This is a genomic window from Pseudomonas sp. SG20052 (genome assembly GCF_031766055.1).
Lineage (GTDB): Bacteria > Pseudomonadota > Gammaproteobacteria > Pseudomonadales > Pseudomonadaceae > Aquipseudomonas > Aquipseudomonas mandelii.
On record NZ_CP134498.1, the window covers coordinates 568398 to 626068 of the forward strand.

Consider the following 57671-nt stretch of genomic DNA (forward strand, 5'->3'; position numbering starts at 1 on the left):
GTGGTTGAGCGAAGACCGTCCTGATCTTTTTGAGGCGTTTTCGGCGCGTGTATTGCGGCACAAGGTTGCGACCTTTCTGAAGACGCCGGACCTGCCTCAAGCATCGAAACAAGCCTTGGCGGATTACCTGATGGCGGAGCGGAACTGATGGACCAGATTGTGCGGATCGAGCAGGAGCTCGACGGTTTTAAAGACACGTTGGTTTTGTATCGCGAGCAGCTCGGCAGTTTCTTGAGTCGGAATGCGGACAAGATCAGCCGGTCGATGGACATGCCTTCGCTGATGGGCATGGAGCGGCTGATAAAGCTTGGCGATTCGACGACAGCGGTGAGCAGTCGCGACGATGATTTTCTCTCGGGTTTGGCACAGTGTCCTGCGAACGGAATTCTGGAGATCGAGAGCAAGTTTGAGTCGGTTTATGACATCCCGCTGGGGAATATTCAGGTCGATGTGATCGCCATGGACGGGGGTGAGAGCACCGCGGTCCCGCTCGACGAAAATGGCAAGGGACAGTTCGAAGGCACGCCTGGCAAGTTCTATCGCGTTCATGTCCAGAGTGACGTTTCATCGGATCAAATCGAAGACCTGTTCTCCTCTTACGATGGCCTGACCCAAGAACTGGACAGTTGGCTGCGCAACGAGTGGGAAGGGTTCAAGCCGCAATGGTCGCAGTCGACATTTGCGGCCGCCGGTAATGGAATACTCGCGGGAAGTTGGGCGGCGATTACCGGTGTCTGGGACAGCATCAGCCTGCTCTCGGACATTCTCCAGAATCCCCGAAAGTTCGTTGGCCGCTTGGGCGATGGGGCCGACAAGCTTGCCGAACTGGCAGAGAAACTCCCGGCAACAATGGAAAAGGTCCAGCTGCTGTTCAGCGATGAAGCGGCCCTTTGTCTGTTGCTGCGCACGGCAAGCCTCTGGCTGGAGATGCTGCCCCCCAGTGAAATCGCCGGCAAAACTGCCGAAGCGCTTTCAACCGTGGTGGTGCAACTGCTCATCGATATCCTGATCGGGCTTGTTCTGACTTTTGCGGGCGCAGGCGCAGGCGTTGCCTATTTGGGGATGCGCCTTGCCAACTACGGCGCCCGAGTCGTCGACGCTGTTGTGGGCTTCGTCAAAGCCATCTTCAACATCACCAACAGCTTCATTACCTACGTCGACCGCTACAAAAAAGTGGCCGCACGCGGTGTAGCGGCAGGCCTGAAAAAAGGTCGCATGCAACTGCGCTGGGACGCCAAACGCAACACCACACTCAAACAAAACGAACACCACGACAACGTCCCGGATCAGGCGAAAAACCCCAACGGCGACAGTGCCGATTCCGTCGATAAAACCGCCACCAACAAATGCCCGGTGTCGATGGTTACCGGCGAAGAACTGCTGACCCTCATCGACGGTTCGCTGGACGGCATTCTGCCGTTTGACTTTGCCCGGCTCTATCGCACCAGTGCTGCCGAAATCGACTGCGGTCTCGGACTTGGCTGGAGCCATTCGCTCTCCCATCGACTGGAAATCGACGGCGACACCATCATCTGGATCGACCACGAGAACCGTCGCACAACGTTCCCGCTGCCGTCCGCTGAACGCCCGGCGATTCATAACAGCCTGTCGCGCGCCGCGATTTACGTTGGCAATGAACCCGAAGAATTGATCCTCGCCGTCGCCGGCGACGAGTCACGTTTCTACCATTTTCGTAATGGTTTTCTCACAGCGATCAGCGACGGATACGACAACCGCCTGCGCATAACCCGCGATCGTCAGGGCCGCATTCGGCGTCTCGACAACGGTGCCGGCCGCGCCTTGTTATTGCGTTATGAATGCAGTCACTTGGTCGCCGTCGATTATCAGGTTTTCGCCCCGGCCCAAACCCTGGACGAAGCCTGGCAGACCGAGCAAACACTGGTCGGTTACCGCTACGACGAACGCGGTCGACTCATCGAGGCCACCAATGCCGCCGGCGAAAGCGAGCGCTACGACTACGACGATCAGCACGTCATTCTCCAGCGGCAATTGGCCGGTGGGGCGAGTTTCTTCTGGGAGTGGGAAAGGTCCGGCAAGGCCGCCCGATGCATCCGCCACTGGGCGTCGTTTGCGCAGATGGACGCGCGGTATACCTGGGACGACCAAGGCAGCGTCACCGTCCACAACATCGACGGCAGCGAAGAGGTTTACGTCCACGACGACCGGGCGCGGCTGGTGCGCAAGGTCGAACTGGATGGCGGTGAACACCTCAAGGCCTACGACGACCAGGGTCGGCTGATTGCCGAGCAGGATCCCCTCGGCGCGGTCACCGAATACCGCTACGACGAAGTCGGACGCTTGGTGGCGCTGATTCCGCCAGAAGATGAGCCAACGGCCTACGAGTATCGCAACGGTTTCCTGCACGCACGCTATCGCGGCAAAGCGGTGTGGAAGTATCAGCGCAATGCGCAGGGGGATGTCACCGAAGCGACCGATCCCGATGGCCATGTCACCCACTATCACTACGACGAAAAAGGTCAGTTGCTGTCGATCCGCTACCCGGACAACAGTCGGCATGTCTTCGTCTGGAATGGCCTGGGGCAACTGGTCGAAGAGACGCTGCCGGACGGTGGCGTACGGCGGTTTTCCTACGATGCGCTGGGGCGGCAGATTACCCGTCAGGACGAAAACGGCGCGGTCACGAAGTCGCAATGGGACGCTGTTGGCCGACTGATCCAGACGATTCTTCCTACCGGTGCCAGTCGCGTCTACAGCTACAACGCCTACGGAAAAATCACTGCCGAACGCGATGAACTCGGCCGCATCACGCGCTACGAATACCTCGACGACCTGCACCTGGTCAGCCGCCGCCTCAATGCAGACGGCACCCAGCTGAAGTACCGCTACGACAACGCGCAGCTGTTGCTCACGGAAATCGAAAACGAATCCGGCGAAAAATATCAGCTGGACTACACCCCCGGCGGATTGATCCGACAGGAAACCGGCTTCGACGGACAACGCACGGCGTATGCCTACGACCTCAACGGCCATCTGCTGGAGAAAACCGAGTACGGCGCTGACGGTTCGCAGCTGATCACCGCTTACGAGCGGGATTCAGCCGGGCGACTGCTGGTCAAAACCCTGCCCGACGGGCTCAAGGTCGAATACCGCTACGACAGCCTCGGCCGACTGATTGGCGTCGACGATGGCCACGACCATCCGCTGGAATTCGAGTACGACCAACAGGATCGGCTGATCACCGAGCATCAGGGTTGGGGCACGCTGCGTTATGGCTACGACGCCTGCGGCCAACTCAATCGCCTGCGTCTGCCGGACGGCAGCAAACTCGATTACCACCATGCCAAGGGCGGCGCGCTCACCGCCATCGACCTCAACGGCGCGCGGCTGACCAGCCACCAATTTGCGTTTGGTCACGAGCAGCAACGTCAGCAAGGCCAACTGCTCAGCGAATATGCCTACGACGATCAAGGCCGCTTGAAGGCCCACGCTGTCAGACAGCAGCACCAAACGCTGTATCGCCGCGACTATGCCTACAGCGCCAATGGCAATCTCGACAGCATCGCCGACACCCGTCACGGCCAACGCAACTACCAATACGACCCGCTCAACCGCCTGACCCGCGTCCGTCACACCCGCGACGACCCACCGGAAACCTTCGCCCACGACCCCGCCGGCAACCTGTTGATGCAGGACCGGCCCGGTTTGGCGACCGTTAAAGGCAATCGACTGCTGATGCAGGGCGACCGCCATTACGACTACGACGCCTTCGGCAACCTGGTTCGTGAACGTCGCGGCACCGCGCAAAAACTCGTCACCGAATACCGCTACGACTGCCAGCACCGATTGCTCGGCGTCACGACCCCGGACGGCCGCACCGCCAGTTACCGCTACGACGCCTTCGGCCGCCGCATCGCCAAAACCGTCGACGGCAAAACCACCGAGTTCTTCTGGCAAGGCGACAACCTCATCGCCGAAAGCAGCCGCGAACACTACCGCAGCTACCTCTACGAACCCGGCAGCTTCCGCCCGCTGGCCATGCTCGACGGCAAGGGCCCGCGAAAGGCCTGCCCGTTCTACTACCAACTCGACCACCTCGGCACGCCGCAGGAACTGACTGATTTTGGTGGCGAGATTGTCTGGTCGGCGAAGTACAACGCCTACGGCAAAGTCACGCGCCAGACGTTCGGCGGGGGCGAGCAACTTGAACAGCCGTTGCGGTTTCAGGGGCAGTATTTTGATGCCGAGAGCGGCCTGCATTACAACCGGCATCGGTACTATGATCCGGAGGTTGGACGGTACCTGACGCCGGACCCGGTCAAGTTGGCGGGTGGGCTGAATCAGTACCAGTACACGCCGAACCCGACGGGGTGGGTTGATCCGTTGGGGTTGAGCGGGAATTGTCCGCAGTCGGGTAAGACTGGGTGTGGGGCGCCGGATGATACGGCTGGCGTTAGGGTTGATGAGGGTGAGCCGGCGCTGCCGAAGCTGACAGGTGATCAGCGGAGGGCGCGGATTGATGACCTTGCGGAGGCGAATGCGAAGCGGCGTGTTGAGGAAATGGAAAAAAAATATGACATGCACACGGTTAAAAAACACAGTTCAGAAATACCGGACCAAGCGCTCAAACAACGAGCAGATAATGGGGCCGACCCTCATACCGGTGAAGTTCCGAAAGGCGCTAGAGGGAACTTGAGCTCTCAATTCAGAAACTGGCGTATGCATTTGGGGGCATTGAATAAAGCTATGACAAGGGAAGCGTTAGGTTTGAGCCCGCATACAGGGAAGGACCAACATAAGAATCCGATCGTAAGGATGGAGCTTCCTGGGGCCGGGCGTGGTTATAAACCGAACAAGAAAGACGCTCGTAACCCAACACTAAATGAAGATCTGAATTGGTTTGAAGTTAAGTTCGATAAGGATAATGTGCTACGGCCTTTTACTGGTTTTCCTTCGGAGAGAAAATGATGTTGCGAGATCCATTTTTAAATGAAGAGTTTCAACCCGATTTGATGTGGTTTATTGGCGTCTTTGATGTTTATGATCGTGAGGAAACTCGGGGCGCGGAACTGGAAGTGTTTGATCCTAATGATCGCTTTGACAGAGCGGAGCTGATCAAAAGATACAGCTTGAATTTAGGTTATCTGTCCTATAGACATAAGTTCGTGCTCATGGGTTTTCTAGCGGAAAAGTTAAGCGATGCGTCTTATGATTTTCAGAGTTTGTTTGATATAGATGAAGAAGATGCAGGTAGTTGGCCGCGTGGTGAGTGGTATGCATTGGAGGATCCCCGTGGATTTCTTCAAGATGTCTATATGTTGGCTCAGGAGGCATGGAAGGAAGATCTTCTTTTGGCGAGTCTTGAAGATCGGGACAGTTGGTGATGGATAAGGTGGTGCCTGTCAGTCTGGGCTCCCACGCGTCGGGATTCTCAAGAGTAATAAATAAATTCGTCCCCTTTATGCTTAGGTTATGAATGAGGTGGAAACGAGGTTTGATAAAAATAATACTAGGCGCGTATTTACGGCTTGTCCGAGATAAAAGCGAGTAACAGATTTTGAAATCTCCATTTGAAAATGTAAGCCTACCTTGGGAACCTCGACTTTCTTATGTTTTAGGGGGGCTTGAGATTTATGATCGGGAGGAGGGATTAGGAGAGGTCCTTAGGAAATATAATCCTAATCTTCGTCGGGAACGATGTGAATTAATTGGAACGTTCGTGCTGCGTGGTTTGGGCTACCTAAGTTACAGACACCGGTTCGCTCTATTTAAAATTCTTGAGGGGGCGTTGGCCGATAGGGAGTTTGATTTTTCTACACAGTTTGAAAGCGACTACGATGAATGCATTACTATCGCGTGGGATGAGACGGAGATAGTAGATTCTCGCGGTTTTTTTGAGGATATATACGCGTTGGCAAGCTTGGAGTGGAAAGATGATCTTTATAAAGCAAGTCTTGAAGATCAGTCCAGCTGGTGATGGAGAAGGTAGCGCCTATCAGTCTCGAATCCCACGCGTCGGCATTCTCAATACCGATTGCCAGCACTACGGAATGTTTACGTCTTGTTTAAAGATCTCGTAATTCTTACGAATTTTCCGGGCAAACTCATCGGAAGTTTCCTTCAAGTTGTGACGGCTTCCATGAACTGGTGGGCGATGGGTTGCAGGGATAGTCTTTGGCTGTCACCGCGCAAGTGGTGGCAGGGTGTAGGAGCCCTTTCTCATGATGCAACAGCTCTGTCGTTTGATTGCGGCACTTAACTCGTGTCCATATGATCGTTCGCGGCGGCTGTGTGCGGGACACGCTTCGGCGTGACCGAGGTTCATGAGTGCTCGGTACTCCTACTCCTGCGCATGGCTGCCACCCAAACCTGTAGGAGGGTGCGTTTGGCAGCTCATTTTCATACTCATGGAATTTACAAATGACAACGCTAACGCCAGATCCACCCTACGAAAAACCAATCCCCCACCCCAAAAACCGTTTCATGGCCCTCACCAGCAACTGCACCGACATGCCCACGCTATTCGTTGATACCCACGCGCCGCTCGATGTTCTATACGACGCCGCCAACTACCGAATTCGCGCCGTCACGCAGGTGCTGGAGAACATGTCGATGCGCGGTTCGGTTGAGTGTGAGTCGTTCATTCTCAGTGATTTTGCGCTGCTGTGTGCCATTCCGTTGCGGGATGGGTGTGATGTCCTGGATGTGATTGGGCGGCGGTTGCGGGCTCTGCCGTAGCATCTGAATAAAGAGTGATCCTTCCTGTTTGATTGCAGGAAGGATCGTCCTTACTCATTTTGATGATCTACTTTGGCAGGTATTGATCCTGAGACTGAATGAATGCATCGAACTCCTTGGAGTTGTAAACCTCTAGGCAACCATAAAAAACCATTTTTTTATCAGAATGCTTGCTGAGGGACGAGGTCTTTGCATAGGCATTACGCATGTACTTCTCGGTTTCTGCGTAAGGGTCGTGTGTGACCTCGAGGGTGTCCTCGTTTTGAATGATTAGATGCTGACCTTTGCCCATCGACGAGTAGGCGCCAATCGCAAGTCCAATGTCAGATTTGATGTCTGACTCGTTCTTGAACTGGCTGGAAATACAGTTGGCCAATCCATAATCTTTAAGCGTTTCTCGCGCCTTATCGATATTGATTTCTGCAGATAAGGCTTGCCCTGAAACGAGTAGCAGTGCCAGCACAACTAGCCGCGAGCTTGTCATCCTTTCAACTCCCAGAAGTTTATTTTTTCCAGCTTTACCCTTGGATTGTCATAGGTATGGCTGTCTTGCCTGTGGTAGTCACTGTCGTCACCGGTAACGCTCCCGTTCCAAAGGGTTGCGTGGCCTGACGCGTCGCTCCATCCGTTGATTTCCATGACAATGACGCCCTTTTTTCCATTTATAAAATTTGAATTGGTTTGCGTCAGCGTGTGGTCGGGCTCGCCCCAGTTATGCCTAAGAAAAGCGAGGAAATCGACCACCTTCATTATGTAGGGAAGCTGGTCCGCTCCACTCAGTCGATAGATGGGCTGGTTTTGTATGATCGTGCCTTTGGGGATTTTATATCCGCCGTAATTAAAAGCTCTGCTTATCCTCAGTGCGCAGGCATTCGCATAAGCATTAGGTTTTTCCGCTCTTGCCGCTTCGACTCCGCCTCCGACAAGTCCGTAAACCTCGACTGAGCCTTTATTACCTACTTCTGCATATGCGTTCCATAGCGTGCTGAAACGAGGCCTTTTAACTGAGATGCTGGAAGACACTCCGCCGGCGTTGATAACCACTTGAGCCATTATGCTTCCCCTTCCATGTCAATGATTTCGCTTGCGAATGCATTTGGGATGATGGCTACGCCCTTGACCCCGACTATCCCTGTCAGCGCTTTTTCGGTGGGGCCGCTAATGTTGACGGTAACCGTCTCGCCGGGCAAATAACCCGAGGTTGTCACATGAATATTCAAGTCGGTGTAAAACCGGGAAACTGACTTAACAGGAATCTGCTCATCGCCATAGGACAAAGAAATATCGGTGATGGACTTGGGACGATTGAGCACGGCAGTGATACCTGAAAAATCTGCTTTGTTGTGCTCTGCTCCACCATATACAGATGACTGAGCGGACATCACCTTGTTGGATTGTGGAGGGCAGCCGCAGGCAACGTAGTCACCTTCCAGGGCAACCAATCCGGCCGGTAACGTGATGGTTCTGGGCCCGACCGCGATGATGGGGCCTTTTCCTTTGCTGCAGGCTGGGCAACTTGCCAAGTGTCCAATGGAAGAGGTACTTACAGCGCTATCGATGTTGATACCGACATTCCCTTCCAGTACCGAGCCGCCGGTTGAGGTAGGCGCACCGATACCAATCATTTTCCGTCCCATGTAAATCTCCATTTTTACGGGCGTTAGGTCGGTCCGATCTTCGCACTCATGTGTAAGCTCCACGATGGCAGGTCTTTGGCAAAGTGTGACTTGATGTTGCCCGCCACATGAGCAAGATCAGAACATCGCAACCTTTGGGGCTTCGACGCGCAGGGATGATTGCGATTGCAGGACCAAACGCCCGCTCAGCCGCGAACCCCTGACGTTCGCCTCGGTACAAGGTAAACTTCCCGGCCTTCGCAGGAGCAATCATGAATTATCGTCACGCCTTCCATGCCGGCAATCACGCCGATGTGTTCAAACACCTGACTCTGACCCGCATCATCGCCCTGATGTCGCGCAAGGAGCAGCCGTTTGCCTATCTCGACACTCACGCCGGCATTGGTCTGTATGACCTGCAGGGTGATCAGGCGAGCCGAACCGGTGAGTACCTGGAAGGTATTGCGCGTCTGTGGGATCAGCCGGATCTGCCAGCGCTGACCGCCGACTACATGAAAGTGCTGCACGACATGAACCCGGATGGCCAGTTGCGCTATTACCCGGGGTCGCCGGAGCTGGCGCGGCGTCTGACGCGGCCGCAGGATCGGGTGATGCTCAATGAGAAGCACCCCGAAGACGGTTTGCTGCTCAAGGACAACATGGCCGGTGATCGTCGGGTGAAGGTACATCTGGGCGAAGGCTGGCATGTGCCGCGTGCGATGCTGCCGGTGCAGGAGAAGCGGGCGGTGATGTTGATTGATCCGCCGTTCGAGCAGCTCGATGAGATGCAGCGTTGCGCGGCGTCGCTGAAAGAGGCGATTGGCCGGATGCGGCAGACGGTGGCAGCGATCTGGTACCCGGTGAAGGATCAGCGCATGTTGCGACGTTTTTATCAGGACTTGGCCGGCTCGGGCGCGCCGAAGTTGTTGCGTGTGGAGTTGCTGGTGCATCCGCTGGATACGCCGAACAGTTTGAATGGCTCTGGATTGGCGATTGCGAATCCGCCGTGGGGCCTGGAAGAAGAATTGCGTGAGTTGCTGCCGTGGTTGTCCAAGAAGCTTGGGCAGACCCAGGGCGGGTGGCAGATGGATTGGTTGATTGCTGAGAGTTGATGGCTGATCAGATGGATTGATGGCGTCTGATCGGACGCCTTCGCGGGCAAGCCTCGCTCCTACAGGGATCGATATCTGAGCACAATTTTGTGATCGACATAAATCCCTGTAGGAGCGAGGCTTGCCCGCGAAGCTTTTCAGGGCCCGAGAGTTAGATCGGGCAGGTAACGCCCGTACCACCAATACCGCAATACCCTTCAGGGTTCTTCGCCAGGTACTGCTGGTGATACGCCTCGGCGAAGTAGAACGTCGGCGCTTCATCGATTTCAGTGGTGATTTCGCCTTTCCCGGCCTTGGTCAACTCAGCCTGGAACACGTCCTTGCTGTGCTTGGCCGCAGCCAGTTGCGCCGGGTTAGTCGCATAGATCACCGAGCGGTACTGAGTGCCGATGTCGTTGCCCTGACGCATGCCTTGCGTCGGGTTGTGCAATTCCCAGAACATTTTCAGCAGTTCTTCGTAGCTGACTTTGGCCGGTTCGTAGACCACCAGCACCACTTCGCTGTGGCCGGTCAGGCCCGAACAAACTTCTTCATAGGTCGGGTTCGGGGTAAAACCGCCGGCATAACCCACCGCCGTGCTGACCACGCCTTCACGTTGCCAGAACTTGCGTTCCGCGCCCCAGAAGCAGCCCAGGCCGAAGATCGCGAAATCCACGTCCATCGCGAACGGGCCCAGCAGTGGGGCGTCGTGGACGAAGTGTTTTTCCGGCACGGTCATCGGGGTTTCACGGCCGGGCAGAGCTTGTTCTTTGGTAGGGAGCACGTTTTTGTTCACCAGGATTTCCGAGCGCAAGACCATCATCAGTCCCCTCAGTCAGGTTGAATGTAAATTGTCAGACACGCAGTTTGCCCAATGCCGGCCGGTTACGCACTACCCCTGTGCGAGCGTGCCTACTTGCGATAGCGGCGGGACATTAAACAATGATGGCGACTGACACACCGCTATCGCGAGCAGGCTCGCTCCCACAGGGGATTACGGTGTTCCACAGGGATTTTGTGGTGTGCTGTCAGACGAGCGGGCCGCGTGGGTAGCGCTTGAGCTTTTCGATCAGCTCGGCGCCGGGGATGGGGCGGTCGAACAGGTAGCCCTGGCCGACATCGCAGCGGTGGCGACGCAAGAACGCAAGCTGCTCGGCCGTCTCGATCCCTTCCGCCACAACCTTGAGTTTCAGGTTGTGGGCCATGGCGATCACCGCGGAGGTGATTTCCATGTCGTCCTGGTTGTCCGGGATTTCGTGGATGAAGCTTCGGTCGATCTTGATGATGTCGATCGGGAATTTTTTCAGGTAACTGAGCGACGAGTAACCGGTGCCGAAATCGTCCATGGCCAGGGTCAGGCCCAGGCGCTTGAGTTGATCGAGCTGCAAGTGGGTGTCTTCGGTGGCTTCCAGCAGCAGGCCTTCGGTCAGTTCCAGCTCCAGCAGGTTCCCCGGCAGCGCTTCTTCCTTGAGGATGTTGGCGATGGACGCCACCAGGTCCGGGTCGGAGAACTGCTTGGGCGACAAGTTGATCGCCACTTGAAGGTTGCCCAGGCCAGCGGCGGTCAGGTCTTTGCTCATGCGGCAGGCCTGGCGGGCGATCCATTTGCCGATCGGGATGATCAGCCCGGTTTCTTCGGCAACGCTGATGAACTGGTCCGGGCGGATCATGCCCTTTTCCGGATGGTTCCAGCGCAGCAGCGCTTCCATGCCCAGCAGGCGACCGCTGCGCAGGCACAGTTTGGGCTGATAGAACACGTCCAGCTCATTCTGGGTCAGGGCGCGGCGCAGGTTGTTTTCCACGAACAGCTTGTAGCTGGCCTCGGCGTTCAGTGCTTCGGTGAACACCTGGACCTGGTGTTTGCCATTGGCCTTGGCCTTGTGCAGCGCCAGGCCGGCGTTGCGCATCAATGTCTGTGGATCGCGACCGTGCAGCGGCGCGCAGGCCAGGCCCACGGAGCCGGTGACGCTGATCAACTGGTTATCGACGAACATCGGCTTGTCGAGGGTCGCCAGCAATTGGTTGGCGACGTGCTGGCCCATTGCGAGGTCGGTGTTGTCCAGCAGCACGGCGAATTCGTTACTGGCGAATCGCGCCAGGCTGCCGCTCGGGCTCAGGCTGTTGCGCAGGCGCCGGGCCAAGCTGATCAGCAGTTTGTCGCCGGTCTGGTGGCCGAGGCTGTCGTTGATGCGTTTGAAGTTGTCGATGTCCACCAGCAGCAGGCTGATCGGCGTATCGCTGTCCCGGGCGAAGCGTTCGTCGAGGTTGCGGATGAACGCCGGGCGGTTGCCAAGGTTGGTCAGATTGTCGGTGTAGGCCAGGCGCTCGATGCGCTGCTGGGCGAGCTTGGTCTGGGTGATGTCTTCGTAGATGCCGATGTAATGCGTCAGCTCGCGGTTGTCGCCATAGACCTTGGAAATCGACAACTGGCCCCAGTAGGGTTCGAGGTTTTTACGGCGGCTTTTGAACTCGCCCTGCCAGCTGTTGCTCTTGGCCAGCGCCGAGGGCGCGTCGAACAGCAGCTCGCTGAGGTTTTCCAGGGCCGGCAGTTCCGACAGCCGCTGGCCGTGGACTTCTTCGGTGCTGTACTGGGTGATCGCCGTGAAGCTCGGGTTGACGTATTCCACCACGCCATCGCAATTGACCAGCAAAAAGGCGTTGGCGCTTTGCTCGACCGCCCGCTGGAACAAGTGCAAGGCACTCGTGGCGGTGCGACGGTTGTGGTTGTTGATGACCTGGGCGAACTGATCGGCCAGTTCGCCGGCGAAGGCGATTTCATCCGACTGCCAGGCACGGGTCGCGCCAGTCTGTTCCAGGCACAGCACGCCGACCACCTGGCCGTCGACGCGGATACTGGCGTCGAGCATGGCGTTCACATCGCGCGGGCGCAGGTGTTCGGCCATTTCCCGGGTACGCGGATCGCGAATGGCGTTGTGCGCATCGATGGCGCGGCTGCCGTGCAAGGCGTCGAGGTAATCCGGGAAGCCGCTGACGTCGATCGGTTCCGGCAGCTGATATTCCCCGGAGGTGCGGTGATAGGCCGAGATCGGCACCAGCAGCGAGCCTTCGAGGTTCCACAGGCTGGCGCAGTCGATTTCATAGATGTCGCAAGCGCTGCGGGTAATCAGTTCGGCGGCTTCTTGCAGGGAATTGTTGGTGCTGTAGCGCTGGCGGGTCAGCAGCAGGATCAAGTCTTGCTGGGCGCGGACCCGATCCAGATGCTGCAGTTGTTCCAACTGGGCGCGCTGATTGAGTTCCAGGGCGATTTGCAGGCGCGAGTTCTGGGTTTCCAGGTCCAGCGACGGCAGCAGCGGTTCACCCTCGAACAAGCCGTCCACGACCATCAGGTAACCGCGCAGAAGGTGTCGATTGTGTTGTCGGTAGGCTTCGCCCAGTTCGAGCAGGCTCAAGGAGCCTTTGGCGGTGTGCAGGTTGTAGCGGATCAGGTAATGCGGGCTCTCTCTGAGTTGCTGCTGAATCGCGTCGTGCAGTTGATAGCGCGCTTCAGGCTCCATCAGGCTGGCATAAGGCGAGTCGACCAAGGCACAAAGCTCCACGGCCGGCAGACCAAATTGTCGTTCGCAATTGGGATCGAGAAACAGGAGTGCCCAGCTAGCTTCATTCAGCCGTTCGAAACGCAGCATGCCGAGCCGCGAGGGCACAGGCAATTGCGTCACTACCTCGGCCACCATACGGCTGGCGGCATCAGGTTGGCTTTTCATTGAGGGAAACTCGCTTCGAATGTGCTGATCGCGCCGGGCTCTCGCCCTCTTTACTGTTGCCTGCGGCAAGGTTGCATCATTGCGACACTGACTGACAAGAGACATGAAGGCCAAGTGCTATAAGAATATGTCGGCAGGGGCGAGGATTTCTCCAGCCAGGGCCGAAAACTAATGTATTTGGCCTTCATTTTCCTTAGTGCAGCGGGATGTTGATCGATTGCAGGCGCCGGCCGTTCCGGTCGTGGTAACTGACCTGAATCTGCTCCCGATCCACCACCAGATGAGCAAAGTTGTCTTCGCTGACCACCTTGCTGGTCAATTCATGTCGATAATCTCCCGCTGCGGTACGTGCCAGCGCCTGGTTCAGAATGAAGGTGGACTCGGAGGCATAGGGCAGCAATTTGCTGTTGCACAGCGGGGACGAGACGATGGTGTGCACGTCGAAGTCCGGATCCTCGCTGTGGGTCAGGCGGCTGGTCAGTGAGCCGTGGACATCGCCGGAAACGAAGATGACGTTCTTGATGCGATGCGTGCGAATCGTCTCCAGCAACCTCAGGCGTTGTTCCGGGAAGGCTTTCCAGGCGTCATCGCCGTTGAGTTTGCGGTCGGGGTAGAACATCACGCTGGTGACCACGAACTTGACCCGGGCCGGGCTGTGGATCAGCCATTTGCACAGCGCCTGTTCCTGCTCATCGTCGAGGATGCGTCGATCATTGGGCGACAAGTTACGACGGGTTCGGCTGTCGGTGACAAACCATTCAATATCGCCTTCGGCGAACTGATACCAATACTGTTCCAACTTTCGGCTTACTTGCCCGCTGGGTAATAAGTCATGCGCCGGACTGTGGCTGGCTTGGTATATCTCATAGGCTGCCATGGCGTTCTTATATAAATAGGCATCGGCCTTGCTTTCGTTGGTGGGCCAGTTGTCTTCTATTTCATGATCGTCGAGGATCATATAAATCGAGGTGTTGGACATTAATCGGGCGATGTTCGGTTGGGAAAACGCCGCGCGATATTTACTGAGTATTTCCTTGTATTCCCGGTCGGGAGCAATAACGTTCAGATCATCGACGTAAATTTGATCACCCGTCATTAACATCGCGCTGATGGGCGGCTCGGCCTGCTGCACAAGTTCGGTGATCGAGGCAAAAATACGGTCGCCCAGATGAGGTGCCGAAGGGATGCCTGCGGTCATGCGCAGGTAGCGGCATGAGCCGACGATGTACGCCCTCGGTGTGTTGGCCTTGCTGGACAGGGTGCGAAATCGATAAATCTCCCGTGGCCATTGCAGCGGCAGTTCCTGAACGGTCTCCACGGTGTGCACCGGGCTCATGGGGCTGAACCATCCGGCCTGGTATTCATAGTCGGTATCGGTGTCGAGGTTGTTGAGTGCAATCACATCGGACATATCGCGCAAGATCGACAGTTTGGCAAAGACACCTTGCGACCAACGCTCTTTCCCCGCGCGCCGATAACGAATGCCGGCAAATACCAGCGAGTTGTCTTGATGTTCTCCGCGCAAAAAAATACGTACGTGATTAGTTGTAGTGTGGCCAATAATGGGGCCGACAGTTGGTTTAAACATGTTCGAATCCGTTCGAAATAACGTTAACTAAGCAAATGAGATTTTCAGTATTTAAAAGAAAATGCTGTCGAACTAAGCCTAGTTATTAAACGGCAAAAAATATCGAGCGAAAGCCGCCATGAGTTGTGGGCGGTGTAAGCCACGGCTGTAGGAAATTACTTTGTTCAAGGCAAAAAAAGCCCCGCCAAATTGGCGGGGTTGAGGTACGAGCGTGGCGCTCGGAAAACATGGAACGCGACGGGCCCTCCGATGAAGGAGGGCCGGCCGGTGTTACAGCAGGATCGTGCGGATGTCCGCCAGCAGGCTGCTCAGACGCTGGGTGAAGCGTGCAGCAGCAGCGCCGTTGATCACGCGGTGATCGTAGGACAGCGACAGTGGCAGCATCAGTTTCGGCTGGAAGGCTTTGCCGTCCCAGACTGGCTGGATGGTTGCCTTGGAAACACCGAGGATCGCCACTTCCGGCGCGTTGACGATCGGCGTGAAGCCGGTGCCGCCAATGTGGCCGAGGCTGGAAATGGTGAAGCAGGCGCCTTGCATGTCGTCAGCGGTGAGCTTTTTGTCGCGGGCTTTGGCGGCCAGCGCAGCGGCTTCGGCTGCCAGTTGCAACAGGCTCTTCTGGTCGACGTTCTTGATGACCGGTACCAGCAGGCCTTCAGGGGTGTCGACGGCGAAGCCGATGTTCACGTACTTCTTGCGGATGATCGCCTTGCCGCTTGGCGCCAGCGAACTGTTGAAGTCCGGCAGCTCCTTGAGCAGGTGCGCGCACGACTTGAGCAGCAGCGGCAGGATGGTCAGCTTGACGCCGGCCTTCTCTGCGACGGCTTTCTGAGCGATGCGGAACGCTTCCAGGTCGGTGATATCAGCCGAATCGAACTGAGTCACGTGCGGGATGTTCAGCCAGCTGCGGTGCAGGCTCGACGCGCCGATTTGCATCAGGCGAGTCATCGGCACTTCTTCGGTTTCACCGAAGCGGCTGAAGTCCACGACCGGAATCGGCGGGATGCCCGCGCCGCCGGTTGCGCCGGCAGCAGCGGCCGGTGCTTCCTTGGCCTTCTGCATCATCGCTTTGACGTAAACCTGCACGTCTTCTTTGAGGATGCGACCGTGCGGGCCACTGGCGCCGACGGCGCTCAGCTCGACGCCGAATTCACGGGCCAGTTGGCGTACAGCCGGGCCAGCGTGAACCTTGGCGCCCGGCTTGGCCGGTGCAGCCGCGGGTGCGGCAGGTGCCGGAGCAGCAGGTGCTGCGGCGGCCGGAGCAGGAGCGCTCGGTGCAGCAGCGGCTGGAGCCGGAGCAGCGGCCGGCGCAGCGCCTTTGACTTTCAGCTTCAGAATCAGGTCGCCAGTACCGACTTCGTCATCCAGCTTGATGGAAACGCTTTCCACCACGCCAGCGGCAGGCGATGGAATTTCCATGCTCGCCTTGTCGGATTCCAGTGTGATCAGCGACTGGTCGGCGGTGACGGTGTCGCCGGCCTTGACCAGTACTTCGATGATCTTGGCCTTGCCCGACGAACCGATGTCCGGGACATGAATGTCCTGGACGCTATCGGCAACCGGTGCGGCCGGGGCTGCAGCGGCTGGCGCCGGAGCAGCGGCAGCAGGCGCAGCAGCCTGGACTGGCGCGGCAGCAGCAGGGGCCGCAGCACCCGCCACTTCCAGATCCAGAATCAGGTCACCCGTACCGACTTCGTCGTTGAGCTTGACGCTGATGGCCTTGACCACGCCAGCGGCAGGCGATGGGATTTCCATGCTGGCCTTGTCGGATTCCAGGGTGATCAGCGACTGATCAGCCTCGACGGTGTCGCCGACCTTGACCTGGATCTCGATGATCTGGGCCTTGCCCGCCGAACCGATATCCGGGACGTGCACTTGCTGAACCGAAGCGGCAGCAGGCGCGGCTGCTGGCGCTGGAGCAGCGGCGGCGGCAGGCGCAGCAGCCGGTTTCTCTTCAGCTTTTGCAGCCGGCGCAGCGGCAGCCGCAGGGGCCGCATCAGCGGCACCTTCGACTTCCAGCTCCAGCAGTTCGTCGCCTTCTTTCAGGCGATCGCCCAGCTTCACTTTCAAACTTTTGACGATGCCGGCCTTGGGAGCAGGGACTTCCATGCTCGCCTTGTCCGATTCCAGCGTCAGGATGCTCTGTTCGGCTTCGATACGGTCGCCGACCTTCACAAACAGTTCAATTACTTCACCTTCACCGCTGCCGATGTCAGGTACGCGAATGAGTTCGCTCACAGAGTGTCTCCTCAGCAGTCCAGTGGGTTGCGTTTTTCCGGGTTGATCCCGAACTTGGCGATGGCCTCGGCCACCACTTTAGGTTCGATGTCACCACGGTCAGCCAAGGCTTCCAGGGCTGCCAACACCACGAAATGACGGTCGACTTCGAAGAAGTGACGCAGCTTCTTGCGGCTGTCACTGCGGCCGAAACCGTCGGTGCCCAGGACTTTGAATTCCTTGGACGGGACCCACTGACGAATTTGCTCAGCGAACAGCTTCATGTAGTCGGTAGACGCGATGACCGGACCTTTACGGCCGTTCAGGCACTCTTCGACATAGCTCAGTTTAGGCTTCTGGCCTGGGTGCAGACGGTTGGTGCGCTCGACGGCCAGGCCATCGCGACGCAGTTCGTTGAAGCTGGTAACGCTCCAGACGTCGGCGGCAACGTTGAACTCTTCACGCAGAATTTTCGCCGCTTCACGGACTTCACGCAGGATGGTGCCGGAGCCCATCAGCTGAACGTGGTGCGCCGCTTCGCGGGTGTCTTCTTCGAGCAGGTACATGCCCTTGATGATGCCTTCCTCGACACCGGCCGGCATGGCTGGCTGCTGATAGGACTCGTTCATCACGGTGATGTAGTAGAAAACGTCCTGCTGCTCTTCGGTCATCTTCTTCATGCCGTCCTGGATGATCACCGCCAGCTCGTAGCCGTAGGTTGGATCAAAGGTGCGGCAGTTCGGGATGGTGGCAGCCAGGATGTGGCTGTGACCGTCTTCGTGTTGCAGGCCTTCGCCGTTCAGCGTGGTCCGGCCGGCGGTGCCGCCGATCAGGAAGCCACGGGTACGGCTGTCGCCTGCAGCCCAAGCCAGGTCACCGATGCGCTGGAAGCCGAACATCGAATAGAAGATGTAGAACGGCAGCATTGGCTGGTTGTGGCTGGAGTACGAAGTACCGGCTGCAATGAAGGAGCTCATGGCGCCCGCTTCGTTGATGCCTTCTTCGAGGATCTGGCCCTTCTTGTCTTCCTTGTAGAACATCACCTGGTCTTTATCGACTGGCTCGTAGAGCTGGCCGACGGACGAGTAGATGCCCAACTGACGGAACATGCCTTCCATACCGAAGGTACGGGCTTCGTCCGGGATGATCGGGACGATGCGTGGGCCGATTTCCTTGTCCTTGACCAGCTGCGCGAGGATCCGCACGAAGGCCATGGTGGTGGAGATTTCACGGTCGCCCGAACCATCAAGAATCGCCTTGAGGGTATCGAGTGACGGCGTCGGCACGCTGAAGCTTTGCGCGCGGCGCTGTGGCACGAAACCGCCCAATGCAGTGCGGCGCTCGCTCAGGTAGCGGGCTTCGGCGCTGTTTGGCTCTGGCTTGAAGAACGGCAGGTTTTCCAGCTCTTCGTCGCGAACCGGAATGTCGAAACGATCGCGGAACAGCTTCAGGCTTTCAACATCAACCTTCTTGGTGTTGTGCGCGGTGTTTTTCGCTTCGCCGGCACCGGTGCCATAACCCTTGATGGTCTTGGCGAGGATGACGGTCGGTTGTTCTTTGTGGTTGACCGCTTCGTGGTACGCCGCGTAGACCTTGTACGGGTCGTGGCCGCCACGGTTGAGTTTCCAGATCTCGTCGTCGGACAAATCAGCAACCATCGCCTTGAGTTCTGGCGAGTTGAAGAAGTGTTCACGCACGAACGCGCCGTCTTTGGCTTTGTAGTTCTGGTACTCGCCGTCGATGACTTCGTCCATGCGACGTTGCAGGATACCGTCGACGTCTTTGGCCAGCAGTGGGTCCCAGAAACGGCCCCAGATGACTTTGGTCACGTTCCACTGAGCACCGCGGAACACGCCTTCGAGTTCCTGGATGATTTTGCCGTTGCCGCGAACCGGGCCGTCGAGGCGCTGCAGGTTGCAGTTGATGACAAAGATCAGGTTGTCGAGCTTCTCGCGGCCAGCCAGCGAGATCGCGCCCAGGGATTCTGGCTCGTCGCACTCGCCGTCGCCCAGGAAGCACCAGACTTTCTGCTTGCCTTCAGGGATGAAGCCACGGGCTTCCAGGTACTTCATGAAACGTGCCTGGTAGATCGCCTGGATCGGGCCCAGACCCATGGATACGGTCGGGAACTGCCAGAAATCAGGCATCAGCCAAGGGTGCGGATAGGAAGACAGGCCTTGACCATCGACTTCCTGGCGGAAGTTGTTCATCTGGTCTTCGGTGATGCGGCCTTCCATGAACGCACGGGCGTAAACGCCTGGCGAGGTGTGGCCCTGGAAGTAGATCAGGTCGCCGCCGTGTTCATCGGTCGGGGCCTGGAAGAAATAGTTGAAGCCGATGTCATACAGGGTGGCGCTGGAGGCGAAGCTGGAGATGTGACCGCCCAGGTCCGAATCTTTCAGGTTCGTGCGCATCACCATGGCCATCGCGTTCCAGCGTACCAGCGAGCGAATGCGGCGTTCCATGAACAGGTCGCCAGGCATGCGTGCTTCGTGGGTAACGGGAATGGTGTTGCGGTATGGCGTGGTGATGGCGTAAGGCAACTGCGAACCGCTGCGGGTTGCGAGTTCGCCCATACGGGTCATCAGATAGTGAGCGCGGTCTTCGCCTTCTTTGTCGAGAACCGATTCCAGGGCGTCCAGCCATTCCTGGGTTTCGACGGGATCGAGGTCTTGCATGGCTTGCTCCAGGGCGGAAAGGCTTCCAGAATCGGTTGCCTGAGTTTGCGACTGGCCTTGTGGGCAGACGATATAAATTCTTGGATTGCCGAGTGGTAGGTTCCGGCGGCGTGTAGTTTTACTACAAATCATCGGGCATTTCAGCTATCTGGATGTATATACGAGTAGTAAAACTACAGATGAGCGGCTTGTGGCCTCCGGCTGCGTTGTGAGAATAATCGTTAAGGTTGGTCTTTTGCCAACCGAAAAAGGTGAAAGCTTGATGCTGCCTGCCAAAAACAAAGAAATTTCAGCTATTTCTAACCTTTGTTCGACAGTCGATCACGTAGTGCGTTTTGAAAAATCACTACATGCCGCCCTCTACACGCCGATCAAGGATAGACCATGAGCCTCCCTCCGCTTGCCGAACTGCCCGGCATTCTCCTGCCGTTTGTCACCCGCGCCGAGCAGTCGTTCCGTACCGCCGTTGCCGAGTTGGAAGATGACCATGGCCTGTCTGCCTGGACAGCTGAGCGCTGGGCGCAATTCGCCCGCGTCACCGCCGCCAGCGATTTCGTGACCGAACAGAGTGTGCGTGACCCCTTGATGTTGCTGGCGCTGGTGCAATCCGGCGAACTGGACCGCAGCTTCGCCCCCGGCGAGTTGTGCGGGCAGATCGCGGCTGCGGTGAATGCGGCCGAAACCGATGACGAACTCGGTCGCGCCTTGCGCCGTCAGCGCACGCGTCAGCAAGTGCGGATCATCTGGCGCGACCTGACTCGTCAGGCTGATCTGGTCCAGACCTGCCGCGACCTCTCGGACATGGCCGATGCGAGCATCGATCAGGCCTATCAGTGGTTGTACTCGCGGCATTGCCAGCAGTTCGGCGTGCCCACCGGCCGGCGTAGCGGCGAGCCGCAGCAGATGGTCATCCTCGGCATGGGCAAGCTCGGTGCAGTGGAGCTCAACCTGTCATCGGACATCGACCTGATCTTCGCCTACCCCGAGGGTGGCGAAACCGTCGGCGTGAAACGCTCGCTGGATAACCAGGAATTCTTCATTCGTCTCGGCCAGCGCCTGATCAAGGCGCTGGACCCGATGACCGTCGACGGTTTTGTGTTCCGGGTCGACATGCGTCTGCGGCCTTACGGCTCGGCCGGTGCCCTGGTGTTGAGCTTCAACGCGCTGGAGCAGTATTACCAGGACCAGGGCCGCGACTGGGAACGCTACGCGATGATCAAGTCGCGGGTGGTGGCTGGCGATCAAGTGGCCGGCGCGCAACTGCAAGAGATGCTGCGCCCGTTCGTTTACCGGCGTTACCTCGACTTCTCGGCGATCGAAGCGCTGCGTACCATGAAGCAGCTGATCCAGCAGGAAGTGCGGCGCAAAGGCATGGCCGACAACATCAAGCTCGGCTCGGGCGGCATCCGCGAAGTGGAGTTTATCGCCCAGGCGTTCCAGCTGATCCACGGCGGTCGCGACCTGAGCCTGCAGCAACGCCCTCTATTAAAAGTACTGAGCACCCTGGAAGGCCAGGGTTACCTGCCGCCGGCGGTGATCAGCGAGCTGCGCGAAGGCTATGAATTCCTGCGGTACACCGAGCACGCGATCCAGGCGATTGCCGACCGCCAGACCCAGATGCTGCCGGACGGTGCGCAGGATCAGGCGCGCATTGCCTTTATGTTGGGCTTCGCTGACTGGGAGGCTTTCCATGCGCAGCTTATGTATTGGCGAGGCCGCGTGGCCTGGCACTTTGGTCAGGTGATCGCCGATCCCGATGAAGAGGAAGGCACCGAAAGCGAAGTGGTGGTCGGCGGTGAATGGCTGCCGCTGTGGGAAGAGGCCCAGGATGAAGAAGCCGCCTGCCGTCAGTTGGAAGAGGGCGGTTTTGCCGATGCCACCAAGGCACTGAAAGCGTTGGCCGGTTTGCGCAGCAGCCCGCAGTTGCGCGCGATGCAGCGTTTGGGGCGCGAACGCCTCGATGCATTTATTCCGCGTTTGCTGGCTCAGGCGGTCGAGCATGCCAATCCGGATCTGGTACTTGAGCGCGTGCTGCCGTTGGTTGAAGCGGTGGCCCGTCGCTCGGCGTATCTGGTGCTGCTGACCGAGAACCCCGGCGCGCTGCGCCGTTTGCTGACCTTGTGCGCGGCAAGCCCATGGATCGCCGAGCAGATCACCCGCTTCCCGCTGCTGCTCGACGAATTGCTCAATGAAGGTCGATTGTTCAAGCCCCCCCTGGCGCCGGAACTGGCCGCCGAGTTGCGCGAGCGCCTGACGCGGATTCCCGAAGACGACCTCGAACAGCAAATGGAAGCCCTGCGCCATTTCAAACTGGCACACCGCTTGCGGGTCGCCGCTTCGGAAATCGCCGGCAGCCTGCCGTTGATGAAAGTCAGCGATTACCTGACCTGGCTGGCTGAAGCGATCCTCGCACAAGTACTGGCCCTGGCCTGGCGCCAGACCGTGGCCAAATATGGCACGCCACTGCGCACCGACGGCACCTTGTGCGATCCGGGTTTCATTATTGTCGGTTATGGGAAAGTCGGCGGACTGGAATTGGGGCATGGTTCGGACCTGGACCTGGTGTTCATCCATGACGGTGATCCGCAGGCGGAAACCGACGGAGCGAAACCTATCGACGGCGCGCAGTTTTTCACCCGGTTGGGGCAGCGGATCATTCATTTGATTACGACCCAGACCAACTCCGGCCAGCTGTATGAAGTCGATATGCGCCTGCGACCTTCCGGCGCCTCGGGATTGCTGGTGAGTTCGGTGGGGGCGTTTGCCCGGTATCAGGAAAACGAAGCCTGGACCTGGGAACATCAGGCACTGGTGCGGGCCCGGGTGCTGGTGGGCAGCCAGGATGTCGGCCAGGCATTCGAGAAGGTGCGCGCGGCGATATTGGGCAAGCACCGGGACCTGGCGACCTTGCGTCAGGAGGTGAGCGAGATGCGCGCCAAGATGCGCGATAACCTCGGTAGCAAGAGCACCGCAGCCGGCACGGCGGCAAATGCCTTCGAGGCCACGGCGCCGTTCGATCTCAAGCAGGACGCCGGAGGTATCGTCGATATTGAATTTATGGTGCAATACGCGGCCCTGGCGTGGTCCGAAACACACCCGCCATTGCTGCGCTGGACGGATAACATCCGCATTCTGGAAGAGCTGGAACACGAAGGGCTGATGCCTGCCGAAGACGCCAGCCTGCTACGCGAGGCCTACAAGGCCTACCGTTCCGCCGCCCACCGGCAGGCCTTGCAGAAGGACCCCGGGGTGATACCGGGTGACCAGTTTGTCGATGAGCGTCGGCAGGTATTGCGGATCTGGCGTGAACTAGGGTTAAGTTGAAACGCGCGAGTTGAAGCAACAAGATTCAAATGTGGGAGCGAGCCTGCTCGCGAAGACGGGGTGTCAGTCGCCATCGATGCTGGATGTGACGGCCCCTTCGCGAGCAGGCTCGCTCCCACAGTAGATCTGCTTTGTATCGCAGAACGATGCACACCAAATCCCAATGTGGGAGCGAGCCTGCTCGCGATAGCGGAGTGACAGTCGACAGCAATGTTGAAGGTGATGACCCATCGCAAGCCGACAGGCTCCCGCAGTGATTCTCGAGGCGGGGAGGCGTATGCCTCCCCGGTTCGTTTATGGAAACCACATGAAAATTCTGATCGTTGGGCCCAGTTGGGTCGGTGACATGGTGATGGCGCAAACACTGTTTCAGTGTCTCAAGCAACGCCACCCGCAATGCGAAATCGACGTCCTGGCCCCCGAATGGAGCCGGCCGATCCTGGAGCGCATGCCCGAAGTCCGTCAGGCCTTGAGCTTTCCGCTCGGCCATGGCGCCTTGGAGCTGGCGACGCGTCGGCGCATCGGCAAATCCCTGGCCGGCCAGTACGATCAGGCGATCCTGCTGCCAAACTCCTTGAAGTCGGCTCTGGTGCCGTTCTTCGCCGGGATCCGGAAACGCACCGGCTGGCGCGGCGAGTTCCGCTACGGCCTGCTTAATGACGTGCGCACGCTGGATAAAGAACGTTATCCGCTGATGATCGAGCGCTTCATGGCGCTGGCATTTGAGCGCGGTGCCGAACTGCCGACACCGTATCCACGGCCAAGCCTGCAGATCGACCCGGTCACCCGCGAGGCGGCGCTGGCCAAGTTCGGCCTGACCCTCGACCGCCCGGTGTTGGCCCTGTGCCCAGGTGCAGAGTTCGGCGAATCCAAGCGCTGGCCGTCCGAGCATTACGCCAAGGTCGCCGAAGCGAAGATCCGCGAAGGCTGGCAAGTCTGGCTGTTCGGTTCGAAAAACGATCACGCGGTCGGCGAAGACATCCGCGCACGGCTGATTCCCGGCCTGCGCGAAGAGTCGGTCAACCTCAGCGGCGGCACCTCCCTGGCCGAAGCCATCGACCTGATGTCCTGCGCCGATTCGGTGGTGTCCAACGACTCCGGCCTGATGCACGTCGCCGCTGCGCTCAACCGCCCACTGGTGGCCGTCTACGGTTCGACATCGCCGGGCTTCACGCCACCCTTGGCCGAGCACGTCGAGATTGTGCGCCTGGGCCTCGAATGCAGCCCGTGCTTCGATCGCACCTGCCGCTTCGGTCATTACAACTGCCTGCGCCAGCTCATGCCGCAAGCGGTGAACGAAGCCTTGCAGCGGTTGCAGGGCACTGTGGTCGAGGTCAAATAGCTTGCGCGTTCTGTTGATCAAGACATCTTCGCTGGGCGACGTGATTCACGCGTTGCCCGCGTTGACCGACGCGGCGCGGGCGATCCCCGGCATCACGTTCGACTGGGTGGTGGAAGAAGGCTTCGCCGAGATCCCGACCTGGCACCCGGCCGTGGGCAAGGTGATCCCGGTGGCGATCCGTCGCTGGCGCAAGAACCTCTGGCAAACCCTCAAGAGTGGCGAGTGGAAGCGCTTCAAACAAAGCGTTCGCGCCACCCGATACGATCTGGTGATTGATGCCCAGGGCCTGCTCAAAAGCGCCTGGTTGACGCGCTATGTCAAAGCGCCGGTCGCCGGGCTCGACAAGGACTCGGCGCGCGAGCCCATCGCCGCACGTTTCTATTCCCGTCGCCTGGCCGTGGGCCGTGGACAACACGCGGTAGAGCGGGTGCGTCAATTGTTCGCTCTGGCCTTGGGCTACGACCTGCCCAAAGGCCTGGGCGATTACGGCTTGAACGTCGAGCGCCTGGTGGAACTGCCGCGCAAGAACCCCTATGTGCTGTTCCTGCACGGCACCACGTGGGACACCAAGCACTGGCCGGAAGCCTATTGGCGCGAACTGGCCGAGCGCGTTGGCTATCTCGGTGTTGCCGTGAAGCTGCCGTGGGGCAATCCGGTCGAGAAGGCCCGGGCCGAACGCATCGCCACCGGGTTCCGGCATGTCGAAGTGCTGCCCAAACTGAACCTGGCCGGTGTCGGCAAAGTATTGGCTGGCGCTCAAGCCTGCGTGGCCGTGGACACCGGCCTCGGTCATCTGGCCGCCGCGCTCGACGTACCGACCCTGTCGCTGTTCGGTCCGACCAACCCGGGCCTGACCGGCGCCTACGGCAAGGCGCAGATTCACATCGCCAGCGATTTCCCCTGCGCGCCGTGCCTGCAAAAGAAATGTACGTATCAACCGACGGCCGAAGATGCCCGTCAGTTCGACCTGAAACGCGAGTGGCCCCTGTGCTTCACGCGTCTGAATCCCGAGCGTGTCGCGACCCGACTGAGCACGTTGTTACTGGCTGAGGAGCTGCGCTGATGCAATTGGCATTCGTCTTGTACAAGTACTTTCCGTTCGGGGGGTTGCAGCGCGATTTCATGCGCATCGCCCTGGAGTGCCAGCAGCGCGGCCATCAGATTCGCGTCTACACGCTGATCTGGGAAGGCGATGTCCCGCCGGGTTTCGAAGTGCTGGTGGCGCCGGTCAAGGCGTTCTTCAATCATCGCCGTAATGAAAAGCTCAGCGAGTGGATGGAAGCGGACCTGGCCAAGCGTCCTGTGGACCGTCTGATCGGCTTCAACAAGATGCCGGGCCTGGACGTTTACTACGCCGCCGATGGTTGCTTTGAAGACAAGGCGCAGAACCTGCGCAACTCGCTGTACCGTCGTTGGGGCCGCTACCGGCACTTCGCCGAGTACGAGCGCGCGGTGTTCGCCAAGGACGCCAAGACGGAAGTGCTGATGATTTCCGAAGTCCAGCAGCCGCTGTTCATCAAGCATTACGACACACCGCTGGAACGCTTCCATTTGCTGCCGCCGGGGATCTCCCAGGACCGGCGCGCACCCGCCAATGCCGCCGAAATCCGAGCCGATTTCCGTCGCGAATTCAACCTCAAGGACGATGAGCTGCTGCTGGTGCAGATCGGCTCCGGGTTCAAGACCAAGGGTGTGGATCGCAGCCTCAAGGCGCTGGCCGCGTTGCCCGCTGATCTGAAGAAACGCACCCGGCTGTTTGTAATTGGCCAGGATGACCCCAAATTATTCCAGATGCAGAGCGCCACTTTGGGGCTCGGCGACAACGTGACGTTCCTCAAGGGGCGCAGCGATATCCCACGTTTCCTGCTGGGTGCCGACCTGCTGATTCATCCGGCGTATAACGAAAACACCGGGACCGTGTTGCTCGAAGCCCTGGTGGCCGGGTTGCCGGTATTGGTGAGCGCGGTCTGTGGTTACGCCCATTACATCGCCGAGGCCGACGCCGGCCTGGTGTTGGACGAACCGTTCGATCAGGCGCAACTGACGCAGTACCTGACCGGCATGTTGAACGACGCTCAAGCACGGGCGGCCTGGAGCCGCAACGGTCTGGCCTTCGCTGAGACGGCCGACCTCTACAGCATGCCGCAGCACGCGGCCGATGTGATTCTGGCGGAGCACGCTTAATGAAGTTGATGCTGGCTGAACCGTTCAAGAGCCTTTGGGCCGGACGCGATGCGTTCACCGAAGTGGAAGGCTTGCAGGGCGAGGTTTACCGTGAACTGGAAGCGCGCCGGACCTTGCGCACTGAAGTGAACGGCAATGGCTTTTTCGTGAAGATCCACCGTGGCATTGGCTGGGGCGAGATCTTCAAGAACCTGCTGACGGCCAAGCTGCCGGTACTCGGCGCGGGTCAGGAGTGGAAGGCCATTCAGCGCCTCAAAGAAGTCGGCGTACCGACTATGACCGCCGTCGCTTATGGCGAAAAGGGCAGCAACCCGGCGGATCAACACTCGTTTATCGTCACCGAAGAACTGGCGCCCACCGTCAGCCTCGAAGACTTCAGCATCGACTGGATCAAGAACCCGCCCGAGCCCAGACTCAAGCGCGCGCTGATCGCCGAAGTCGCGCGCATGACCGGCATGATGCACCGCGCCGGGGTCAACCACCGCGACTGCTACATCTGCCACTTCCTGCTGCACACCGATAAACCGGTGACGGCTGAAGACTTCAAGCTCTCGGTGATCGACCTGCACCGCGCCCAGACCCGCCCGGCGATCACTCAGCGCTGGCGCAACAAGGATCTGGCGGCGTTGTACTTTTCGGCCCTGGACATCGGCCTGACCCAGCGCGACAAACTGCGATTCCTCAAAGGCTACTTCCAGCAGCCATTGCGCCAGATTCTGGCTGAAGAAGCGTCGCTGCTCGCCTGGCTTGAAGGCAAGGCCAACAAACTTTACGACCGTAAACAGCGATACGGGGATGCGCTCTGATGCCCGGTTGGAAGCTGGAACCTGCTTACAGCGATCTGACGGAAGATTTTGGCAGCCTGGAAGCAGTGTTTGCGCTTCAGGGTGAACGCCTGACCCGCGACCCGTTGTCCGAGGTCATCCGCGTCAATCGCAACGGCGTCAATTATTACGTCAAGCGCTACGTGGGTGCCGGCAAAGGCCTGCGCCGCTACCTGGGCAAACCCCGGGTCAAGGCCGAATGGCAGAACCTCAAGCGCTTCGCCAAGTGGGGCATTCCGACCGCTGAAGTGGTTGCCTGGGGGCTGGAGCGGCGAGGCGCGGCGTATGCTCGTGGCGCGATGATCACCCGCGAACTGCCCAACACCGAAGACTTGTCGGCCCTCGCCGACCGCCACGATCCCAAGCTGGCGGACCGCGCCTGGGTCGATTCCGTCAGCCGTCAGTTGGCCGGTTACACCCGGACCATGCACGACAACCGTTTCACCCATAACGATTTGAAGTGGCGCAATCTGCTGATCGACGATGAGGCCAAGCTGTTCCTGATCGATTGCCCCAACGGCGATTTCTGGCGCGGCTTCTGGCTCAAATACCGGATCACCAAAGACCTGGCCTGCCTCGACAAGGTGGCGAAATATCACCTGTCGGCCACCCAGCGCCTGCGCTTTTACCTGCAATACCGCCAGCGTGACCGGCTGAATGCCGACGACAAAAAACGCATCCGGCACGTGGTGAGATTTTTCGAGGGGCGCGAATGACTGATTTTCTGGCCGCTGAAGACCGTGCGCTGCTTGAGCGCCATGGCCTCGGCACTTTTGACGCACTGTGGGCCAAGCAGCTCGACGCGGTGGATGAGCCCAACACCGTCGGTGGCGGCTGGAGCAGCGTGTTTCGGCTGGATCTCGAAGGTCATGGCTACTACCTCAAGCGCCAGAGCAACTACCTGACGCGCACCTTCCATGCGCCGTTCGGCGAACCGAGTTTTGCCCGCGAGTTTCGCAACATCAGTCGTTATCAGAAGCTGGGTATTCCGGCGCTGAAAGCGGCGTTTTTTGGTGAGCGCAAAGTCGATGGGGAAGTGCGGGCGGTTCTGCTGACCCGCGCGCTGGACGGTTGGGATGACCTGGATTCGCTGTTACAGCGCTGGTCGGACCTGAGCGAAGCGCAACACACGGCCATCATGAAAGCCTGTGGCGAGCTGGCGCGGCGCCTGCACGGCGTGCGCCAGCTTCACGGCTGCTTCTACCCCAAGCACATTTTCCTCCAGGCCACGGGTGACGGTTATCAGGCGCAGTTGATCGACCTGGAAAAAACCCGGCCGTTGCTGTTCGGCCAGCGTGACCGGGTCAAGGACCTGGAACCGTTGCTGCGCCGCGCGCCGGAGTGGACCGAAGCGCAGTTGCGCGAATTGCTGGCGGTTTATGTGGATCAGCCACGGGACAGTTCGCTGGTGGACAGTTGGGTTTCGCGCCTCACCGCGCGACGTAGTCACAAGGAGGCGCGCTGATGCGTTTGTCCGAATTGAAAGGCGCGGGCCGCAGCCCGAGCCTGCCGATGAGTATTTCACTGGCCGATGCTGCCGGTCCCGCCGAGTTGCAGTTGCTGAGCTTGTTGCGCGTATTGCCGGGGCAGCGTTATGTCGGCGCCGGCGTGTGGCGCGGCCGGCCGGTGCTGGCCAAGTTGTTGGTCGGCGGCAAGGCGGCGCGGCATTTTCAGCGTGAACTGGATGGCGTGCGTTTGCTCGCCGATCAAGGGCTGACCACGCCGCAGTTGCTGATGGACGGCCTGAAAGAGGGCGAGGGCGGTTGGCTACTGTTCGATTTCCTCGAAGGCGCCGAGAGCCTGGGGGAGACCTGGAAAAAAGTCGAACACTTGCCGGTGCTGGCTGATATGCAAGGGGCCGTGCTGGCCGAGGCGTTGGGCGCTATCGGCCAAATGCATCGCAAGGGGCTTTGGCAGGAGGACCTTCATCTGGACAACCTCCTGCGTCAGCGCGGTCGGTTGTACCTGATCGATGGCGGCGGCGTCTGCGCTGAAACCCCGGGCCAGCCGCTGTCACGGCAGAAAGTCCTGGAAAACCTCGGCGTGTTTTTCGCCCAGTTGCCCAAGTCTTTGGAACCGTTCACCGAAGAATTGCTGGTGTATTACCTGCTGAGTAACGGCGAACACGCCTTGCCGATGGAAGCGTTGCAGAAGCAGATCGACAAGGTTCGCAGCTGGCGCTTGAAGGACTACCTGATCAAGGTGGGGCGCGAGTGTTCATTGTTCAGCGTCCAGCGCGGGCCTTTTGGCTTGCGGGCTATTCGTCGTGAAGAAGAGGCGGCGATGCTGCCGGTGCTGGAACAGGCCGATGCCTTGCTTGATCAGGGCCATCTGTACAAGACCGGCGGTGCAGCGAGTGTAGGAAAAGTCGAGGTTGGTGGTCGGACGCTGGTGATCAAGCGCTACAACATCAAAGGCTTTGCCCACTGGCTCAAACGCTTCTGGCGCCCGAGCCGTGCCTGGCACTCGTGGCGCGAAGGCAATCGCCTCGCGTTCCTCGGCATCGCCACGCCCAAACCGCTGGCGTTGCTGGAGAAGCGTTTTCTCTGGCTGCGCAGCCGGGCGTACTTGATCACTGAGTATCTGCCGGGGCCGGACATCATCGAGCGCTTTGCGCCGTACGTTGAAAAGGGTGATGCGCCCGAGGCTGAATTGGTGGCGCTGGATCATTTGTTTGCCGAGCTGATTCGCGAACGCATCAGCCATGGTGATTTCAAGGGGCACAACCTGTTCTGGCAGCAGGATCGCTGGGCGCTGATCGATCTGGATTCGATGTGTCAGCATGCCTCTGTAGGGAGCTTTGCCCCAGCGTATGCACGGGACCGGGCGCGGTTCATGCGTAACTGGCCCGAGAGCAGTGCGCTGTATCAGGTCATTGATCAGCGTCTGCCCAAAGACATCTCTGGCGCGGCCTGAATCGGGTCTTCGACCCTATCGTCGGAACGCCGCCCGGAGCCGGCTCGATCCCACAGGGGCTCTGTGTTCACCGCAGATCAAATGTAGGAGCGAGCCTGCTCGCGATGGGGCCAGAACAGACACCCGAGATTAAGAGGACAAGTTCTTGTGAACCGTCCTACATGATCCCCAGACCCCGTGAACTGTGCGCTGAAGAGCCGCGATGCTAGTTTCGCCTGACGTTCACGGAGGGCAAACCTTGACCATAAAAACGGCTGTTGCAATCGCTACATTCTCACTGGCTTTATCGGGATGCGGGACCGCGCTGACGGTGCTGCAAGATGACGAAGACGCCGCTCGCGGCCTGCGAAAACAAAAAACCTACTGCCAGTCCATCCCCCGTATCTACAGCGGCCTGGCCTACGACTTCTGCATCCTGAATGCCCCGCCAGATCCCACCGGCTTCCTCGTCCCCTTTGTGTTGCTGGACCTGACCCTGTCAGGGGTCATGGACACCGTTTCCTTGCCCTATACGATTTACCGCCAGGCTATCGACGGCAATCTGAGTATTTACTGGCGAGCAGGCCGCGGGTAGCGCTTTTGTAATCCGGCGGGTGATGTGTCTAGTCCTGAAACAGGTTTTCCCTGTTTCAGAAAGCGAAAAGCCCCGATGAACTCACCGAGGCTATAGCGCCGACCGGGATCTCCCAGTCCATTTGAGCAGGAGCCTATGTCGACGTCTTTCTGCTGTCAACGCGTGAGCTTGCCACTTCCCGCTAGAGGCTTGCCGTCGCTTTTAAGCTATAATCCCGCCCTTTAGCTGTCTCTCGCCCCTTGCGAGGGGCACATCAATTTTTGAGGCGCTTGTCGCCTGCATGCAGACTAAAGAGGCTAGACCCCTGTGGCATTGACGATTCTTGGCCTGTCCGGCGCCCTTAGCCATGATCCTTCAGCAGCCTTGTACATCGACGGCAAGCTGGTCGCGGCGGCTGAGGAAGAGCGCTTCGTACGCGATAAACATGCAAAGAACCGCATGCCTTACGAATCGGCGAAGTTCTGCCTGGAGCAGGCAGGCATCAAGCCGTCCGACGTTGACGTGGTCGCGATTCCGTTCGCCCCGATCAGCATTTTCGGCAAGGCTCGCTGGCAGTACGCCAAGCGTTACTGGTACGCCCCGGACCGCGCACTCGACGCGATCCTGATGGGCAACCGTCGCTACAAGCGCTATCGCAACAAGATCGTCTGGTGCCTGGAGCAACTGGGCTTCGATCCGAAGAAAATCAAGATCGAGCCGGTTGAACACCACCTGGCCCACGCTTCCAGCGCTTATCACTGCTCGGGTTTCAAAGAGAAAACCGCGATCCTCGGCATCGACGGCAAGGGCGAGTACGCCACGACCTTCTTCGGTTATGGCGAAAACGGCAAGATCCACAAGATCAAGGAATTCTTTGATCCGGACTCCCTCGGCGGCCTGTACGGCGCAATCACCGAGTTCCTCGGTTTCGACATGCTGGACGGTGAGTTCAAGGTCATGGGCATGGCGCCGTACGGCGATGCCAGCAAATACGATTTCTCGCGTCTGGCCTCGTTCGAGAACGGCGAACTGGTGATCAACACCGACTACGCCAACGTGATCGGCCTGCGCCGTTATAAAGAGAAGGGCAAGGGTTACTACTTCTCGCCGAAGCTGATCGAGTGGCTGGGGCCGAAGCGCGAAGGCGACATCGCCGACGAGCCGTACATCCACTACGCCGCCAGCATTCAGGCGCTGTTCGAAAAAATTGCGCTGCAGATGATCGACTACTACCTGGGCGACGTGCTCAAGGAAACCGGCAAACTGGCCTACGCCGGTGGCTGTGCGTTGAACGTCAAGCTCAACCAGAAAATCATCGCCCGTGACGACGTCAAGGAGCTGTTCGTACAGCCTGCTTCCGGCGATGCCGGCACCGCAGTCGGCGCAGCAGCCTACGTGTCCAATGCCCGTGGCGTGCCGGTCGAGAAGATGGAACACGTCTACCTCGGCCCGTCGTACAGCAACGAAGACGTGGTCGCCGCGTGCGCCCGTCATCCGAGCAAGCCGGTCTGGCGCAAACTCGAAAACATGCCGGAAAACATCGCCAAAATCATGGTCGACGGTAACCCGGTAGCCTGGTTCCAGGGCCGCATGGAGTTCGGTCCGCGGGCCTTGGGCGGTCGTTCGATCATCGGTTGCCCGAGCGCTGTCGGCGTGGCTGACCGCATCAACCACCAGATCAAGTTCCGCGAGCGCTGGAGGCCTTTCTGCCCGTCGATGCTCGACACCGTGGCCCCGCAGATGATCAAGATCGATCACCCGGCGCCGTTCATGACCTTCACTTTCGAAGTGGCTGAAGAATGGAAGACCCGCGTGCCGGAAGTCGTCCACGAAGACGGCACTTCCCGGGCCCAGGTGCTCAAGCGCGAATACAACCCGCGTTACTACGACATGATGAAGGCGCTGGAAGTGCTGACCGGCAACGGCGTGTCGCTGAACACCTCGCTCAACCGTCGTGGCGAGCCGATGATCTGCTCGCCGACCGACGCGCTGAACATGTTCTTCGGTTCCGATCTACAGTATCTGATCATGGAAGACATCCTGGTGGTCAAAGAGGGCGCCAACGCTTATGACACGCTCGGCTGAACGCCATGTGTTGCAGTTCTGCCACGGCTATGACGGGCCGTTCCTGGACTGCGCCCGGCAGTACGCCAGCCTGTTCGCGGGGACTGGTTATCGGGTGACCACGGTCTTTTTGACCGGGGCCGCCGATAGCGAAGTCGCCGCGAACTGCGCTTCCGATGAAGTGCTGTTCATGGAATACAGCTCCAAGGCCATTCGTGGCCTGAAGCTGGGCGCCATCAGCGATCTGCGCAAGATCGCCGCCTCGCGCAATTTCAGTTTCTGCATTGCTCACCGCTTCAAGCCGATCTACATCGCCTTGCTCGGCACCTCGCTGCCGGTGATTGGTGTGCATCACGCGTTTGGCGATTACAAACGCGGCACCCGCAAACTGTTCGCGCATATTTTCCGCAAGCGCCTGAGCCTGCTCGGGGTCTCCGATGCGGTGCGTGACGACATGCGCCGTTGTCTGCCGAAATGGCCGGCCGGGCGGATTCAGACGCTGTATAACCGTGTCGATGTGCCGGCGTTGCAAACCAGCCAGGTGTCGGTGCGCGAGGCCCGGGAAACCCTCGGCCTGTCGGCGGATGCCTGGATTGTCGGCAACGTCGGACGGCTGCACCCAGACAAAGACCAGACCACGCTGCTGCACGGATTTGCCGAGGCATTGCCGGGCTTGCCGGGCAACAGTCAACTGGTGATCCTCGGCAGTGGTCGCCTGGAGGAGGACCTCAAGGCTCTGGCCCGGGAACTGGGTATCGGCGACCGCGTGTTGTTCCTCGGTCAGGTGCCGGATGCCCGTCGTTATTTCCGTGCCTTCGATGTGTTTGCCCTGAGTTCTGATCACGAACCGTTCGGCATGGTGCTGCTGGAAGCCATGGCCGCCGGTGTACCGTTGCTCGCCACCGCGTGCGGTGGGGCCAAGGAAGTCGTCGAAGGCGTCGGCATTCTGTTCCCGTTGGGCGATGCCGAACGCCTGGCCCAAGGGCTGCAACACCTGGCCGCGATGGACGACCAGCAACGTCACCAGTGTGCCGAGCTGATGCTCGATCGCCTGCGTGAGCGTTTCTCCGACCGCGCGGTACGCGATGCTTTCTGGCATTTGCCGCACGTCACTGAACTGGCACCGAGGGGCTGATGCTCAACCGATTTCAAGGCTGGCGCGAACGGGGCTGGGCGGTGGTCGACGCCTCGACTTATGCACAGGCCTGGCAACGTTTTGGCGGCAGCGTCGCGACCCATCCTCTGGTAGTTGAACGTCTGGCACAGTTGGCCGGGATCCCGGTGCGTTACCTGGCCTGGGAAAAAAACGGTGAAGTTAAAGCCGCTATCCCGACCTGGGGCCGTGACCTGGCGCTGTCCAAAGACGTACTCAAGCGCCGTGGTAAAAAAGGCTTGTTCGACCTCGGCAATGCCGAGTTGATCCTGCCGGCCGCCGCCGATGCGCAGGCGCCGCTGCGCCATCGCGGACGTTATTTGTCGGCGCTCAATGAAGGCCGTTTCACCGGCATCAAGCTGCAAACTGAGCAACTGGCGATGGCCCGCACGCCCGAAGAGTTGTCGAAGAAGTTTCGCTACAACCAGCGCCGTGAATTGCGTCTGCTGGAAGAGGCGGGCGGGGTGGTGCGGCCGGTCGCCGAGTTTTCCAGCGCTGAGCTGGGTGCGATCTATTGCGACCTGTTCCAGCGTCGCTGGGGTTTCCCGGCCACCGGCGCCGAGCGCATGGGCGAGGTGATCGAGCTGCTGCGGGACTTGCTGATCGGCTCGGTGATTTTCCTCAACGATGCGCCGATTGCGATACAACTGGTGTACCGCGTCGAGGCGCCGGAGTGGATCAGCGTCGAGTACATCAATGGCGGTGTCGATCCCGAAACGCGCGAGTTCAGCCCCGGCAGCGTGCTGAGTTTTCTCAATACCCAAAGTGCCTGGGAACACGCCCGCGCCCTGGGTAAACCCTTGCGGTTCTCCTTCGGCCGCGCCGACCGAGAATACAAGGACCGCTGGTGCAATCCCGTGCCGGTCTTCACCGTGTGAGTGAACCCATGAGCCGCAAACAGCAACTGCTCAAGCGCCATCGGCGCAACAAACGCATCGGCCTGTTGATCGCGCTGGTGCTGTTGATTGCCATCGGCGTGCTGGTGGCGTGGTGGTTGCCGCTGGTGCTGGCGGTGCTGGGCTGGATTGCCCACGAAGCATGGTTCGCCGATCACCTGTTCTACTCGCCCAAAGACGATTACCAATACAGCTTCCCACCCTATACCCCGCAGCCCAAGGTGCATCTGGACGGTGAGCGTTTGCGCCTGGACGAAGGCGTGATGCTGGTCGACGACGCAACGCTGGTGTTGGCGCTGCGGGTAAAAAGCACGTGGCTGGGGCGCTTTATCGACCCGGTGGTCGAGTTGCTGGGTGGTGAAAACCCGGATCGACAAACCTTTGAACGCGGTGTGAATGGCCTGCGTTACCTGAACCTCAGTGGTCAGGCGCAAGTATTGTCGCGGGGCGAGTTGCGCCTGCACGGACGCTTCTGCCGCTTGCTCGGTGAGCCTGTGCTGTGGGCGCTGGAACAACCGGATTACCGCCGCCAGCGCGTAATGGTGATCGCCCCTCATGCCGATGACGCCGAACTGGCCGCCTATGGTTTATACAGCCAGGCCGATGAAGCCTGGATCGTGACCCTCACCGCCGGTGAAATCGAAGCCGAGCATTATCAGCAGATCGGCCTGAACAAGGTCGAGGCGGCGCGGCTCAAGGGCCGTTTGCGCGCCTGGGACAGCATCGCTGTGCCGCGTTGGGCAGGTGTGCCTGAAGCGCATTGCGTGCAGCTGGGTTATTTCTGCCTGCAACTGGCGGCGATGCAAGCCGCCCCGGCGAAGCCGATGGGGTCCCGTGAAGCCGAATTGAGCGACACCCGCGTGTATCGCCAGTTGAATCCATTTGCCCTGCCGGGCGACGTCGACGGTGCTCCGACCTGGAACAACCTGCTGGCCGATCTGCGTGAACTGATACTGCGCGCGCGCCCTGAAGTGATCGTGCTGCCGCACCCGACGCTCGACCCGCATCCCGATCATCTCTGCGCCCAGCAAGCGGTCCTCGAAGCCTTGCGAGGCCTGGAATGGCAACCGACCACCTTGCTCGGCTACGCCAATCATCTGCACGATAACGATCGCTGGCCGATGGGCGATGCGGGGCATGGCATCGCGCTGCCGCCGGCCTTCGACTCGACCACACCGATGCAGCCTTGCTGCCTGCCGCTGTCGCTGGACCTTCAGCGTGATAAAGCCATGGCGCTGGGCATGATGCACGACCTGCAACCGCCCATGCCGTTCAAGCGACGTTTGCGTCGGTTGATACAGCGTCTGCTGGCCCGTAGAGTGCCGCCCCTTTATGGCGAAAACGAATTTTTTCGCAAGGCGGTCAGACGTCATGAATTATTATGGCTTTTGAATCATGATGAAACATCTCGACAGCAGAAATGAAGCACTTCGCTGTCTAGCATGGCCGCGTCTTAAACCACTGCAGTGATTCTTCTGTGATCAACCCACGCCCGCGCATTGTTTTTCTGATTCCGTATTTCGGCCAATGGCCGTTCTGGATGCCGTTTTTCCTGGAAAGTTGTCGTCGCAATGCCGATATCGACTGGTTGCTGTTCAGCGATTGCGGCACACCCGATAACCTGCCACCCAACGTCACCGTCGAGTGCATGACGTTCAGCGAATACTGCGGGTTGGTGTCAAAACGGCTGGGCATCGATTTTGCACCGGATACAGCTTACAAGCTTTGCGACATCAAGCCGGCGCTGGGGCATATTCATGCCGACCGCTTGCAAGGCTATGACTTCTGGGGGTTCGGCGATATTGATCTGGTGTATGGTGACCTGCGAAGTTACTTCACCCCTGATCGGCTGGCCGGTTATGACCTGTTCTCGACTCACGAGCGGCGGGTAGCGGGGCATCTCTGCCTGATGCGCAACAACGCCCGCAAACGTGAGTTGTTCATGCAGATGAAGGACTGGCGAAAGCGCTTCACCGATCAGGAGCATCATGCGCTGGACGAGGGCGCATTCAGTCGGATCTTTCTCTGGCGCAAGAATTTCCCCGAGCCTTTGTTCACTTTGGTGGGCAAGTTCAATCCGTGGCGTCGGCGCAGCGAATTCACCGAGGCGTTCAGCACGCCGGGTGGCTGTATCAAGTGGCACGACGGCACTGATGATTTTCCGCAACGCTGGTATTGGCGTAATGGCTGTTTGAGTAATGATCGCGATGGCGATCGCCGGTTTCCGTACTTCCATTTTGTTTGCTGGAAACGCAACGAGTGGTCACGGTTGCCTCCACCCGATCCAGCCGAGGTCAGGCGTATTGCCGCCGAACCGGCCTGGGTCATCGATGCGACAGGTTTTCACCGGGGAGAGTTATGAGTCAACGGTCAAAAGTTCTGCAATTGCAGCCTGACTACAACGTCAAAGCCCATGATTTTGCCGACCTCGCGGAGCAGATCGTCAAGGCGCTGCCGAGTGATCGCTATGAGGTCACGGCGGCATTCCTGCGTGGCAAACCCGGGCCGGGCGAGGCTGTGAGCCGGGCCGATCGTTCAGTGTACTTCGAGTTTTCCGACAAGTCCCTCAAGGGCATGCGCCTGCGGGCGATGTGGCAGCTGTACAAGTTTTGCCGCGCAGAAAAATTCGACGTGGTGATTTGTAACCGCTTCAAGCCGGTAAACATGATGCTGACGCTCAACCGCTGGTTGAAGGTCCCGCTGTGCATCGGCATTTCCCACGGATTTGGAGAGTACGACCGGTTTTACCGGCGCCGCCAGACCCAGCGCCTGATCGATCGTCACTGGCGCTTCGTCGGTGTGTCGCCGGCAGTCAAGCAGTACCTGTTGGACTGTGACTGCGGTTTCACCGACCAGAATACCTACGCCATTACCAACGCCATCGACATCGAGCAGGCCGAAGGCTTGCAGCACAGCCGCGAGCGTGCCCGTGAACTGCTGGGCATCGATCCGTCGGTGCGCTTGATCGGGGCGCTGGGTCGTCTGGTACCGGTCAAGGGGCACACCTATCTGTTGCAGGCTTTTGCTGCCCTCAAAGACAAATACCCCAATACCCAGTTGGCGATCATCGGTGCCGGCCGCGAAGAGTCGCGCCTGAAATCCGAAATCGAAAGCCTGGGCCTGACCGGTCGCGCGCACCTGCTGGGCTTCAAGGAAATCGCCTTGCAGTACATTCGCGCGTTCGATATCTGGACCATGCCGTCCCTGGCTGAAGGCCTGGGACTGGCGCTGCTCGAAGGCATGAGCGGGCACCTGCCGGTGATCGCCTCCAACGTGCCGGCCATGCTGCCGTTGATCGAAGGTGCTGGCGGTCTTGCGATTACGCCAAAAGACGTGCCGAGCCTGATCACGGCGCTGGATAACTACCTCGGGCTGTCGGATGACGAGCTCAAGGTCAAGGGCGAGCAGTCCTTCCGTTATCTCCAGGAACAACATGACATCGAGGTGTTCCGCCAGGAATACCTGAACCTGATCGACTCCGGCCTGGAACAGGCCCGCAAGGAACAACCATGAGCGATGCGCAACCTCTAGTAACTGTCATCATCGCGTCGTATAACCACGCTCCCTATATCGAGGAAAGCATTCTCAGCGTCCTCAACCAGACCTATAAGAACATCGAGCTGCTGGTGGTCGACGACGGCTCCAAGGATGACAGCGTCGAGCGGATCAAGGTGTTGCAGGCGCAGTACGGTTTCGATTTCCAGGTTCAGCAGAACCAGGGGCTGACCAACACGCTCAATGCCGCCATTGCCCGTTCAAAGGGCAGTCTGATCGTGCCATTCGGTTCCGACGACATCATGCTGCCGGAGCGCATCGCGACTCAGGTGGCGTACATGGATGGCAAGCCCGAGGTCGGTATCTGCGCCGGCAACATCGAGCTGATCGACGCCGACGGCAATCTGTATCCGGAGAAGCGTCAGCGCCGTGATGTGCCGTTCCGTCGTCTGGATTTCGATGACATGTTCCTGGAGCGCAAACCCTATCCGCCCGCGCCAACCCTGATGATCCGCCGGGAAGCGCTGGACAAGGTGGGTGGGTTCGATCCGAACATCCGACTGGAAGACTTGCTGATCGAGCTGAAGGTGACCCGTGCCGGTTACTTTATCGATGGCCTGAATGTGCTGATGGCGCGCTATCGCAAGCACGCCACCAACTCCTATAAGAACCACCGCTTCATGGTCGACAACATCCTGCGCTCCTACGCGCTGTTCAGCGATCATCCGCTGTACGACGAGGTGCGTTACAAGTTCCTCAGTTCTATGTTCCTCAAGACCGCCAACCGTGACCGCAAGCTCGCCCGCGAGCTGCTGGCGCAGATCCCGTTCAGGGCCTGGAACAAGAAGACCTGGCGCGGTCTGGGGCGGCTGTATTTCTCGGCGCTGGAAAAAGACTAGGGTCGTCACGCGCTTTGTGTAGCCGATGGCGTAGCCTGCGGCTACACAGGGTGCGTTATCAGCTTTGGAAAGGGGGCTGGTCGCTTCAGCGAGCGACCTTTTCCGTCAGGCTCTTTTCGGCCTTTTTGCCTTGGCGCAGCCACTGCAAGAGTTTGCGGCCGGCCGACATGCCTGGCTTTTCTATGTACAAGAACGTCAGGCTACTGATGACAATCAGCAGGCACGTGCATACGGCCAGCAGCGACAGATAGGTCCAGGTGTCACGAGCGTCCAGGTCCATCACCAGCGGCAGGCGTTGCACCATCACCCAAAGCACGAACCCGTGCAGCAAATAGGTGCTGTAGCTGATTTCCCCGAGCCAGCGGATGCTGCGCGGCTTGAGAGCGCCGAACAGGGTGTTTCCAGAGGCCACGATGACAAAAAACAGGGAAAGCAGCAGCAGTGGCAGCAGGTTGAACGCGCGGTTGAATGCCGTAAAGGCAATCGCCAGCGCCAGCAACGCGATAATCCCCGCCAGTCGCGTCTGACCCCAGGCCATCAAGTGAGGGCGGCGTATCCAGTACGCCGCCCCAATGCCGCCCAGGAAACTCGCCAGAAAGTGCTTCTTCAGTGAGTGCTCCCACCCGACCAATTGGTACAGAGCGTAAATGCCGATCAGGCACAGCACCACTTGCAGCCAGCTGCCGCGATAAATGAAGACCATGCCGGCCAATGGCAGCGCCAGATAGAAAAACACCTCGTAGCCCAGGGTCCAGGTGACGTTGGAGATCAGCATGCCGGTTTGGTGGTACTGGTTGACGTCCGGTCGGTCGAACGTCAGCCAGGCCAGTATCTGCCCGGCCAGTCGGATGCCGGGGTCCTTGAGTTCCCAGTTCTGCAAATAGAACACCGTGACAAATACAATCAGCATCAACGGCAGGTACAACGGGTAGAGGCGAAACACCCGAGAGACTGCGAAGGCCAGCCAGTCGTGTTGACGTCCCTGAGTGAGCAATCGGTTCCAGAACAGAAAACCGGTGATCATGAAAAACAGCGCGACGCTTCCCTGGCCCAGCTGCGAGTAGAAGTTGCTTGGCGGAAATTCGATAACGCCGGTGCGCAGGAAGATCCAGGTGATGACCGAATGGTGCACGAACACACCAAACGCCAGATAGCCGCGTAGTCCGTCGATGCTGGCATAGCGGCTTTCGCCGGAATGCTCCAGGTGACGGGTGATTTTCGGAACGGCGCGTAACAATAGGGCGGCGGTCGCGATGGCCAGCAGATAGGCTGCCAGCGCAATGAGCGGATTGGTTTCGGTCATCTATGAGCCCGGGCCGGGGAACTCCCGGCCAGCACTTGCCTGTGCAGGTTGTCGACAGCGGATTTCGACGCCGTTATGGCGTATCCCTGGAGCAGCGCTTCGAAATGGTCTTCGAACAACCAACGCTTATCCACCGTGTAGCGCTGCATATGGCGCAGATTACGCTGACGCAGGGAGAGGCTCAACGAGGAAGGATAGATGCGCATGTCGGCCACATCGATCAGGCCGAACTCGCCATCCTCCAGCACCAGCACGTTACCCAGATGCAGCGAACGGAAATAGACGCCGTGCTCATGCAGTTGAGCCATGAACTTGCCGAAACGCTCCACCAGCGCCTGGCGTACCGCCGGTGCGGTAATGCCTTGCAGCACCTGACGCAACGTATTGCCCGGCAGTGGCGAGTAGTGCACGGCGCTGCTGCCATCGTCGAGCCGGTACAGGTCAAGGATCTGCGGCGTTGGAATACCCAGGTTACGCAGTTGAATGCTGTGGATGGCGAAACGCTCGGAATACGGATTGAAGCTGCCCGAGGTGTACCAGCGTCGGCGACGGAACAACTTGAGGAAGCTGCCATCGACCAGGCGTAGCACTTTGGGGCCCAGGCCATCTTCTTCAATGATCTGCGCGTCGGCGGTCAACTGCTGTTGAGCGGTTGGTGACAGCGTCTTTACAGGCATCGCAAGCAGGCGTCTGGCGCGTTGGTTGATGCTCAGCGCGGCGATCAGTGCCAGCGGAATCCACAGCAGGAACCAGTGTTCTTTCGGTCGGGAAATGATCCCGCCACCTTCCGTCAAACCGGCGCCAATGCCGAATACCAGCCAGGTGGAAGCAATGATGAACAGCGGTTGCACGCGATTGCGCCAGCTGCTCAATAATCCCCAGGCCTGGAAAAACAACCACGGTAACAAACCGAGAATACCGACGTAATAGAGCACGCCCAAGGCGAAGTTGTGAGGTTCCTGCAGGTTATAACCGACACCGGGATCGACGGTCAGACTGGCGTTGTAACCATGACCAATCCACGGATGATCGGCGATTTTACTGAGCACCATCTGCCAGATTTCGAAACGATAGGAATCGCCTCGCAGAATGATCATCTGCGAGAACACGAACATTACCAGCGCCCCGGCGACGGCAAGGGCGCCCAGCAGTACAAGCGAGCGACGGCCCCAGCAAATGATACTCAACCACAGCGAGGCCATGGTCAGCGCAACCAGCGGGGTTCTGGAGCCGGTCGCAATGACTGCGGCAAACATCACGGCCATCGCCGGGATGCTCAGCCAGAGCATCTGCCGACGTTTGCAGGTCATGCTCAAGCTCAGCCAGTACGCGCAGAAAAAACCGAATATGTGAGAGCTGAGCAATGGATTGTCAAAGGCGCCGCCGCCGATAAGGCGCAATCCGGGCTCGTAGACCCGGGTGAATATGAACAAATCGTAAACCGTGCCGATCAGGCCCACCAATGCGGCGCTGAACAGCAGCGGCTGGAGGATTTCGCTGCGGTAGCGCACCAGCAGGTAGCAACCGGCAAACAGCAGCAAGGTATGCAGCGGCGGCTTGAACTGACCGGCAATGCTTTTGCTTTCAGGGCCCCAGCATAGACTCAGCAGCGCCCAGGCTGCGAACAACAGCGCGGCGGCAAAAATCGGTTCGCGCAGCAGCTCTTTGAGTTCACGAGGCCGCAGGCAAATGGCAATGAACGACGGAATGCTGAACAACCCGTAAAAAAGCTTGTGGTGCAAACTTCGTCCCGGCAGGAAAAACAGCGAGCACAAGAGCAAAAAGTAGCCAACCGGAAGAATCCAGAGGCAAATGAAATCGAAGACTCGATTGGATACGCTATTGAAACCGCTGAGTTGCATGCTGAGAGATTCAATCCTGAAGTTGATCGGCCATTTTGGAGCGATGGCTATTTGATGCTTAATCTGACGCGTAACAATAACAGCCTTTATGCGATTGCCAGAACCCTGAGGAAGCTGTGCTAAAGTCAGCGTCCTTTTTATCGACATTCGCGTGATATGACCGACTCCAGTCTCTCCGCAAGCCCTTCGAGCTTGAAAATCTACTTCCGCCTGCTCGGCTATGTCCGGCCGTATATCAGCCTGTTTCTGATCAGCATCGTCGGTTTTCTGATTTTCGCTTCGACGCAGCCAATGCTCGGCTACATCCTCAAGTACTTCGTCGACGGCCTGTCCAACCCCGAGGCAGTGCTGTTTCCAACCGTGCCTTACCTGCGAGACCTGCAACTGCTGCAGGCGGTGCCGTTGCTGATCATCCTGATCGCCGCATGGCAGGGGCTGGGATCTTATCTGGGCAACTACTTTCTGGCCAAGGTTTCCCTCGGGCTGGTCCATGATTTACGTGTGCAGTTGTTTAATAACCTGCTGGTTTTGCCCAATCGGTATTTCGACAAGCATAACTCGGGTCATCTGATTTCACGTATCACCTTCAACGTGACGATGGTCACCGGGGCGGCAACAGATGCGATCAAGGTCGTTATCCGAGAAGGCATGACGGTCATCTTCCTGTTCGCCTCGCTGCTGTTCATGAACTGGAAGCTGACGCTGGTGATGGTTGCGATCCTGCCGTTGATCGCGGTGATGGTGCGCACAGCAAGCAAGAAATTCCGCAAGCAAAGCAAGAAAATCCAGCTGGCCATGGGCGACGTGACGCACGTGGCTTCGGAAACCATCCAGGGTTATCGCGTGGTGCGCAGCTTCGGCGGCGAAGTCTACGAAGAAAAACGTTTTTACGATGCCAGCCAGGGCAACACCGACAAACAACTGCGCATGACCCGTACCGGTGCCATCTACACGCCGTTGCTGCAACTGGTGATCTACAGCGCCATGGCGGTGCTGATGTTCCTGGTGCTGTACCTGCGCGGCGATGCGTCGGCCGGTGACATGGTCGCCTACATCACCCTGGCCGGCCTGCTTCCCAAGCCGATCCGTCAATTGTCCGAAGTCAGCTCGACCATCCAGAAAGGTGTGGCTGGTGCCGAGAGCATCTTCGAGCAGCTGGACGTCGCGCCGGAAATCGATACCGGCACGGTCGAGCGTGATGCCGTCAGCGGTCGTCTGGACGTGCGCCACTTGAGCTTCACTTACCCGGACACCGATCGCCAGGTACTCGACGACATCAGTTTCTCGGTCGAGCCGGGGCAAATGGTGGCACTGGTCGGGCGTTCGGGCAGCGGCAAGTCGACCCTGGCCAACCTGATTCCGCGTTTCTATCACCACGACAAAGGCGAGATCCTGATCGATGGCGTTGAAGTGGAGCAGTACAAATTGCTGAACCTGCGCAAGCACATCGCCCAGGTGACCCAGCACGTGACCCTGTTCAGCGACACCGTGGCCAATAACATTGCCTACGGCGATCTGGCTGGCGCGCCCCGAGAAGACATCGAAAAAGCGGCAAGAGACGCCTATGCGATGGACTTCATCGCACAATTGCCCGAGGGCCTGGACACCCAGGTCGGCGAGAACGGCGTGTTGTTGTCCGGTGGACAGCGCCAGCGCCTGGCGATTGCCCGTGCCTTGTTGAAGAACGCACCATTGCTGATTCTCGACGAAGCCACTTCGGCCCTCGATACCGAGTCCGAGCGGCATATTCAGGCGGCGCTGGACCAGGTCATGAAAGGCCGGACCACTCTGGTGATCGCTCACCGGTTGTCGACCATCGAGAAGGCGGACCTGATTCTGGTCATGGACCAGGGCCGGATCGTCGAGCGCGGCACCCATGCCGAGCTCCTGGCGCAAAATGGCTATTACGCCCGCCTGAACGCCATGGGCCTCGACGCCCCGGCGGAAGACATCGCCTGACCTTTGTTCACCGGGCGCGCAATGTGCCCGGTGATTTGTATCAAGACCTTTACCTTCCTTGACCAAACCTGAATAAAACTACGCTCCGCGCTTGTTAATGTTCCTGAACGAACCTTGACTTCAATCGAGAGGGCCATCCCTTTCGCGCGGGTGCTTTCATGTTGCAACGTTATCTCTGGAAACTCCTGCCCAAGCCGCAACGGGCTTTCCTGCTGGGGCGCCTGTCGGTGGTCGACCGTCAGGTGGTGAACAAGTCAATGTCGGCCAACCTGCATTTTCCCAAGGCCTTCGAACAGCGCTCCTGTCTGTTCATTCATGTCCCCAAGTGCGCCGGAAGCAGCGTCTGCGCGGCGCTGTTCGATAACTGGAGCCCGGGTCACTTGCCGCTGTACTGGTACGAACAACAGTTTCCCGAGCAGTTCGCCGCCTGTTTCAAATTCGCTTTCGTTCGCGACCCGTTGGAGAGGGCCTATTCCGCCTACGCGTTTTTGCGAGGCAACGCGTTGGGACCGCGCGATCACGCGGCGCAGAAACTGGTCAGCCATTACCGCGACTTCGACGACTTTGTCGGTCGCTGGCTGCACCCTGAAACGATCCGCCAGCAACTGCATTTCGCCGCGCAGACGGATTTTCTCACCGACTCCCTGGGGCATCTTGCGTTGGACTTCATGGGTTACCAGGAGCATCTGGAGCGGGACTTCCAGCTGGTCTGCGAGCAATTGGGACATTCGGCGTTGCTGCCGCACGTCAACAGTTCCCGGCAGCGGCAGTCGATGCCGGCCCGTGACTTCTGCTCGGTTCGGACCCGTCGGCTGGTACGGCGGGCGTACCAGCGTGATTACGAGCTGCTTGGTTATGAATGAGGTGCTATCCATGCCCGCTTGCGCCATCAGACCTTACAATTTGTCGCTGTCGAATGAAGCCCGGGCCTCGATCAAGTCCCAGCGACCGCGCTGCCTCTGGCTGACTGGGTTGTCGGGGGCGGGCAAGTCGACCCTGGCCAACGCCCTTGAGCTGCGGCTCAATCAGTTCGAGCTGCACACGTTTCTACTCGATGGCGATAACTTGCGCGCTGGTTTGTGCCGTGATCTGGGGATGGGAGCGGATTGTCGCCGGGAAAACATCCGGCGCATGGCCGAGGTGGCGCGGCTGATGGTCGATGCCGGCCTGATTGTGATCGTTGCGGCGATCTCGCCCTTTCGCGCCGAGCGTGAGGCCGCACGTCGTTTATTCGCCAAAGGCGATTTCATCGAGGTGTATGTCAGCACGCCGTTCGCGGTGTGCGCGCAACGCGACCCGAAAGGTTTGTATCAGGCTGCACGGGAAGGGCGCATCAAGGACTTCACCGGCATCGACAGCCCGTACGAGGCGCCGCTGTCGGCCGAGTGCGAGATCGATACCGAGGCACTGGGCCTGGCAGACGCTTGCCTTCGACTGACGGCATTTTTGCTCAATAATTGATCAGATTTACCTGTCGAATCATCCCGTTGCAGCCGTCGCGCAAGCCTGCGCCAACCCTGTGGTAATATCGCGCCCCTGTTCATTCTGTATGTGGGTTGCTCCATGAAGTTGTCCATGCCGCGATTCGATCAAGCCCCTGTCTTGGTGGTCGGCGATGTCATGCTCGACCGTTACTGGCATGGTGGTACCTCACGGATTTCCCCTGAGGCGCCGGTGCCGGTAGTCAAGGTCGAGCAAATCGAGGACCGCCCGGGCGGTGCCGCCAACGTTGCGTTGAACATTGCCGCCCTCGGCGCACCGGCCTCGCTGGTCGGCGTGACCGGCGACGATGAAGCTGCCGACAGCCTGGCCAATAGCCTCAAGGGCGCTGGCGTGCGGGCATTGTTCCAGCGCATTGCGCACCAGCCGACCATCGTCAAGCTGCGGGTCATGAGCCGTCACCAGCAATTGCTGCGTATCGACTTCGAAGAACCTTTCGCCACCGACGCCCTGGCGCTGGGCGAGCAGGTCGACGAACTGCTCGAAGGCATCAAGGTGCTGGTGCTGTCCGACTACGGCAAAGGCGCACTGAAAAACCATCAGGTGCTGATCCAGGCCGCCCGTGCCCGTGGCATTCCGGTGCTGGCCGATCCCAAGGGCAAGGACTTCTCGATCTACCGTGGCGCGAGCTTGATCACGCCGAACCTCAGCGAATTCGAAACCATCGTTGGCGGTTGCGCCGATGAGCATGAGCTGGTCAGCAAGGGCGCGCAGTTGATGCACGACCTTGACCTCGGCGCGTTGCTGGTGACCCGTGGCGAGCACGGCATGACCTTGTTGCGCCCGGACCATCCGGCGCTGCACCTGCCGGCTCGTGCGCGTGAAGTGTTCGACGTGACCGGTGCCGGCGACACGGTGATTTCCACGCTGGCGGCCGCGATTGCTGCAGGCGAAGAGCTGCCACATGCGGTGGCCCTGGCCAATCTGGCGGCGGGCATCGTTGTCGGCAAGCTCGGTACGGCGGCGATCAGTGCCCCGGAACTGCGTCGTGCCATCCAGCGCGAAGAAGGTTCCGAGCGCGGTGTGCTGGGCCTTGAGCAGTTGCTGCTGGCGGTCGACGATGCGCGAGCACATAAAGAGAAGATTGTTTTCACCAACGGCTGCTTCGACATCCTGCACGCCGGCCACGTGACCTACCTCGAGCAGGCACGCGCCCAAGGCGATCGTCTGATCGTTGCGGTCAACGACGATGCCTCGGTCAGCCGCCTGAAAGGGCCGGGTCGTCCGATCAATAGCGTCGACCGTCGCATGGCCGTACTGGCCGGTCTGGGCGCCGTGGATTGGGTGATCAGCTTCCCTGAAGGCACCCCTGAAAACCTGCTGCGCGAGGTCAAGCCGGACGTGTTGGTCAAGGGCGGGGATTACGGGATCGACCAGGTGGTCGGCGCGGACATCGTGACCGCTTACGGCGGAACCGTGAAAGTACTGGGGCTGGTGGCAAACAGCTCGACTACCGCAATAGTCGAAAAAATCCGCAATAACTGAAGACGACGCGGTCACTGTGGTGAGGGAGCTTGCTCCCGCTGGGCTGCGAAGCGGCCCCAAAACCATACACCGCGTGATTTCAGGGAATACTCGTTAGCCGGTGCGGCTACTGCGTAGCCGAGCGGGAGCAAGCTCCCTCGCCACACAAGCGCTCTTGTTCCTATCGCACTGCCTTACGCGGCACAATCTTCTTCAGCAATTGCTTCGCCTTCCCGCGTAACCGGGCCAGACCCGAATCCTTCCCCGGCGGGCTCAACCCCTGCTGCCGTACCCAATCCTTCCAGCGAATCCGCTCATCGCGCACCAGCCAGCCTTCCTGCTGGGCAAAACTCTCTGCCAGGTACAGCCCGCGCGTACTCGCCGGGTACAGCTGATCCTTTTTCAAGGTATACAGCTCGGCCATCGGCTGGCCGTCCTGCAGCGGCATCAAATACAAATCGGGGCGCTTGCGATCGAGCCGGGCCACCAGCTGATCGCCCTCCAGTCGCTCATCGACATGAAACAGGCTCAGGGACTTGGCTTCCTTGGGTACGTCCAGGCGCAAGTCATAAATCAATTGCAGCGAAGCCGTCGGCAAATGCACGTAAGCCCGCGGACGTTCGATCAACTGCATCTTGGCGCAACGCACAGGCCGTGCGGAGCCGGACAACGGCGTCAGGCGAAAGGGTAATGCCTCGCGATAATGCAGCGCCGAGGAGTAGGGCGCCGGCAGCCAAGTGTCATTGAAGCGTCCGCCAAGCCAGCCTTCCGGGGTTTCCAGCAGGCACTCTTCGGCGATCTCCTGGATCGCCGTATGCAGTGGCAGGTTCAGCTCGTGGGCTGGCACGTAACCGGAGATTAACTTGAGCACCACATCGCCGCGGTCTTGCCGGCGTTGACGCACCAAGACCCAGTAATCGCGATTCTGCCAATGCAGGGTCAGGCGCACCGAGACCCCAAGGTTGGCCAGTTCCAGCGAGAAGCGCTCAGTGTCGGGCACCGTCACCGGGCGGCGACGTTGCAGGGTCTGGGAGAAATTGAGCGGCATCCCGACGCTCTGATAGCTCAAGCCTTCGGGAGTCGCTTCGACGTACAACGGCAGGGTCTTGAAGTTGCTCGGGTTCTTTCTTATGAGCGTGCGCGGCATGTCGGCTCCTGCTTAAGGCCGCGTGGGCGGCATCAGTTTCTACGTAGGACCTGGGCAACGGTCGCGACGTTGTGGGCGAGGTGCAGCGGATTGATGGTCCCGACAATAGCACTGGCAACACCCGGATGTTCAAACAACAACTCGAAGCTGGCGCGCACCGGGTCCACGCCCGGACTCAGGCAGACGTGACCGCTGGCGAGGGCTTTTTTGACCAGAATGGCTTTGCCGTGAGCAGCAGCATAGTCAATGACCGGCTTCTCGCTCTGTTCGTTCAGATTGTAGGTGACCATGGCGCAATCACCCTGTTCCAGAGCCTTCAAACCCCCTTCGACGGTTTTGCCGGAAAAACCGAAGCCGCGAATCTTGCCTTCGGCCTTGAGCGCGGCGAGGGTCGCGTAGACTTCGCTGTCGTTGAGAATTGCCAGGTCGTTGCCGTCGGAGTGCACCAGCACCAGATCGATAACATCTGTTTCCAGGCGTTGCAGGCTGCGCTCCACTGAACGTCGAGTATGGGCGGCGCTGAAGTCGTGACTCGACTGGCCGTCGGCAAATTCTTCGCCGACCTTGCTGACGATCACCCAGTCCTCACGCTGACCACGCAACAGCGGGCCGAGGCGCTCTTCACTGCGGCCATAAGCCGGGGCGGTGTCTATCAGGTTAATGCCCATATCGCGCGCGAGTTTGAGCAGCATGCGCGCTTCGTCATCGCCGGGAATCTGGAAACCGTTGGGGTATTTTACGCCTTGGTCGCGGCCCAGTTTTACCGTGCCCAGGCCCAGGGGCGAAACCATCAGGCCAGTGCTGCCGAGGGGGCGATGCAGGTCGTGCAGGGTCTTAATGCTCATGGCAGCAGTTGCTCCCAGGCTGGAACGCAAATCGGTGGTTTTGGCAAGTCGGGCAGCGGCGCTGGATGGCTTGGCTGGATGCCGTCACGCTGTAAAGACGCGATGACCCGGTCGGCGAAGTCCGGCGCCAGTGCCAGTTTGGTCGGCCAACCGACCAGCAGCCGGCCTTCTTCGGCAAGGAAGGCATTGTCCGGGCGCGTCAGTCCCGATTGCAGCGGTTCGGCGCGATCCACACGCAAGGTGGCCCATTGCGCGGTGCTCAGGTCGATCCATGGCAGCAACTGGCCAAGTTCTTTCTGCGCGGTGGCGATTTGCTCGGCGGGTTCACGGGCAACCCCTTCGGCTTCAGCGATATCGCCGCCCATGTACCAGACCCATTGGCCATCGGCGGCAGGATGGGTGGTCACGGTCAGGCGCGGTTTGGTGCCGCCGCCCAGGCAGTGGGCATACAGCGGTTTGAGGCTCGGGCCTTTGGCGATGATCATGTGCAACGGCCGGCGCTGCATGGCGGGCTGGCTCAGCCCCAGGGCGTCGAGCAACGCCGCTGTGCCGGCTCCGGCGCTGAGCACGATGCGCTGGGCGCGGATCTCACGTCCGTCGACCTTCAGGCCCACCAGAACCCCCGCCTCCAGCAACGGTTCGATCTTCTGACCGGCGAGCAGGCCATCACCGGCCAGGTCGGCCAGGCGCTGGATCAGGCTCGGCACGTCGATGACCAGTTCCGCCAATCGGTAAACCTTGCCCTTGAAGCGCTTGTCTTGCAGGGCCGGCGGCAGTTGGTCGCCCTTGACCTGATCGACACGGCCACGCACGGCTTTGCTGGCGAAGAAACTGGTGAGGTTGCCAGCGAGGGTGCCAGGGGACCAGAGGTAATGGGCTTCGGACAGCAAGCGCACGCCGGTCAGATCCAGCTCGCCGTCGCCGGCAAGGGCTTCACGCCAGCGGCGTGGCATGTCGGCGATGGCTTCCGAGGCTCCGGTCAGGGCGCCATGCAGCGCGTACTTGGCGCCGCCGTGGATGATGCCCTGGGACTTCACACTCTGCCCGCCGCCAAGGCTGGCGCTTTCCACCAGCACGGTCGAAAAACCCTGGCGGCGCAGACGCGCATTCAGCCAGAGGCCGGCGACACCAGCGCCGACAATCAGAACGTCGGTGGAAATAACGGATGGCATGCAGCGACCTCAGTGTTCAAGACGAGGGCGCAGTATACAGACTCGAAGATTGGAGGTTTTATTGCTGATCAACAGAGGCTATACGCAGGACCTGTGGTGAGGGAGCTTGCTCCCGTTGGGTCGCGAAGCGGCCCCAAAATCTAACGATGCGGTTATTCAGATAAACCGCATCAGGCTATTTACGACTGCTTCGCAGCCGAGCGGGAGCAAGCTCCCTCGCCACAGGGGATCGGGATGACAGTCAGTGGCCAGCGGTTTTGGAGAAGAGCTGGATGACGACGACGCCCAATACGATCAACGCCATCCCCAGCATCGCCGGTACATCCAGTTTCTGCCCGTAGATAAACAGCGCCGCGATGCTGACCATCACGATGCCCAAACCGGCCCACACCGCATAAGCGACGCCCACCGGAACGCTGCGCACCACCAAGGTCAGCATCCAGAAGGCAATGCCGTAACCGACAATCACCAGAATCAGCGGCAGCGGGGTGCTGAAGCCTTTGACGGCTTTCATTGAAACAGTCGCGATCACTTCGGCGCAGATGGCAATGGCCAGGTAGTAGTAAGCGGTCATAGGTGCATCCTCGTGTGAAGTGTTGCTGTCTGAGTTCGGCATTCTAGAGATTCTCCAGATGCGGTAAAGTCATTACCTATCTGTTCTGAAGATGGGTTGACTCATGAGCATGCAATGGAATCTGGAGCAGCTGCGCCTGTTTGTCAGCGTAGCGGAGCAGCGTTCGTTTTCTGCCGTAGCACGGGATCAGCGCAAGGCGCAGTCGGCGGTCAGCAGTTCGATTGCGCTGCTGGAGGAAGACCTCGGCGTCAGCCTGTTCGACCGCAGCAGCGGCCGTCAGCCGAAACTCACCGAGGCCGGCAATGCCTTGCTGGAGGAGGCGCGGGAAGTATTGCGTCAGTGCGAGCGCCTAAACGGCCGGGCGCTGGCGATGATGCGCGGACAGGAAGCGCGTTTGCGCGTGGCTCAGGATGAGGCGATGCCCTATCAGCCGATCATCGAAAGCTTTGCAGCCCTGGCCGACAAATTTCCCAGCCTTGAAGTGCAGCTGACCAGTGCGGCTCAAGGTGATGTGGCGCGCAAACTGGTCGAGCGTCGGGCCGATCTGGGACTGTTGTTTTATCACGACCAGATCCCCGAAGCGCTTGAGCGTCGGGTGCTCGGCAGCGTCGAAATGCTCACCGTATGCGGCGTGCATCATCCCCTGGCGAAACAGGCGCACGTTGATTGTCAGCAACTGGCGCAGCACCGTCAGTTGCTGATGTCCACGCAGTCCAGCGTCTATCCCGGCAGTGAGCCGGCCAGTCCGCAGGTCTGGCGGGCCGACAGCTTCTACGTGATGGCCGAATGGCTGGTGCGCGGCCTCGGCTGGGCCTGGCTGCCACGGCACGTGGTGCAGTACCCGGCGTATCAGGACCTGATGGTCGAACTGGACAGCGAATGGACCCCGCCGGCGCTGGTTGTTGAGCTGGTCTGGCGCCGCGATGAACCCCTCGGCCCGGCGGCTCGTTGGCTGGCAGAACGTTTTGCCGTGCATTTGCGGGCGATCGGCGAAAAAACCGATAAACTCCGCCGCCATGAATAGAACTCTCTACACCGCGCTGTTTTACTTGGGGCTGCCATTGGTAGCGATTCGGCTGTGGCTGCGTTCGCGCAAGGCGCCGGCGTATGCCAAACGCATTGGCGAACGCTTCTCCCTCGGCCTGCCGACGATGAAGCCGGGCGGCATCTGGGTGCACGCGGTGTCCGTGGGCGAGAGCATTGCCGCAGCGCCGATGATTCGCGCCCTGCTGCAACGTTATCCACAGCTGCCGATTACCGTGACCTGCATGACCCCGACCGGTTCGGAGCGCATCCATGCCCTGTTTGCCAACGAGCCGCGCATCCAGCACTGCTATTTGCCTTACGACTTGCCGTGCGCGGCAGCACGGTTTCTCGATCGGGTCCAGCCGAAACTGGCGGTAATCATGGAGACCGAACTCTGGCCGAACCACATCCATCAGTGCGCCAAGCGCGGGATTGCGGTGGCGTTGGCCAATGCGCGATTGTCCGAACGTTCGGCCAAGGGTTATGGCCGCTTCCGGAAACTCACCCAGCCGATGCTCGCCGAGATGAGCCTGTTCGCGGTGCAGACCGAAGCCGAAGCTCAGCGCTTCCTTAACCTGGGTGCGCGTGCGGACACTGTCGAAGTGACCGGCTCGATCAAGTTTGACCTGACCATCGATCCGCAATTGCTTCTGCGCGCCACCGAATTGCGCGCGCAATGGCAGGCGCAGGAACGCCCGGTGTGGATCGCCGCGAGTACTCACGAAGGTGAAGACGAAGTGGTGCTGGCGGCCCATCGTCAGTTGCTGGCCAATCATCCCGATGCGTTGCTGATTCTGGTGCCGCGTCATCCAGAGCGTTTCAACTCAGTGTTCGCCTTGTGCCAGCAGCAGGGATTCGCCACGGTGCGTCGTTCCTCCGGCGAGCCGGTCACGGCTAATACGTCGGTGTTGCTGGGCGACACCATGGGTGAGTTGCTGTTTCTTTATGCCTTGGCGGACAGCGCGTTTGTCGGCGGCAGCCTGGTGCCGAACGGCGGGCATAACCTGCTGGAACCGGCGGCGCTGGCCAAACCGGTGCTGTGCGGCCCGCACCTGTTCAACTTCCTCGAAATCGCCGCACAATTGCGCAGCGCCGGGGCGTTGCAGGAAGTGGAGGATGCCGAAGGCCTGGCGCTGGCGGTGCAGCGGCTGTTCGAATTGCCGCGCGATGCGCAGCGAATGGCGGAGGCTGGGTTGAAAGTGATGCGCACCAATCAAGGCGCGTTGCAGCGGCTACTGGATGGGTTGGGGCGGTTGATCGACTTGACTTGATACCTGTGGCGAGGGAGCTTGCTCCCGTTCGGCTGCGAAGCAGTCGTCAGTCCGGCTTTCTCGGTGTGTCAGGAAACTGCGAGTTGCAGGAGTTGGGGCCGCTTCGCAGCCCAGCGGGAGCAAGCTCCCTCGCCACAGAACCGGTTTTTACTGCGTTGGATTTGCCTTCAACTGCGCCGCCGCAGCCTTCGCCAGATCCGGTGGCAGGAAGTCCTTGTCCGGGTTGTAGTCGGCCTTGAGATAACGCGCCAGGTCCTGCAAATCCCCCGGGTTCAACGTGCCGGCAGCCTGCTTCAAACGCAGGTTGTCGAGGATGTAGTCGTAGCGGGTGTTGTTGTAGTTGCGCACCGAGGTGTACAGCTGACGCTGGGCATCCAGCACGTCAACGATATTTCGCGTGCCGACCTGATAACCGATTTCAGTCGCTTCCACCGCACTCTGGTTGGAGATGATCGACTGTTTGCGTGCCTGCACCTGCTCGACGTCGGTGTTCACCGCCCGGTGCAGGTTGCGGGTGCTTTCCACGATTTGCCGGCGCAGGGATTCACGTTGCTGCTCGGACTGGTCCAGTTGCGCATACGATTGGCGCACCTGGGAGTTGATCAGGCCGCCACTGTAGATCGGGATGTTCACTTGCAGGCCCACCGTCGTTTGTTCGACGTTGCCGCCATACGGCTGGCCAAAGGCGTTCGGGTTGCCGAAGCCCAAGGCGTCGTTATCACCTTTTTCGTACTTCGCCACGGCATCGAGGGTCGGTGCATGACCCGCCTTGCGCTGCTTGAGTGTTTCTTCGGCAGCACTGACGGCGTAATTGCTGGCCAGCAAATTAAGGTTCTGCTTCGCCGCGGTATCGACCCAGGCCTTGGCATCATTCGGTGATGGCGGCAGGATCGGCAGTGTGTGGACAATGCCCTGGATCGAGTTGTATTGGCGGTTGGTCAGGGTGATCAACGCTTCGAACGCATCATCCACCTGGCGCTGGGCGAGGATCCGGTTGGCCCGTGCCGTGTCGTAGCTGGCTTGCGACTGCAGCACGTCGGTCTTGTCCGACAGGCCGACATCGAAGCGCTCGTTGGACTGGTCGAGCTGGCGTTTGAACGCCGCTTCCTCGGCCTTGGTCGAGGCCAGGTTGTCCTGGGTGCGCAGCACGTTGAAGTAGCTTTCGGCTGTCTGCAGGATCAGGTTCTGTTCAGTTGCCGAGAGTTGCAACGCGGCCTGTTCGTTGACGTCCTTGGCGGCCTGGAACTGGAACCAGCGATCGGCACGGAACAGCGGTTGTGCCAACGTCGCTTGATAGGAATGAGCGTTACGGTTGGCGGTGGCCGAAGGCTGATCGATCGTGGTGCGCACGTTGGCGAGCTCGGCGCCGCCCGAGAGATTGGGCAGCAGACCGGCGCGGGCCTGGGGCACCACTTCTTTCTGGGCACCGTATTGGGCACGGGCGGCAGCCAGGTCGGCGTTGTTGTCCACCGCTTCCTGGTAGACGCTGACCAGATCGGTTTTGGTCGATAAGGGCGCTTCTGCTGCCCAGGCCATTCCATTGGACGCACAAGACACGGCAAGGGCCAGTGATAGGTTGCGCAGCATGAGGCCATCCCTAAAATTACGCTGATAATTTGAGCGCCAAGGCTACGGCGCGGCCCATACAGCGTCAAGGCGCAGCATGGCTTGGCGAGTGTAATTGTCGCCAAGCACGGCAACAATCCGGTAATTGCGCCATTCATCATGGTGTTTACCGCGGTGTTGGCGTTCTTTGCCAGTTGTGTCTAGACTGGCCGGGTTCTTGTCGGGGTGCCTTGCTATGAGGCTGAGATCGAATAATTTCGGATCCCGTTGAACCTGATCAGGTTAGCGCCTGCGTAGGGAACAAGATTTCTCGTCACCCGGCGAGTCCTCTTGTGCTTCGTCCGGGATGTTGTTCGACAATCGAACACCCCTCGAGCACTGAGCACAGCACCAACGGCTTCGTTATGGCTGATTGGTCGCGTCCATTCGTTACAGGTTCGCTCCGACAAAATTCCACTGCCTGGATGCTGTCTGGAGAGCCCGTGATGACGATAAAACTAAAAAACACTACGAACCTGAGTGACTCGGCCCAAGTCGATCAACAATCGGTTCAGCCGTTTACCCGCTCGCAAAAAATCTATGTCCAGGGTTCCCGCCCGGACATCCTCGTGCCGATGCGCGAAATCAGCCTCGACGTGACCCCGACCGACTTCGGCGGCGAGATCAACGCGCCTGTCGTTGTGTACGACACCTCGGGCCCGTACACCGACCCCAACGTCATCATCGACGTGCGCAAGGGCCTGGCTGATGTGCGCTCGCCTTGGATTGAATCCCGTGGCGACACCGAGCGCCTGCCCGGCCTGAGCTCGAACTTCGGCCAGGAACGCCTCGCCGACGCCGAACTGACCAAGCTGCGTTTCGCCCACGTCAACAACCCGCGCCGCGCCAAGGCAGGGGCCAACGTCAGCCAGATGCACTACGCCCGCAAAGGCATCATTACCGCCGAGATGGAATACGTCGCCATCCGCGAAAACATGAAGCTCGAAGTGGCTCGCGCCGCCGGGCTGCTGGACCAGCAACACGCCGGTCACAGCTTCGGTGCCAGCGTGCCGAAAATCATCACCCCTGAATTTGTCCGTGACGAGATCGCCCGCGGTCGCGCGATCATTCCGGCCAACATCAACCACACCGAACTGGAACCGATGATCATCGGCCGTAACTTCCTGGTGAAGATCAACGGCAACATCGGCAACAGCGCCTTGGGTTCGTCCATCGAAGAAGAAGTGGCGAAACTGACCTGGGGCATTCGCTGGGGTTCGGACACGGTCATGGACCTGTCCACCGGCAAGCACATTCACGAAACCCGCGAGTGGATCATCCGCAACTCGCCGGTGCCTATCGGTACCGTGCCGATCTATCAAGCGTTGGAAAAAGTCGGCGGCGCCGCCGAAGACCTGACCTGGGAGCTGTTCCGCGACACGCTGATCGAACAGGCCGAGCAGGGCGTCGACTACTTCACCATCCACGCCGGCGTGTTGCTGCGCTACGTGCCGCTCACCGCCAAACGCGTCACCGGGATCGTTTCCCGTGGCGGCTCGATCATGGCCAAGTGGTGCCTGGCCCACCACAAAGAGAACTTCCTCTACACCCATTTCGAAGACATCTGCGAAATCATGAAGGCCTACGACGTCAGCTTCTCGCTGGGTGATGGCCTGCGTCCGGGCTCGATTGCCGACGCCAACGACGCCGCGCAATTCGGTGAGCTGGAAACCCTCGGCGAGCTGACCAAGATCGCCTGGAAGCACGATGTGCAATGCATGATCGAAGGCCCTGGCCACGTGCCGATGCAGTTGATCAAGGAAAACATGGACAAGCAGCTTGAGTGCTGTGACGAGGCGCCGTTCTACACCCTTGGTCCGCTGACCACTGACATCGCACCGGGATACGACCACATCACCTCGGGTATCGGTGCGGCGATGATCGGCTGGTTCGGTTGCGCCATGCTTTGCTACGTGACGCCGAAGGAGCACTTGGGCCTGCCGAACAAGGATGACGTGAAGACCGGGATCATCACCTACAAGATCGCCGCGCATGCCGCCGATCTGGCCAAAGGGCATCCGGGCGCACAGATCCGCGACAATGCCTTGAGCAAGGCGCGATTCGAATTCCGTTGGGAAGACCAGTTCAACCTGGGCCTTGATCCCGACACCGCTCGTTCGTATCACGATGAGACCTTGCCGAAGGATTCGGCCAAGGTCGCGCATTTCTGCTCCATGTGCGGGCCGAAATTCTGTTCGATGAAGATCACCCAGGAAGTCCGCGAATACGCGGCTAACCAACGGATCGAAACCGTCGACGCCGAAGTCGCCCAGGGATTGGCGGACCAGGCTGAGCGGTTCAAGCAGGAAGGCAGTCAGCTGTACAAGAAAATCTAGCCACGAGCGACAAGCGACAAGCTGCAAGAAGAAGCGGTTTGCTTCTAACTTGTAGCTTGCAGCTTGAAACTTGTCTCTGCTCTTATTTGAGATAACACCCTTGAGCATTCAACCCGGCACTTATTCCCCCGACATCGCGGTGCCCATGGACAAACGTGTCTTTGGCGGTCGCGATCTGTTTTCCCTGTGGTTCTCCCTCGGCATCGGCCTGATGGTGCTGCAGACCGGCGCCTTGCTCGCGCCAGGCCTGGGCCTGTCCGGCTCGTTGCTGGCGATCTTCCTCGGCACCCTGGTCGGCGTTCTGCTGCTGGCCGCTGTCGGCGTGATCGGC

General features: G+C 59.4%; 47 protein-coding genes and 1 riboswitch (2 of these 48 cut by a window edge). Of the genes, 32 read left to right on the forward strand and 15 right to left on the reverse strand.

All coding sequences use genetic code 11. The features are described from left to right. The 5 genes from RHP74_RS02610 to RHP74_RS02630 form a co-directional block, all read left to right on the forward strand. A protein-coding gene (locus tag RHP74_RS02610; RefSeq protein ID WP_311097657.1) for a DUF4123 domain-containing protein crosses the window boundary here: on the forward strand, positions 1-148 show its 3' portion. The gene continues 590 nt to the left of window position 1, outside the view; only the last 148 of its 738 coding nucleotides appear in the window; the start codon falls outside the window, past its left edge; its stop codon occupies positions 146-148. After that, positions 148-4947, forward strand: a complete 4800-nt coding sequence (locus RHP74_RS02615) for an RHS repeat-associated core domain-containing protein (RefSeq protein ID WP_311097659.1) — start codon at positions 148-150, stop codon at positions 4945-4947. The genes RHP74_RS02610 and RHP74_RS02615 overlap by 1 nt, the downstream gene beginning before the upstream one ends. Further along, a complete protein-coding gene (locus tag RHP74_RS02620) occupies positions 4944-5363 on the forward strand; it encodes a hypothetical protein (RefSeq protein WP_049870740.1) in 420 nt (139 codons plus the stop codon). Before RHP74_RS02615 ends, RHP74_RS02620 begins: the two co-directional genes overlap by 4 nt. 173 nt (positions 5364-5536) lie before the next feature. Next, complete coding sequence (locus RHP74_RS02625; protein ID WP_311097661.1) at positions 5537-5956, forward strand: hypothetical protein; 420 nt, start codon at positions 5537-5539, stop codon at positions 5954-5956. A gap of 443 nt (positions 5957-6399) precedes the next feature. After that, positions 6400-6717, forward strand: a complete 318-nt coding sequence (locus RHP74_RS02630; protein WP_102593644.1) for a hypothetical protein — start codon at positions 6400-6402, stop codon at positions 6715-6717. Between the two features lie 67 nt (positions 6718-6784). On the opposite strand, the gene RHP74_RS02635 is transcribed toward RHP74_RS02630, so the two are convergent. From RHP74_RS02635 to RHP74_RS02645, 3 genes are read right to left on the reverse strand one after another with little or no spacing between them, the layout of a single operon-like run. After that, a complete protein-coding gene (locus tag RHP74_RS02635; protein WP_010464320.1) occupies positions 6785-7201 on the reverse strand; it encodes a T6SS amidase immunity protein Tai4 family protein in 417 nt (138 codons plus the stop codon). Beyond that, positions 7198-7770: a type VI secretion system amidase effector protein Tae4 gene (locus RHP74_RS02640; protein WP_311097663.1), complete on the reverse strand. Its 573-nt coding sequence runs from the start codon at positions 7768-7770 to the stop codon at positions 7198-7200. Before RHP74_RS02640 ends, RHP74_RS02635 begins: the two co-directional genes overlap by 4 nt. Beyond that, positions 7770-8354 carry a PAAR domain-containing protein gene (locus tag RHP74_RS02645; protein WP_010464316.1) on the reverse strand — a complete coding sequence of 195 codons (585 nt, stop codon included), beginning with the start codon at positions 8352-8354 and terminating at the stop codon, positions 7770-7772. The genes RHP74_RS02640 and RHP74_RS02645 overlap by 1 nt, the downstream gene beginning before the upstream one ends. A 251-nt stretch (positions 8355-8605) precedes the next feature. Here RHP74_RS02645 and RHP74_RS02650 point away from each other — a divergent pair, with 251 nt between their 5' ends. Beyond that, on the forward strand, positions 8606-9445 hold the full coding sequence (locus tag RHP74_RS02650) for a 23S rRNA (adenine(2030)-N(6))-methyltransferase RlmJ (protein WP_077747642.1): 840 nt from the start codon (positions 8606-8608) through the stop codon (positions 9443-9445). Positions 9446-9596: 151 nt separating this feature from the next. Here RHP74_RS02650 and msrA read toward each other — a convergent pair whose 3' ends face one another. From msrA to aceE, 5 genes are all read right to left on the reverse strand, one after another. Further along, positions 9597-10244, reverse strand: coding sequence for a peptide-methionine (S)-S-oxide reductase MsrA (gene msrA, locus RHP74_RS02655; protein ID WP_154912021.1), 648 nt, complete (start codon positions 10242-10244; stop codon positions 9597-9599). 208 nt (positions 10245-10452) lie between these two features. Continuing rightward, positions 10453-13146, reverse strand: coding sequence for a GGDEF and EAL domain-containing protein (locus tag RHP74_RS02660; protein ID WP_010464311.1), 2694 nt, complete (start codon positions 13144-13146; stop codon positions 10453-10455). Positions 13147-13339: 193 nt separating this feature from the next. After that, positions 13340-14734, reverse strand: coding sequence for an alkaline phosphatase D family protein (locus RHP74_RS02665; RefSeq protein WP_311097667.1), 1395 nt, complete (start codon positions 14732-14734; stop codon positions 13340-13342). Between the two features lie 270 nt (positions 14735-15004). Next, complete coding sequence (aceF, locus tag RHP74_RS02670; RefSeq protein WP_311097669.1) at positions 15005-16969, reverse strand: dihydrolipoyllysine-residue acetyltransferase; 1965 nt, start codon at positions 16967-16969, stop codon at positions 15005-15007. Between the two features lie 11 nt (positions 16970-16980). After that, positions 16981-19626, reverse strand: coding sequence for a pyruvate dehydrogenase (acetyl-transferring), homodimeric type (aceE, locus tag RHP74_RS02675; RefSeq protein WP_010464306.1), 2646 nt, complete (start codon positions 19624-19626; stop codon positions 16981-16983). Positions 19627-19861: 235 nt separating this feature from the next. On the opposite strand from aceE, the gene RHP74_RS02680 reads away from it, so the two are divergent. The 17 genes from RHP74_RS02680 to RHP74_RS02760 all read left to right on the forward strand — a co-directional run bounded on the left by RHP74_RS02680 (position 19862) and on the right by RHP74_RS02760 (position 39276). Beyond that, on the forward strand, positions 19862-20014 hold the full coding sequence (locus RHP74_RS02680; protein WP_158080544.1) for a hypothetical protein: 153 nt from the start codon (positions 19862-19864) through the stop codon (positions 20012-20014). Further along, complete coding sequence (gene glnE / locus RHP74_RS02685; RefSeq protein ID WP_010464304.1) at positions 20011-22950, forward strand: bifunctional [glutamate--ammonia ligase]-adenylyl-L-tyrosine phosphorylase/[glutamate--ammonia-ligase] adenylyltransferase; 2940 nt, start codon at positions 20011-20013, stop codon at positions 22948-22950. The genes RHP74_RS02680 and glnE overlap by 4 nt, the downstream gene beginning before the upstream one ends. 307 nt (positions 22951-23257) lie before the next feature. Continuing rightward, entirely contained in the window at positions 23258-24292 is a 1035-nt protein-coding gene (waaF, locus tag RHP74_RS02690) for a lipopolysaccharide heptosyltransferase II (RefSeq protein WP_077747647.1), read from the forward strand. 1 nt (position 24293) lies between these two features. Next, positions 24294-25355 carry a lipopolysaccharide heptosyltransferase I gene (gene waaC / locus RHP74_RS02695; protein WP_172792080.1) on the forward strand — a complete coding sequence of 354 codons (1062 nt, stop codon included), beginning with the start codon at positions 24294-24296 and terminating at the stop codon, positions 25353-25355. Next, the gene (locus RHP74_RS02700) at positions 25355-26476 is read left to right on the forward strand and encodes a glycosyltransferase family 4 protein (RefSeq protein ID WP_077747649.1); all 1122 of its coding nucleotides are present in this window, start codon (positions 25355-25357) and stop codon (positions 26474-26476) included. Before waaC ends, RHP74_RS02700 begins: the two co-directional genes overlap by 1 nt. Beyond that, complete coding sequence (gene rfaP, locus RHP74_RS02705) at positions 26476-27282, forward strand: lipopolysaccharide core heptose(I) kinase RfaP (protein WP_154502775.1); 807 nt, start codon at positions 26476-26478, stop codon at positions 27280-27282. Before RHP74_RS02700 ends, rfaP begins: the two co-directional genes overlap by 1 nt. Beyond that, positions 27282-28016 carry a lipopolysaccharide kinase InaA family protein gene (locus tag RHP74_RS02710; RefSeq protein ID WP_010464295.1) on the forward strand — a complete coding sequence of 245 codons (735 nt, stop codon included), beginning with the start codon at positions 27282-27284 and terminating at the stop codon, positions 28014-28016. The genes rfaP and RHP74_RS02710 overlap by 1 nt, the downstream gene beginning before the upstream one ends. Further along, positions 28013-28765 (forward strand): lipopolysaccharide kinase InaA family protein, encoded by a 753-nt coding sequence (locus RHP74_RS02715; RefSeq protein ID WP_154911991.1) that lies wholly within the window; start codon positions 28013-28015, stop codon positions 28763-28765. Before RHP74_RS02710 ends, RHP74_RS02715 begins: the two co-directional genes overlap by 4 nt. Then, entirely contained in the window at positions 28765-30216 is a 1452-nt protein-coding gene (locus tag RHP74_RS02720; RefSeq protein WP_311097677.1) for a lipopolysaccharide kinase InaA family protein, read from the forward strand. The genes RHP74_RS02715 and RHP74_RS02720 overlap by 1 nt, the downstream gene beginning before the upstream one ends. A gap of 238 nt (positions 30217-30454) precedes the next feature. Continuing rightward, on the forward strand, positions 30455-30790 hold the full coding sequence (locus RHP74_RS02725) for a YceK/YidQ family lipoprotein (RefSeq protein ID WP_311097679.1): 336 nt from the start codon (positions 30455-30457) through the stop codon (positions 30788-30790). Positions 30791-31096: 306 nt separating this feature from the next. Beyond that, positions 31097-32854 (forward strand): carbamoyltransferase, encoded by a 1758-nt coding sequence (locus RHP74_RS02730; protein WP_010464288.1) that lies wholly within the window; start codon positions 31097-31099, stop codon positions 32852-32854. Further along, complete coding sequence (locus tag RHP74_RS02735) at positions 32838-33968, forward strand: glycosyltransferase (protein ID WP_083375196.1); 1131 nt, start codon at positions 32838-32840, stop codon at positions 33966-33968. The genes RHP74_RS02730 and RHP74_RS02735 overlap by 17 nt, the downstream gene beginning before the upstream one ends. Then, complete coding sequence (locus RHP74_RS02740) at positions 33968-34864, forward strand: antimicrobial resistance protein Mig-14 (RefSeq protein WP_083375195.1); 897 nt, start codon at positions 33968-33970, stop codon at positions 34862-34864. Before RHP74_RS02735 ends, RHP74_RS02740 begins: the two co-directional genes overlap by 1 nt. An 8-nt stretch (positions 34865-34872) precedes the next feature. Next, the gene (locus tag RHP74_RS02745) at positions 34873-36306 is read left to right on the forward strand and encodes a PIG-L family deacetylase (protein ID WP_311097682.1); all 1434 of its coding nucleotides are present in this window, start codon (positions 34873-34875) and stop codon (positions 36304-36306) included. Positions 36307-36359: 53 nt separating this feature from the next. After that, positions 36360-37244, forward strand: coding sequence for a DUF6625 family protein (locus RHP74_RS02750; protein WP_311097684.1), 885 nt, complete (start codon positions 36360-36362; stop codon positions 37242-37244). Then, on the forward strand, positions 37241-38395 hold the full coding sequence (locus RHP74_RS02755) for a glycosyltransferase family 4 protein (protein WP_172792083.1): 1155 nt from the start codon (positions 37241-37243) through the stop codon (positions 38393-38395). Before RHP74_RS02750 ends, RHP74_RS02755 begins: the two co-directional genes overlap by 4 nt. Further along, complete coding sequence (locus tag RHP74_RS02760) at positions 38392-39276, forward strand: glycosyltransferase (protein WP_311097687.1); 885 nt, start codon at positions 38392-38394, stop codon at positions 39274-39276. The genes RHP74_RS02755 and RHP74_RS02760 overlap by 4 nt, the downstream gene beginning before the upstream one ends. An 85-nt stretch (positions 39277-39361) precedes the next feature. Here RHP74_RS02760 and RHP74_RS02765 read toward each other — a convergent pair whose 3' ends face one another. Next, positions 39362-40579 (reverse strand): acyltransferase, encoded by a 1218-nt coding sequence (locus RHP74_RS02765; protein WP_311097689.1) that lies wholly within the window; start codon positions 40577-40579, stop codon positions 39362-39364. After that, positions 40576-42321 (reverse strand): O-antigen ligase family protein, encoded by a 1746-nt coding sequence (locus RHP74_RS02770; protein ID WP_311097691.1) that lies wholly within the window; start codon positions 42319-42321, stop codon positions 40576-40578. The genes RHP74_RS02765 and RHP74_RS02770 overlap by 4 nt, the downstream gene beginning before the upstream one ends. On the opposite strand from RHP74_RS02770, the gene RHP74_RS02775 reads away from it, so the two are divergent. The 5 genes from RHP74_RS02775 to hldE all read left to right on the forward strand — a co-directional run bounded on the left by RHP74_RS02775 (position 42316) and on the right by hldE (position 47385). Further along, complete coding sequence (locus tag RHP74_RS02775) at positions 42316-42564, forward strand: hypothetical protein (RefSeq protein ID WP_311097693.1); 249 nt, start codon at positions 42316-42318, stop codon at positions 42562-42564. The genes RHP74_RS02770 and RHP74_RS02775 overlap by 6 nt on opposite strands. 33 nt (positions 42565-42597) lie before the next feature. Continuing rightward, positions 42598-44400, forward strand: coding sequence for a lipid A export permease/ATP-binding protein MsbA (gene msbA, locus RHP74_RS02780; RefSeq protein ID WP_311097695.1), 1803 nt, complete (start codon positions 42598-42600; stop codon positions 44398-44400). A gap of 158 nt (positions 44401-44558) precedes the next feature. Continuing rightward, on the forward strand, positions 44559-45263 hold the full coding sequence (locus RHP74_RS02785) for a sulfotransferase family 2 domain-containing protein (RefSeq protein ID WP_077747661.1): 705 nt from the start codon (positions 44559-44561) through the stop codon (positions 45261-45263). Further along, entirely contained in the window at positions 45256-45861 is a 606-nt protein-coding gene (gene cysC / locus RHP74_RS02790) for an adenylyl-sulfate kinase (RefSeq protein ID WP_083375190.1), read from the forward strand. The genes RHP74_RS02785 and cysC overlap by 8 nt, the downstream gene beginning before the upstream one ends. A 102-nt stretch (positions 45862-45963) precedes the next feature. Further along, entirely contained in the window at positions 45964-47385 is a 1422-nt protein-coding gene (gene hldE, locus RHP74_RS02795; RefSeq protein WP_010464267.1) for a bifunctional D-glycero-beta-D-manno-heptose-7-phosphate kinase/D-glycero-beta-D-manno-heptose 1-phosphate adenylyltransferase HldE, read from the forward strand. 160 nt (positions 47386-47545) lie between these two features. Here hldE and RHP74_RS02800 read toward each other — a convergent pair whose 3' ends face one another. From RHP74_RS02800 to RHP74_RS02815, 4 genes are all read right to left on the reverse strand, one after another. Next, positions 47546-48511 carry a hypothetical protein gene (locus RHP74_RS02800; protein ID WP_010464265.1) on the reverse strand — a complete coding sequence of 322 codons (966 nt, stop codon included), beginning with the start codon at positions 48509-48511 and terminating at the stop codon, positions 47546-47548. A gap of 32 nt (positions 48512-48543) precedes the next feature. Further along, the gene (locus tag RHP74_RS02805) at positions 48544-49356 is read right to left on the reverse strand and encodes an aldo/keto reductase (protein WP_304873401.1); all 813 of its coding nucleotides are present in this window, start codon (positions 49354-49356) and stop codon (positions 48544-48546) included. Continuing rightward, positions 49353-50528 carry an FAD-binding oxidoreductase gene (locus tag RHP74_RS02810; protein ID WP_200667552.1) on the reverse strand — a complete coding sequence of 392 codons (1176 nt, stop codon included), beginning with the start codon at positions 50526-50528 and terminating at the stop codon, positions 49353-49355. The genes RHP74_RS02805 and RHP74_RS02810 overlap by 4 nt, the downstream gene beginning before the upstream one ends. A gap of 241 nt (positions 50529-50769) precedes the next feature. Further along, on the reverse strand, positions 50770-51102 hold the full coding sequence (locus RHP74_RS02815; RefSeq protein ID WP_010464258.1) for a multidrug efflux SMR transporter: 333 nt from the start codon (positions 51100-51102) through the stop codon (positions 50770-50772). 103 nt (positions 51103-51205) lie between these two features. Here RHP74_RS02815 and RHP74_RS02820 point away from each other — a divergent pair, with 103 nt between their 5' ends. Continuing rightward, positions 51206-52126 carry a LysR family transcriptional regulator gene (locus tag RHP74_RS02820; RefSeq protein WP_311097700.1) on the forward strand — a complete coding sequence of 307 codons (921 nt, stop codon included), beginning with the start codon at positions 51206-51208 and terminating at the stop codon, positions 52124-52126. Then, the gene (gene waaA, locus RHP74_RS02825; RefSeq protein ID WP_010464254.1) at positions 52119-53399 is read left to right on the forward strand and encodes a lipid IV(A) 3-deoxy-D-manno-octulosonic acid transferase; all 1281 of its coding nucleotides are present in this window, start codon (positions 52119-52121) and stop codon (positions 53397-53399) included. Before RHP74_RS02820 ends, waaA begins: the two co-directional genes overlap by 8 nt. 147 nt (positions 53400-53546) lie before the next feature. Here the strand turns inward: waaA and RHP74_RS02830 are convergent, their stop codons facing one another. Beyond that, a complete protein-coding gene (locus RHP74_RS02830) occupies positions 53547-54986 on the reverse strand; it encodes a TolC family outer membrane protein (RefSeq protein WP_172792088.1) in 1440 nt (479 codons plus the stop codon). Positions 54987-55176: 190 nt separating this feature from the next. After that, a riboswitch (TPP riboswitch) is annotated at positions 55177-55282 on the forward strand. A gap of 168 nt (positions 55283-55450) precedes the next feature. Between RHP74_RS02830 and thiC the strand changes: the two genes are divergently transcribed. Together thiC and cytX are read left to right on the forward strand one after the other, a co-directional pair. Beyond that, positions 55451-57340: a phosphomethylpyrimidine synthase ThiC gene (thiC, locus tag RHP74_RS02835; protein WP_010464250.1), complete on the forward strand. Its 1890-nt coding sequence runs from the start codon at positions 55451-55453 to the stop codon at positions 57338-57340. 100 nt (positions 57341-57440) lie between these two features. Continuing rightward, positions 57441-57671, forward strand: partial view of a putative hydroxymethylpyrimidine transporter CytX gene (gene cytX, locus RHP74_RS02840; RefSeq protein WP_311097704.1) — the start only. Its footprint extends 1062 nt past the window's final position; 231 of the gene's 1293 nt are visible here — the first part of the coding sequence; its start codon is at positions 57441-57443; its stop codon lies beyond the right edge, outside the window.

Coding starts and splice junctions, on each gene's coding strand:
- msrA (WP_154912021.1), bottom strand. CDS start 10,244: ATGGTCTTGCGCTCGGAAATCCTGGTGAACAAAAACGTGCTCCCTACC.
- RHP74_RS02760 (WP_311097687.1), top strand. CDS start 38,392: ATGAGCGATGCGCAACCTCTAGTAACTGTCATCATCGCGTCGTATAAC.
- waaA (WP_010464254.1), top strand. CDS start 52,119: ATGAATAGAACTCTCTACACCGCGCTGTTTTACTTGGGGCTGCCATTG.
- RHP74_RS02800 (WP_010464265.1), bottom strand. CDS start 48,511: ATGCCGCGCACGCTCATAAGAAAGAACCCGAGCAACTTCAAGACCCTG.
- RHP74_RS02805 (WP_304873401.1), bottom strand. CDS start 49,356: ATGAGCATTAAGACCCTGCACGACCTGCATCGCCCCCTCGGCAGCACT.
- RHP74_RS02620 (WP_049870740.1), top strand. CDS start 4,944: ATGATGTTGCGAGATCCATTTTTAAATGAAGAGTTTCAACCCGATTTG.
- cysC (WP_083375190.1), top strand. CDS start 45,256: ATGAATGAGGTGCTATCCATGCCCGCTTGCGCCATCAGACCTTACAAT.
- RHP74_RS02700 (WP_077747649.1), top strand. CDS start 25,355: ATGCAATTGGCATTCGTCTTGTACAAGTACTTTCCGTTCGGGGGGTTG.
- RHP74_RS02815 (WP_010464258.1), bottom strand. CDS start 51,102: ATGACCGCTTACTACTACCTGGCCATTGCCATCTGCGCCGAAGTGATC.
- RHP74_RS02640 (WP_311097663.1), bottom strand. CDS start 7,770: ATGGCTCAAGTGGTTATCAACGCCGGCGGAGTGTCTTCCAGCATCTCA.
- RHP74_RS02740 (WP_083375195.1), top strand. CDS start 33,968: ATGCTCAACCGATTTCAAGGCTGGCGCGAACGGGGCTGGGCGGTGGTC.
- RHP74_RS02635 (WP_010464320.1), bottom strand. CDS start 7,201: ATGACAAGCTCGCGGCTAGTTGTGCTGGCACTGCTACTCGTTTCAGGG.
- glnE (WP_010464304.1), top strand. CDS start 20,011: ATGAGCCTCCCTCCGCTTGCCGAACTGCCCGGCATTCTCCTGCCGTTT.
- RHP74_RS02630 (WP_102593644.1), top strand. CDS start 6,400: ATGACAACGCTAACGCCAGATCCACCCTACGAAAAACCAATCCCCCAC.
- RHP74_RS02645 (WP_010464316.1), bottom strand. CDS start 8,354: ATGGGACGGAAAATGATTGGTATCGGTGCGCCTACCTCAACCGGCGGC.
- waaF (WP_077747647.1), top strand. CDS start 23,258: ATGAAAATTCTGATCGTTGGGCCCAGTTGGGTCGGTGACATGGTGATG.
- RHP74_RS02710 (WP_010464295.1), top strand. CDS start 27,282: ATGCCCGGTTGGAAGCTGGAACCTGCTTACAGCGATCTGACGGAAGAT.
- hldE (WP_010464267.1), top strand. CDS start 45,964: ATGAAGTTGTCCATGCCGCGATTCGATCAAGCCCCTGTCTTGGTGGTC.
- rfaP (WP_154502775.1), top strand. CDS start 26,476: ATGAAGTTGATGCTGGCTGAACCGTTCAAGAGCCTTTGGGCCGGACGC.
- RHP74_RS02665 (WP_311097667.1), bottom strand. CDS start 14,734: ATGTTTAAACCAACTGTCGGCCCCATTATTGGCCACACTACAACTAAT.
- RHP74_RS02765 (WP_311097689.1), bottom strand. CDS start 40,579: ATGACCGAAACCAATCCGCTCATTGCGCTGGCAGCCTATCTGCTGGCC.
- RHP74_RS02830 (WP_172792088.1), bottom strand. CDS start 54,986: ATGCTGCGCAACCTATCACTGGCCCTTGCCGTGTCTTGTGCGTCCAAT.
- RHP74_RS02650 (WP_077747642.1), top strand. CDS start 8,606: ATGAATTATCGTCACGCCTTCCATGCCGGCAATCACGCCGATGTGTTC.
- thiC (WP_010464250.1), top strand. CDS start 55,451: ATGACGATAAAACTAAAAAACACTACGAACCTGAGTGACTCGGCCCAA.
- RHP74_RS02720 (WP_311097677.1), top strand. CDS start 28,765: ATGCGTTTGTCCGAATTGAAAGGCGCGGGCCGCAGCCCGAGCCTGCCG.
- msbA (WP_311097695.1), top strand. CDS start 42,598: ATGACCGACTCCAGTCTCTCCGCAAGCCCTTCGAGCTTGAAAATCTAC.
- RHP74_RS02745 (WP_311097682.1), top strand. CDS start 34,873: ATGAGCCGCAAACAGCAACTGCTCAAGCGCCATCGGCGCAACAAACGC.
- aceE (WP_010464306.1), bottom strand. CDS start 19,626: ATGCAAGACCTCGATCCCGTCGAAACCCAGGAATGGCTGGACGCCCTG.
- RHP74_RS02735 (WP_083375196.1), top strand. CDS start 32,838: ATGACACGCTCGGCTGAACGCCATGTGTTGCAGTTCTGCCACGGCTAT.
- RHP74_RS02715 (WP_154911991.1), top strand. CDS start 28,013: ATGACTGATTTTCTGGCCGCTGAAGACCGTGCGCTGCTTGAGCGCCAT.
- RHP74_RS02660 (WP_010464311.1), bottom strand. CDS start 13,146: ATGAAAAGCCAACCTGATGCCGCCAGCCGTATGGTGGCCGAGGTAGTG.
- RHP74_RS02810 (WP_200667552.1), bottom strand. CDS start 50,528: ATGCCATCCGTTATTTCCACCGACGTTCTGATTGTCGGCGCTGGTGTC.
- RHP74_RS02785 (WP_077747661.1), top strand. CDS start 44,559: ATGTTGCAACGTTATCTCTGGAAACTCCTGCCCAAGCCGCAACGGGCT.
- RHP74_RS02615 (WP_311097659.1), top strand. CDS start 148: ATGGACCAGATTGTGCGGATCGAGCAGGAGCTCGACGGTTTTAAAGAC.
- RHP74_RS02820 (WP_311097700.1), top strand. CDS start 51,206: ATGAGCATGCAATGGAATCTGGAGCAGCTGCGCCTGTTTGTCAGCGTA.
- RHP74_RS02755 (WP_172792083.1), top strand. CDS start 37,241: ATGAGTCAACGGTCAAAAGTTCTGCAATTGCAGCCTGACTACAACGTC.